Raw genomic sequence first — 53,194 nt, 5'->3', positions numbered from 1 at the left:
CACTGGTTTACCGGTTGTACCGCCAGGTGCACCGCCGGGTATCTAAGTCTGGAAAGGATAAGTGCTGAAAGCATCTAAGTACGAAGCCAACCTCAAGATAAGATTTCCTTACGAGGGTCGTCAAAGACGATGACGTTGATAGGCTGCAGGTGTAAGGTCAGTAATGGCGAAGCCGAGCAGTACTAATAGCCCGAAACTTTCTTATCGGAAAAAGGATTGATAATTACGAAGCAGAGAAGGTCTTCCGGAAGACTTTACGGGATGTACGGCAGGTTCAAAAGATTAAAATAAAGACATTAAGGTGGTTATAGCACGAGGGATCCACCTCTTCCCATTCCGAACAGAGAAGTTAAGCCTCGTCACGCCGATGGTACTGCGTAACAGTGGGAGAGTAGGTAGCCGCCGTTTTAGAGAGAGAATGAAAGCCGGTTCAACAAAATGTTGAAGCGGCTTTTTTCGTCTTATATATTCATCAACAACTCCCTTCCACTCCTTGGCTTGTTCCTATTTTCTATGCTCCATTTCTGGGTTTCTGATTTTTTATATAATTTTGCCTATGATGAAGAATACATGAATGAGATGTTGAGCGATTAAATACGTTTTAGTTTAAATTAGATAGAAGAAAAAATGGAAACAATGGCATTATTAGCTCCACTAATATTTGTAGTGGTGTGTTTAGTTCTAGGAGCAATTTTAAAATCCTTGTTAAAGAAGACAACATTCCCTTATACCGTGGGCTTATTTGCTATTGGGATAGTCATCGGACTGTTGGATCGATTTGGTGTGTTTCCGGAAACGGGATTCCTTAAGTCGGCTGTAGATTTTGCCGGTAATATGGATCCTGATTTGATTTTGTTTATTTTCCTTCCGATATTGATATTTGATGGCGCTTATGAGTTAGATTTGCATGTATTCCGAAAGTCCTTGTTAAATTCAACTTTGTTGGCGGGACCAGGTATGGTTATAGCCATGTTATTGACAGGAGTATTCATTATGGGTATGGCATCTTTTATTCCTGCTTGTGAAGGATGGAATTGGAATTATGCATTCATGTTTGGGGCTTTAATTAGTGCAACAGACCCTGTGGCGGTTGTCGCTTTACTAAAAGAGTTAGGAACAAGTAAACGCTTCTCAACTTTAGTAGATGCAGAGTCTATGTTAAATGATGGTACGGGCATTGTCTTATTTATGTTATTTTTCGGTGTTTATACCAATGCTGGTGCAGTTGCCGATCCATTTTTGAACTTTTTGATTGTTGTATTTGGAGGAATGTTGTTGGGCTGGGTAACTGCCCGTTTTACCATTTGGCTGTTAGGCAAAGTAGGAGGAGAAGAAGCTGTACAGAATAGTGTAATTATTGTTTCTTCTTATATTACATTTATTTTGGCTCAAAGTATTCTTGATGTATCAGGTGTTATTGCTTTGGTGGCGTTTGGTCTGACGATTACCAATGCCGGACGTCCTAAATTAAAACCTGAAGTTAATCATTTTATGGATCAGTTCTGGGAATTGATGGCATATATAGCCAATACATTAATCTTTATTATTGTAGGTGTCGTAATAGCAATGAAGATTGAGCTGTCATGGACAAGTTTGCTACTCGTGATATTAGTTTATGTGGGGGTAAATATTGTACGAATGCTGGTTATCTCTATTTTGTATCCGTTTATGAAAAAAGCGGGTTATGGATTGACTCGTCGTGAATCATTCATTTTGGCTTGGGGTGGTTTGAGAGGAGCATTAGGATTGACTTTGGCCTTAATGGTTTCTTATACGTTGGAAATTCCTGAAGATATCCGTCGTCAAATCTTGTTATTTACAGGTGGAATCGTGACTCTAACCTTGGCTGTAAATGCAACTACAATGCGTTGGCTATTGTTAAAACTAGGTTTAACCAAAGTTCCTTCTGCTAAAATGTTATTGGATTATAGTTTGAAGAAGCAGATAACTGATAATTCCGAGAAGTATCTGGAACGTCTGAAAAAAAGAGAAGCTTTGGAAGTAGCCAACTGGGCTCTTGTGGAAAAGTTCCTTCCGGAACCGGAGACAGCTCCAGTTGTTTCTATTCAAACAAAAGACGTATTAGCCGATGTCCGGTTGCGTGTGATAGAAAAGGAAAGAGCATTATGCTGGAATTTATACAATGAAGGTATCATATCAAACATCTCATTAAAGAAATTATTAGCATCGTTGGATGAGTTGTATGATAGAGACGGCCATATGCCATTATCTTATCGGAAAAGTATTTTCAAGTATTATGATTATCCTTTTTATATTCGTTGGACGCAAAATAAAGAAAGTATAAAGAAATGGGTTGACCGCTATGCTCATGAACGAGTAATTAACGGTTATGATATGGGAAGAGGCTTTGTTATTACTCAGAAGGAATCATTGAAATTGGTGAAGGATTTCTCTAATTCGTCTGTTTTATCTGATTCAAAGAAAGAAGCCTTATTACAGTTAGTAAAAGAGATAGAAGAAAATATAGACCGGATTGAACAGTCTATTTTGAATTTATCTAAAGAATATCCAATTTCTTATCGGTGTGCAGTAACGCGAAAAGCTATCCGTATGTTATTGGCGAATGAAAAACGGCAAATAGAGCAATTCCAAAACGACGGTTTGTTATCAAGTGCAGAAGCTCAAACGATAACAGCTGATTTGGATGAAAGAACCTTACAGATAGGGACAACTCAAATTAATCGACTTTTGGATAAGTTTAAGTTGCCGAAATAATAAAAAGTCATGTTAAATTTTTGGTTACCTGAAGAATTATTCTAGTAGAGAAAAAAATAATCATTAATTTTGCATTCTTGATAAATTAATGTGTAAAGGCTAAATACAATGACTGCAACAAAACGAATTAAACGGGCACTTGTTTCTGTGTACCACAAGGATGGTTTAGATGAGATTTTAAAGAAGCTTAATGCGGAAGGTGTTTCTTTTGTTTCTACCGGAGGAACAAAAACTTTTATAGAATCATTAGGTATTGCATGTGATGCAGTAGAAGATTTGACAGGTTATCCTTCTATTTTGGGAGGACGTGTGAAAACTTTACATCCGAAGGTATTTGGTGGAATTTTGGCTCGTCGTGAAAACGAAGGAGATCAAGCACAGTTGGCCCAATATGAAATTCCAGAAATTGATTTGGTAATTGTTGATTTGTATCCATTTGAAGAAACGGTTGCTTCAGGTGCAGATGAACAATCTATTATTGAAAAAATAGATATAGGCGGCATCTCTTTGATCCGTGCTGCTGCTAAGAATTTTAAGGATGTGGTAATTGTTGCTTCAAAGCATCAATATACTCCGTTGTTGAATTTGTTGAATGAGAAAGGAGCAGAAACGTCTTTAGAAGATCGTAAATGGTTTGCAAAAGAAGCATTTGCTGTATCATCTGGATATGATTCTGCCATCTTTAATTATTTTGATAATCGGGAAGGTTCTTATTTCCGAGTAGCCATAGATCAACCTATGCATTTGCGTTATGGAGAAAATCCTCACCAGAAAGGTCTGTTCTATGGTCAGTTCAATAATATGTTTGATCAGTTGCACGGTAAAGAAATCTCATACAATAATTTATTGGATATAGATGCTGCCGTTAATTTAATTGACGAGTTTGATGAATTGACTTTTGCTATTTTGAAGCATAATAATGCTTGTGGAGTAGCTTCACGTAGTAACGTTGTGGATGCATGGAAAGATGCTTTGGCTGGTGATCCAGTTTCTGCGTTCGGTGGTATTTTGATTACTAATACAACAATCAATAAAGAAGCAGCCGAAGAAATCAATAAGATTTTCTTCGAAGTGATTATTGCTCCTGCATATGATGCTGATGCATTGGCTATTCTGGAACAGAAGAAGAATCGTATTGTATTGGTACGTAAAGAGTGCAAAACTTGTCCGATGCAGTTCCGCTCTTTGTTAAATGGAGCCTTGATGCAAGAAAAGGATTTGAGTATTCAAACAGAATCTGATTTGGTTGCGATGACAGAAAAACAGCCTTCTGCGAAAGAAGTTGAAGATCTGTTGTTCGCTAATAAGATTGTGAAGAACAGCAAGTCTAATGCGATCACATTAGTGAAGAACAAACAGCTTTGTGCTAGTGGTATTGGTCAGACTTCTCGTGTTGACTCTTTGAAGCAAGCTATCGAAAAAGCTCATTCATTCAATTTTGATTTGCAAGGAGCAGTGATGGCTTCAGATGCTTTCTTCCCATTCCCTGATTGTGTGGAAATTGCAGATAAGGCAGGAATAACAGCTGTTATCCAGCCTGGTGGATCTATTAAAGATGAATTGTCGGTTGCTTATTGCAATGAACATAATATTGCTATGGTAAAAACCGGTGTACGTCATTTTAAACATTAATTTTTAGTTAGGAAGGAAGAAATTCATAACAATGGGTTTGTTTTCATTTACTCAAGAAGTAGCAATGGATTTGGGAACTGCCAATACCATCGTCATTTGCAATGGTAAAATGGTAGTTGATGAGCCTTCCATGGTTGCCTTAGACCGTAGAACGGATAAGGTTTTAGCCATCGGAAAGTCTGCCCGTGAAATGGATGGAAAAGTACATGATAATATTCGTACCATTCGTCCGTTGCGAGAAGGTGTTATTGCCGACTTTTATGCTGCTGAACAAATGATGCGTGGTTTGATCAAAATGGCAAGTAATAGAAGTCGCTGGTTTACTCCTTCGTTACGTATGGTGATTGGTATCCCTTCTGGCAGTACGGAGGTAGAGATTCGTGCAGTTCGCGATTCTGCCGAACATGCTGGAGGTAGAGATGTATATATGATATTTGAACCGATGGCAGCAGCGTTGGGTATAGGTATTGATGTACAAGCTCCTGAAGGGAATATGATTGTAGATATAGGTGGTGGTACTACTGAAATAGCCGTTATTTCGTTAGGTGGTATTGTATCGAATAAGTCTATACGTATTGCCGGAGATGATCTGACTGCGGATATTGTGGATTATATGCGTCGCCAGCATAATGTGAAAGTAGGAGAAAGAACTGCTGAACAGATCAAAATACATGTCGGTTCTGCTTTGACTACTTTACAAGATCCTCCAGAAGATTATGTGGTACACGGACCCAACCAGATGACAGCGTTGCCAATGGAGGTTCCGGTTTCTTATCAAGAAATTGCACACTGTCTGGATCGAACTATTTCTAAAATGGAAGCTGCGATTCTTAGTGCATTAGAGCAAACTCCTCCGGAATTGTATGCTGATATCGTTCATAACGGTATTTATCTGACAGGAGGTGGTGCACTGATGAGAGGTCTGGATAAACGCTTGGCTGATAAGATGAATATTGCGTTCCATGTAGCTGAAGATCCTCTTCATGCAGTGGCTCGAGGTACGGGAGTTGCCTTAAAGAATATAGATAAGTTCAATTTCCTTATACGATAAATCTTGCAGGTTGGATATTAAGTAGTTTTCTTACTTAATATCCAGCTTTTATTATAAGGCTTATGAAGAAATTGCTTGATTTTTTATTAAGGAAGAAACATTGGTTTTTATTCATTGTATTTGAGGTAATTTCTATAGTATTGGTTTATCAGAACAATTCCTATCAGCGGAGTGTGCTGATTAATTCTGGTAATATTGTTTCAGGTTATTTAGGTTCTATCTATGGTGATATTGTCTCCTATTTTAATTTGAAGGAAGTGAATCGTTCCTTGCAAAGGGTAAATGGCGAGATGGAGATGAAAATCCTGGAGTTGCAGGAACAGTTAGAAATTATGCAGGCTGATACGGTTACTTTCCGAGGTGCCGTTCGTGATTCTATACATGATTTCCCTTATCAATTCATCATGGCTGAAATTTCTAGTAACAGTTTTGTCCAGTTGTCTAATTATATCACATTAAACAAAGGACGTATAGATGGGATTCAGCCTGATATGGGTGTTGTTTCAGACCAAGGTGTTGTCGGTGTTGTTTCTCAAGTATCAGATCATTTTTCCGTAGTTATTCCTTTATTGAATCCCAAATCTCGACTGAGTTGCAAGGTGTTGGGAAATAATAATTTCGGTTATCTTATATGGGATGGAAAAGATGCTTCGTGTGCCACGTTGGAAGAATTGCCCAAACACGCTGAATTTAATAAGGGAGACACAATCGTAACAAGTGGTTATTCGGCCATTTTCCCTCCTGGACTTATAGTCGGGACAATAGAAGAATTTTATAATGGGCGTGACGATAACTTTTACTCTTTGAAGATCCGGTTGGCAACTTCATTTCAGACATTGCAACATGTCCGAGTTATTCGTAATTTCAGGCAGGAAGAACAAATCAACTTAGAAAAAGAGGCAAAGAAAAATGATCAATAATATATTGCGTAGCATTCTCTATTTTGTTGTTTTTGTTATGTTTCAGGTATTGTTTCTCAATAATATACATTACCTGCGGATTGCTACACCTTTTTTGTATTTGTATTGTATCATTAAAATGCCGATAGGTATTTCTCGGTCGGGTGTATTAATCTTTTCATTTATTACCGGATTAATTGTGGATATGTTTTCCAATACACCCGGAATGCATGCCGGTGCCTGTGCATTAGTCGGTCTGTTACGGGAACCGCTGATCCATTTCCTGCAGGGAGAAGATATTGCAGACGGTTTGTATCCATCTTATCATTCGTTTGGATATGCCGGTTTTATCCGTTATGTGGCTTTGTTTGTGTTCATACATCATGTGACTTTATTTTTGTTAGAAGCTTTAACTCTGTTTGATCCTCTCTTTTTACTGATACGTGTTGGAGCAAGTGTCTTGATGACGATCTTGTCGATCTGTGCCGTTGAGTTATTCAATTTTGAATCACAGAAAATTGGAGAATAAATTAAAATATAAGTTTGAGAACAGACGCTATGTGATTGGCGGAGCTGTTATTGCTTTGGTCATTATTTTTATTGTCCGGTTATTTTATCTGCAAATAATTGACAGTGATTATAAGGCATGGGCGGATAGTAATGCTTTCTTGAAGAAGACGATTTATCCTTCTCGGGGAATCTTGTACGACCGGAATGAAAAGTTGTTGGTTTATAATCAACCGTCTTATGATGTAATGATGATTATGCGGGAAGTTCAGCCTTTTGATACATTGGACTTTTGTAGGATCTTGGGGATTACAAAGGAACAGTATCTGAAACGAATAGCAGATATGAAAAACCGACGCTTGAATCCTGGATATTCTTCTTATACGCCTCAGATTTTTATGAGTCAGCTTTCAGCCGAAGAATGTGGTATTTTACAGGAGAAGTTATATAAGTTTCCGGGTTTCTATGTGCAGAACAGAACTATTCGTGAGTATGCTTATCCCAATGCAGCCTTGCTTTTAGGGAACGTTGGCGAGGTAAATACGCGTGATATTGAAGCGGATTCTTATTATGTTCCCGGAGATAATTCAGGAAGAACAGGAATTGAAGGTTCGTATGAGAAAGTTCTGCGTGGAGAGAAAGGTGTTGAGATTCTTTTACGTGATGCTCATGGGCGAATTAAGGGGCATTATGAAGATGGAAAGTATGATGTTCCTGCTGTTTCAGGGAAGAATCTGAAGTTATCTATCGATATTGATCTGCAGGCTTACGGCGAAAAGCTCATGAAGAATAAGTTGGGTGGTATTGTTATGATCGAACCGGAAACGGGTGAAATCTTATGTATGGTTTCATCTCCTACCTATGATCCCAGTTTGTTGATCGGACGTATTCGGGGAAAGAATTATAAGAAGTTGCAGGAAGACCCGTTGAAACCTTTGTTTAATCGTCCGCTGATGGCTCAATATCCGCCGGGTTCTACCTTTAAGCCGACACAAGGATTGATCTTTCTGCAAGAAGGAGTCATAACTCCTGAAACCCGTTTTACTTGTGCGCACGGTTATACGTATCGTGGAGGAAAGCCGGCTTGTCATGGTCATCCTTCGCCCTTGCCATTAGTGGGTGCTTTGGCTACCTCATGTAATTCTTTTTTCCCTTGGGGATTACATTATATGCTCGACGACCGGTCGCGTTATCCCAGTGTTCAGCTGGCATTTGATGTTTGGAAGGACTACATGGTATCTATGGGCTATGGATATAAACTAGGAGTTGATTTGCCGGGAGAAAAACGGGGATATATTCCGAATAGTAAGGTGTATGATAAGATTTACCGGAAAAGATGGAATTCAAGTACGATTATTTCCATCGCCATTGGACAGGGGGAAATATTGGCTACTCCGCTGCAGATTTGTAATTTGGCGGCAACGGTGGCAAATCGGGGATATTATGTCACACCTCATGTTGTGAAAGAGATACAAGACACGGTTTTGGATACCTTATATACGAAGAAACATTATACGAAAGTTGATCCGAAGTATTATACCTATGTGGCGGATGGTATGCGTGGAGCAGTGATGGGAACGGCTTATGGTGCCACTTGCCGTGGTGCAAACTTACCGGATATTGAGGTTTGTGGGAAAACGGGTACAGCTGAAAATCCTCATGGAAAGGACCATTCTATTTTTATGGGATTTGCTCCTTACCAGCAGCCGAAAGTGGCCATTGCTGTATTCGTCGAGAATGCCGGATTTGGTGCAACGTATGCTGTCCCGATAGGACGGCTGATGATTGAAAAGTATTTGCGAGGGAATATTCTTCCGGAAAGTCAAGCTATAGAAGATAATATTGTTAATGCTGTCATTTTGCCGAATGGGTTATAGTCGTAGAGATAGTTGGAAGTCGATAGACTGGTTTACAGTCCTGTTGTATGTGATCATGATTGTAGCTGGCTGGGTTACTATTTGTGGCGCCAGTTATGAGTATGATATGGATAAACTGTTCGCATTGTCGAGCCGTCCAGTGAATCAGTTGATCTGGATGGGAATTTCTCTCTCTGTTGCTTTCTCCATCTTGATGATTGAACGGGATTTCTATGAAGTCTTTTCTTATTTGATTTATGCGGCAATCATTCTGTTGCTTGTTGCTACGATTTTCTTGGCTCCGGATATTAAAGGGTCACGATCGTGGTTGGTTTTGGGGCCTATTCGCTTACAACCGGCCGAGTTTGCCAAGTTTGCTACGGCATTGGCTGTTGCCCGTTTGATGGGAACGTACGGATTTGAACTGGCCAGGTATAAGAATTTTCTGATGGTTCTTGGATTGATTTTCTTACCTATGATTTGTATTCTCCTGCAGAAGGAAACAGGTTCGGCATTGGTTTATCTTGCGTTTTTCCTGATGTTGTACCGGGAAGGAATGTCGGGATACTTCTTGTTGGCCGGTGTCTGTGCTGTTGTCTATTTTGTGACAGGGATGAAGTATGCCGAGGTCATGATGGGAGAAACGGTCTTAGGTGTATTTCTTGTATCTCTTCTAGTCTTGTTTATCACAATCCTGTTGGTCTATGTTGAGAAGAAAAACAAGCAGGCCGTACAACTTATGTCTTATACCTCGTTGGCTGTATTGGGGATATCTGGCCTGATATCTTATTATTATCCTTTTAACCTGAATATAGTGGCTTTGTCTTTGCTGGGTTTGGCTGTGTTGTATCTGATTTATCTGTCGATACATCATTGGGTATGGAATTATGTGCTGATTGCTTTGTTTGCAATCGGTTCTATTGGATTTCTTTTCTCGGTCAACTATGTATTTACTGATATTTTGGAGCCACATCAACAGATTCGTATCAAGGTTTCCTTGGGGTTGGAAGATGATCCGAGCGGAGCTGGTTATAATGTAAACCAATCGAAGATTGCGATTGGTTCTGGTGGACTGGTGGGTAAAGGGTTTTTGAACGGGACACAGACCAAATTAAAATATGTGCCGGAACAAGATACCGACTTTATATTCTGTACCGTGGGTGAGGAACAGGGATTTGTGGGTTCGACGGCTGTTCTGATTCTTTTTGCCGTCTTTATTCTTCGTCTGCTTGTGTTGGCCGAACGGCAGGATACTACTTTTGCCCGTGTGTATGGGTATTCGGTCGCTTCTATATTCCTCTTCCATTTGGCCATTAATATCGGAATGGTAACCGGACTGACGCCGGTTATCGGTATTCCATTACCTTTCTTCAGCTATGGCGGATCTTCTTTATTGGGATTTACGATCCTTCTGTTTATCTTTATTCGTCTGGATGCAACCCGGAAGGAACATTAGCCGGTACGACCCGTAAACCTATTTCCTGAATGCCTATTATCAGGCTGTCGCGCATGCCTTGTCGGAAACAGAATGTATATTGTCCGGGATTAGCGAACCGGTAATTCTGTCGGATAGGAAAACTGGATTCATACAATGAAATACCGCTTCCATACCATTTCCCGAACTCGTCTGCCAGCATACATTCGATGGTGTCTTTTTGCATTTCACCAACCGGCGGTTCTTCATTGCAGAAAAGCCATAAGTTCTGGTACGGATATTTGTTGCTGTTCCGGATGTCTAACGTAATGTCATAGGGAATTGAATTATCCGTAACCATGAAGGTGAAATAGTAAACCTTGTCTTTTCCCCACGCTGAATGATCAATCACTTGATACTGGTAGTATAAAGCCTGATAATCGCAGGAAAAAGACAAGGCACAAATAAGGATGGCCAAAAGGCTATTGATTATCTTTTTTAGCATTCTTGGGTTTGTTGTTATTGGCCTGTTGCGGACGATTTGCCGGTTTGTTGTTGGCTGGCTGTTTCGCCTGCTGTTGTTGTTTGTCTGTATTGGGTTGCTTTTCCCCGTTTACTTGTTTTTCCGGAGCGGCAGCTTTCGGCTTTTGTTTCGGCCGGTTGTTATTGCCCTTTTGGGGCTTTGGTGCTGCATTTCCGTTATTCACATTGTTATTATTGTTGTTTGAAGGCGCATTTTGCTTTTTACTTTCTTGAGGTTTCTCTGCCTTCTTTTCATTTGCCGGAGCTGCATTCTTGGCCGGTTGTGCTGCCTGCTTCGGCTGATTGTTGGCTGGTTGAGCCTTTTCAGCTACAGGTTCGCTGGCATTGGTTGCACCTCCGTTACCCCGTTTTTTCTTCTTTTTCTTCTGAACGTTGTCAAAACGGGTTACGCTCTCTTGTCCCAGAATATCTTGAGATTCACGTTTGCTTTGCTGTTTGGTATCGGCTTCCAATGTTTCCGGTTTGATGCCTTTCTTATTCATGTTGATGATGTCGAAGACACGTTGTGCCGGAATGGTTACCAGATTAGCTGCAATGGATTTGTCGGTTGAATACGTAATTTCCCGCTTGAAGATATCTGTCTTGAAGTGGAAATAGGTATTGTCTTTGGTTTCCAAAGGAATTTCTCTGGAAGGTAACCGCTTCTGCGCTTCTACGTACGCATCGACTTCGTAGTTGATACAACATTTCAGCTTGGCACATTGACCGGCCAGCTTCTGCGGATTCATGGAAATATCCTGATAACGGGCAGCTCCGGTTGCTACGGATACGAAGTTGGTCATCCAACTTGAGCAACAAAGCTCACGTCCACACGGACCAATACCACCGATTCGTCCGGCTTCCTGGCGGGCTCCGATCTGTTTCATCTCGATACGAACCCGGAAAGCTTCGGCTAATACTTTAATCAGTTGGCGGAAGTCCACACGTTCGTCGGCAATGTAATAGAAGATCGCTTTGTTTCCATCGCCTTGATATTCTACGTCGCCGATTTTCATATCCAATCCTAACTTGGCTGCGATCTGACGTGAACGGATCATGGTGGCATGTTCCTTCGATTTTGCCTCCTCATATTTCTCCAAATCAGCCGGACGTGCTTTCCGATAAATCTTTTTCGGTTCCTGGTCGGTCCGGACATTGTTCTTTCTCATCTGGAGCAAAACCAGTTTCCCCGTCAGCGTTACCATCCCGATGTCATGTCCCGGTGTTGCTTCGACGGCAACCATATCTCCTTTTTCCAACGGGATATGTGCCTGGTTCAGATAATATCCTTTTCTTGTATTTTTGAACTGTACTTCCACAAAGTCGGTTGCATTTTCCGCATCCGGAACTCCACACAGCCAGTCGTATGTATTCAGCTTGTTGTTCTGGATTTTGCTGCAGCCTTTAGCGCGCATACAGTTACTTCCTTTATCTAGTTTGAAATCCATAAATCAAAATAATCAGTATATAATTTCTACAATTACGCAAAAATACGGAAATATTTTAAGAAAATCCCCAACTCTTTTGTAGAATGTAAGTCTTCCTAAACGATTTCTTTTGCTTTATTAACCGATTGGTTATTGAATATGTTTAAGGATATTTCTGCGTTGAAGCGGCGTGGTTCCGATTTCAATCCGTTCGATTCGGTTGTTTTCATCCAAAACGAAGGTTGTCGGGTATGATTGGATTCCCAGTTCTTTAATAAGTTCTCCTCCTTCTACAAGCTGGTGAAAATAGAAATGGTGTTCTGCAACGAGTTGTTGGATTTGTTCGGCTTTTTGAAAGGTGATCGCCAGGAAGGTAACTTCTGGAAATTGCTTTACCCAGCTACCTAATTCGGGCATTTCTTTCCGGCAAGGACCGCAGCCGGTGAACCAGAAGTTGATGACTGTCTTTTTCCCTTTCAACTGCTCGTTTGTCCAGTTTTTTCCTTGCATGTCACGGAGTGAGAAGTCGGGAAACACATCGCCGACGGCATAATGAATGGATGGACATTGGGGAATGACGGTAAGCAGTCTTACTTGTTGAGCTGCTTGTAAAATCGCTTCTCCCTTCTCTACTTTATCAGTTGGGATAGCCAGTTGTTTCGCTTCTTCCGACATCCCCTCATATTTCGTAATACTGATTTTCCCTAGAATCGAATCATGTAGGTTTCCTATTTGTATCGGTTTTCCGCAAGGAAAGGGCTCCGGTTTTTCCTCGAAGAATCTGTCGTTGATAATGACCAAAGACTTTTTCTCTTCTTTTTGAGCGTTACAGTTCCCTGCAAGGAAACAGAGCAGAAACAGAGTTATTAAGTAACCAACGTTTTTCATCGTCTTTATTTTAATAATAAGGTGTAACAAATGTAACCATTTAAGTTGAACCTGAAATAGATGACTATAACTTTTTAGTTGAAAAGATACGATTTTTTAATTTTTCCATATCTGTCGAAAAGCTTTAGCACAGATGTCAAAAAGCTTTTTCACAATTGTCATAAAGCTTTACCACATATGTCAAAAAATTAAATAATAGTAGGATTTTTATGAAGAAGACATAACTTTTAGCGGACAACCTCTTTTCTGAGGAGTCCTTTTCTCCGGAAGAAATGGTTAAAAGTGTATGGGAAACACAAATTATGTTCCATAACATATATACTAGAGGTTCAATGAATTAAAATAAACCCTACTTTCGCTATCGAGCCGGTTGGGAAAGAATGAAGGTGTTTGAAAAGAGATTTTGCCGGCAGGAAGTGACATTTATAAAAAGGAAGAAGATGTTAGAAGCGCTAAAGGAGACAGTTTTTCAAGCAAACTTAGACTTGGTGAAACATGGTTTGGTCATTTTTACCTGGGGAAACGTGTCGGCCATCGACCGGGAAAGCGGGTTGGTTGTTATTAAGCCCAGCGGAGTTTCTTATGAGACCATGAAAGCAGAAGATATGGTAGTAGTCGATCTGGAAGGAAAGGTAGTAGAAGGGAATTTGAATCCTTCGAGTGATACGCCTACACATGTCGTATTGTATAAGGCTTTTCCTGAAATAGGTGGGGTTGTGCATACTCATTCTACGTTTGCGACTGCTTGGGCTCAGGCTGGCAAAGATATTCCGAATATCGGGACAACACATGCCGATTATTTCCATGATGCAATTCCCTGTACGGCGGATATGACAGCCGAAGAAGTGAAAGGCGCTTACGAACGGGAAACCGGCGAAGTGATCGTCCGTCGCTTTGAAGGTTTGAATCCGGTACATACACCGGGTGTTCTGGTGAAGAATCACGGACCTTTTGCCTGGGGAAAAGACGCACACGATGCCGTACACAATGCGGTCGTGATGGAACAGGTGGCCAAGATGGCGTGTTTCTCTTATCTGATTAATCCACAACTGACGATGAATCCGCTGCTGGTAGAAAAACACTTCAGCCGCAAGCATGGTCCGAATGCTTATTATGGACAAAAGAAGTAAATCAATTTATTAACATAAATACGTAATACTATGAATTCATTTGATCAATTTGAAGTTTGGTTTGTAACAGGTGCACAGTTATTGTATGGTGGCGATGCTGTAATTGCCGTAGATGCACATAGTAATGAAATGGTTGCCGGCTTGAATGCCTGCGGAAATCTGCCAGTCAAGGTGGTTTATAAAGGAACCGTTAATTCGGCTAAGGAAGTAACGGCTACGTTTAAGGCTGCCAACAATGATGATAAATGTATTGGTGTGATTACCTGGATGCACACGTTCTCTCCGGCTAAGATGTGGATTCATGGATTGCAGGAATTAAAGAAGCCTTTGTTGCATTTCCATACACAATATAATAAGGAAATCCCTTGGGATACGATGGATATGGACTTCATGAACCTGAACCAGTCGGCTCACGGCGACCGCGAATTCGGCCATATCTGTGCCCGGATGCGTAAGAACCGTAAAGTTGTCGTAGGACATTGGCAGGATGAAGCCGCACAGAAGAAGATTGCTGTCTGGATGCGTGTCTGCGCTGCTTGGGCAGATGCACAGGATATGCTGATCCTTCGCTTCGGTGATCAGATGAATAACGTGGCTGTAACCGATGGTGATAAGGTAGCTGCCGAACAGACTTTGGGTTATCACGTGGATTATTGCCCGATCAATGACCTGATGGTTTACTACCGCGCCGTAGAAGATGCTGATACAAAAGCTTTGGTTGAAAAATATTGGGCTGAGTATGATCATGATCCGAAATTGGAAGAACCAGGTACGGAAGCTTATACCAAAGTATGGAATTCGGCTAAGGCTGAAATCGCTTTGCGTCGTCTGTTGAAAGATAAGGGAGCCAAGGGCTTTACGACTAACTTCGATGATCTGGGTGAATTTGATCAGATCCCGGGTCTGGCTTCTCAGCGTCTGATGATGGAAGGTTATGGCTTTGGTGCAGAAGGTGATTGGAAGACGGCTGCTTTGTATCGTACGATGTGGTTCATGAGCCAGGGAATGCCGAAAGGTTGTTCCTTCCTGGAAGACTATACGTTGAACTTTGATGGTGAAAAGAGTGCTATTCTGCAGGCACACATGCTGGAAGTTTGTCCGCTGATTGCCGAACACAAGCCGAAACTGGAAGTACATCGCCTGAGTATTGGTATCGACAGCGAAACCGCTCGTCTGGTATTTACCAGCAAACAGGGTGAAGGTGTAGCAGCTACGATTGTAGACATGGGTAACCGTTTCCGTATGATCGTTAATGTAGTAGATTGTATCAAGAGCAAACCGCTGCCTAAACTGCCGGTAGCTTCGGCCTTGTGGATTCCGCAACCTAACTTTGAAGTGGGTGCTGCTGCCTGGATTCTGGCTGGAGGTACGCATCATACCAGCTTCTCGTTCGACTTGACTGTTGAATACTTGCAGGATTATGCCGACATTGCCGGTATTGAAATGGTTGTAATTGACAAGAACACCACAATCGAAAACTTCAAGAAAGAGCTTCGCATGAATGAAATTTATTACATGCTGAATAAGTCTCTTTGCTGATAACTGAATACTCAGATAACAAGTATTTTCTTTATGTAGATAGGGAGTTGGCTGAAAGCGTGTCGGATTCTGGATGCTAACTCCTTTATTTATCATCTTTAAAGTTTTACCGAAATATGAATGAGCAATATGTAATAGGTTTGGACTATGGAACCGATTCTGCCCGTGCCGTTATTGTTGAGGCGAAGACTGGGAAAACCATAGCTACCGCAGTAAAATATTATCCACGTTGGAGCGAAGGTAAATATTGTAATCCTTCCGTTAATCAATACCGCCAGCATCCGCAAGATTATATAGATGTATTGGAAGGAACCGTTCGTGAAGCCTTGGCAGCTTGCCCTGAGGGAACTGCCGAGAAAGTAGTGGGTATGGCTTTTGATACGACTGGTTCTACGCCGGTATTTACCGACAAGAACGGAACACCACTTTCTTTGTTGCCTGAATTTGCCGAAAATCCCAATGCAATGTTCGTGTTGTGGAAAGATCATACGGCTGTAAAGGAAGCCGGAGAAATCAATGAACTCTGCCAAAAGTGGGAGACTGATTTTTCGGCCTACGAAGGAGGTATTTATTCTTCCGAATGGTATTGGGCGAAAGCTCTGCATGTCTTGCGTGAAGATGAGGCAGTTCGGAAAGCGGCTTATTCGATTGTGGAACATTGCGAATGGCTGCCGGCTTTGCTGACGGGCGTTACTTCGTCTGATAAGATCGTTCGAAGCCGCTGTGCTTGCGGGCATAAGGCCATGTGGCATCCGAAATGGGGCGGACTGCCTTCCGAAGAGTTTCTGGTTGCATTGGATCCGCTTTTGGCTGGATTTAGAGATCGTTTGTTTGCCGAAACGGAAACAGCCGATAAACCTGTTGGTCATCTGACTGCCGAATGGGCAGAACGTTTGGGCCTGACAACCCAGGTAGTTGTGGCTGGCGGAGCTTTCGATTGCCACATGGGTGCCGTAGGAGCCGGCGTAACACCACATACATTCGTACGTGTTATCGGTACTTCTACCTGCGATGTGATGGTGGCTTCGTATGAAGAAATCGGTGATAACCTGATCAAAGGCATCTGCGGACAGGTGGATGGTTCGGTGATTCCGGGTATGATCGGGTTGGAAGCCGGACAGTCGGCTTTTGGAGATGTATATGCCTGGTTCAAGCGGATATTGGAATTTCCGTTGAAACAGATTGTGGCAAAGACGCAGTGTATCGACGAGGCAACGAAAGCTAAACTGATTGATGAGGCTTGCGCACAAATCATACCGGTACTGACGGAAGAAGCCGAAAAGATCCCGATGGAAGAAAGTACCGTGATTGCCACCGACTGGATGAACGGACGTCGTACACCGGATGCCAATCAGCTGTTGAAAGGTACGATCACGGGGATTACGTTGGGAACAACAGCACCGCGTATCTTCCGCGCCTTGGTGGAAGCGACAGCCTTTGGCGGAAAAGCCATTGTAGACCGTTTCCGTCATGAAGGTGTTGCCATTGATACGGTTATCGGTATTGGTGGTATTGCCTTGAAGTCTCCGTTTGTGATGCAGACGCTGAGTGATGTCTTGAATATGCCGGTAAAGGTTTGTAATACCGACCAGGCCTGTGCTTTGGGTGCTGCCATGTTTGCCGCTACGGCTGCCGGTGTTTATCCGAAAGTGGAAGAGGCAATCGCAGCGATGAATTCGGGCTTTGCGAAAGAATATCAGCCGAATCCGGAAAGAGCTGCAGCTTATCAGTCGCTTTATGAACAGTATTTGTGCGTAGGCGATTTTACAGAAAAGAAATTATTTCACGCTTAATAAGGTTTGAATCCTATGAAAAACAAGGTACTAATCCTTTTCAGTAGTTGTGCGTTGGCAGGGCTTTGGTCTTGTTCGGCTCCGGTTTATCAGCAGCCGGATGCACCGATACAGGAAGTTCCGTTTACACAGGTACATATAGAAGATCAGTTCTGGTCACCGCGTATAGAAACAAACCGGACGGTTTCCATTCCTTCGGCTTTCAAGGAATGCGAGAAGAATGGACGGTTCGACAACTTTGCGCTGGCTGCCGGTATGATTCAAGGAGAGCATCAGGGCGATTTCTCATTTGATGATACAGATCCGTATAAGGTAATCGAAGGAGCTTCGTATTCATTGGCGGTGAAGTATGATCCGAAACTGGATCATTATCTCGACAGTGTGATTACAATCATTGCGGCGGCACAGGAACCGGATGGTTATCTGACAACTTGTGTTACTAATAAATGTACGCGTTTGTCGGGTTGGTGGGGCAGTTCTCGTTGGGAAAAGATCAACAGTCACGAACTTTATAACAGCGGACACCTGTACGAAGCGGCAGTCGCTCATTATCGGGCAACCGGAAAACGGACATTACTGGATGTAGCCATCAAGAATGCGGATCTGGTGTGTCAGGTATTCGGACCGAATGAAGGACAGAAGCACGTTCCGTCTGGTCATCCGATCATCGAGATGGCTTTGGCGAAACTGTATAAAGTCACCGGGGATGAGAAATACCTCAACATGGCGAAGTATTTCGTAGAAGAAACCGGACGTGGAACAGACGGACATCGGCTGAATGCTTATAGCCAGGACCACAAACCGATTCTTCAGCAAGATGAAATCGTGGGGCATGCGGTTCGTGCCGGCTATCTGTATTCCGGTGTGGCGGATGTGGCTGCCTTGACGCATGATACGGCTTATTTCCATGCCTTGACCCGTCTGTGGGAAAACTTGGTTAGTAAGAAACTGTTTATCACGGGTGGTATGGGGTCTCGTCCGCAGGGCGAAGGCTTTGGGCCGAATTATGAGTTGAACAACCATACAAACTACTGCGAGACTTGTGCTTCCATTGCCAATGTCTATTGGAATTATCGGATGTTCTTGGCAACAGGAGAAGCCAAATACATGGATGTCTTGGAGCGTGCCTTGTATAATGGTGTGATTTCGGGTGTATCATTGAGCGGAGATAAATTCTTCTATGATAATCCGCTTGAATCGATGGGCGAGCACGAACGCCAGCGTTGGTTTGGTTGTGCTTGCTGTCCGGGTAATGTGACTCGTTTCATGGCTTCGGTGTCCAATTATGTGTATGCGACGCAGGGCAACGATATCTACGTCAATTTGTATATTCAGGGCAAGAGCGAGATGAAGACGACCGACAATCAGGTACAGCTGGTTCAGACAACCGGTTATCCCTGGGAAGGCAAGGTTTCTATTCAGGTAAAGCCGGAAAAGGAAAGTGAGTTTGCTGTTCGTCTGCGTATTCCGGGTTGGTTACAAAGCGCACCGGTCGCATCCGATTTGTATGCCTATACAACACCGGCAGAGAAATATACCCTGAAGGTGAATGGTTCGACCGTAAAACCGGCAGAAGGAGATGGCTATGCCACTATTGTCCGTACTTGGAAACCGGATGATGTTATCGAATTGGAACTGCCGATGGAAGTACGTCGGGTAAAAGCCAACGATCAGGTTGAAGATGACCGGGGCATGTTGGCGATGGAACGCGGTCCGATTGTTTATTGTCTGGAAGGAATTGATCAGCCGGACAGTGTCGTGTTCAATAAGTTCATCCCGGCTGATGCCAAGATTGATGCTACCTTCGATGCCAATCTGCTGAAAGGTGTGATGGTATTGAGCGGAACGGCTAAAGAAGTTGCCCAAGACGGATCGATAAAGGATGTACCGTTTAAGGCGGTTCCGTATTCAACCTGGAATAACCGTGGCGCCGGACAGATGGAAGTCTGGGTAGCGGATTCGAAAGACCGGGCAGTCCCGACACCTGAACCAACCATCGCTTCGAAGGCCAAGACATTCAACATTCAGGCTCCTATCCAGAAAGATGCTCCCGAATCGGCTTCGATTGAAACACCGGCTTGGGGTGTTAATGATCAGTGGGAACCGAAACGATCTTCTGATATCTCCAAACCATACTTCTACTGGTGGCTGAAGACCGGTTCGTTGGAAACTTTGGCATACGAGTTCGATCAGCCTTATACCGTATCGAATGTACAGGTATATTGGTTGGATTTCGATCATTACGATGGTAATTACCGGGTTCCTGCCAGCTGGAACCTGTATTACAAAGACGGTAACCGCTGGAAAGAAGTAGATGCCCTCAATGAATACGGCGTGAAGAAAGACTGCTACAACAGCTTGGACTTCAAACCCGTCAAGACAACTGGACTGAAGATTGCTGCCCAGCTGCAAGAAGGAGAATCAGGTGGTATCATTGAATGGAAAGTGAATTAAATGATAGAATGAGAAAGGGGAGCCATCGTGCTTCCCTTTTGTTTTTCCGGATAAATCCTTACTTTTGCAGCCAGAAGAAAACGCTTGCCAGATGCTTCCGATGATTCGATATGTGTATGTTGCGTTGGGGATTCTCTCTTGTGCTTTGGGAGTGATCGGGATCTTTGTACCGCTTTTGCCCACAACGCCTTTTCTGTTGCTTTCGGCAGCTCTGTTTTTTCGTAGTTCTCCCCGTTTATACAATCGTTTGTTGAATCATCCGCAACTCGGACCCTATATCCGTAATTTCCGCGAGCACAAGGCCATTCCTTTGCGGGTCAAGATTATTTCCGTCTCACTCGTTTGGATTACCATCCTTCATGCCGTCATTTTCCTCCTCGATCATTGGGTTCTGGAGTCTCTTCTCCTCTTGTTGGCGACAGGTATTACGGCTTATATCCTGCATTTCAAGACGCTTCGGTGATTTTTAATGGGAACTTTTCTTATGGCTGTAAATCAATAAATATCTGGAAAGAATATTCCCTTTTATGTTTCCATATATAGAAACATTTCACTACATTTGTGCGTTAATGATAAAAGATGGAAGTACAAGCAAAATTCAAAATAATATATTCCGATGAGATAATTCGTTTTTTGAACACATTGGAAATTAAAGCGAGAAGTAAAATCCTGTACAATATAAATAAGAGTAAATATGTTGTAGATAAGAGTTTGTTTAAGAAGTTAGATAATACAGATATATGGGAATTCCGAACTTTGTTTAATGGTGTACAATATAGGTTATTGGCTTTTTGGGATACCGAGAATGAAGTTCTTGTTGTCACTACGCATGGTTTCATAAAAAAGACACAAAAAACTCCGGCCAAAGAAATTAAAAGGGCGGAAGAAATAAGAAGAAAATATTTTGAAACAAAAAAGTAAAGCAATGGAGGATTTGGAATTTTATACAGAAGAAAAAGCGTTAGATTTGGTTTTGGGGCAGAAAGGGACCCCTGAACGGGATCAGTATGAGGAAAATATGCATTCTTTTCTGGTTGGCGAGGCCATAAAACAGGCGCGCCAATCTAAGAATCTTACGCAAGAAGAGTTAGGAAAGCTGATAGGGGTACAAAAAGCTCAGATCTCTCGAATCGAGAATGGAAAGAATTTGACTTTATCCACATTGGCTAAGGTCTTTAAAGCCATGGGTATCAGTGCTAAACTTGAAATTGGGAATTTAGGAAAGGTGGCCTTGTGGTGATGCTGGAAAAAAAATGGGGAAGCAGATATTTTCCGCTGTAAACCTTTTGATTTTTAAAGAGAAAATTTACCTTTGCTACAAACAAAAAGGAAATGACAATGCTACTTCTCGACAGCACAAATATCCCTGAAAGATTAACATCTTTTACCGCCGAATGTTTGGTGGTGCGGGATAATTGTGTAGCAAGCAAGCAAGCAAGCAAGCAAGCAAGCAAGCAAGCAAGCAAGCAAGTAGACGTTAAACATCATAGAAGAGGTGTGGGCTTCAGCTCGCACCGTCCGGCAGGCCCGGCTGGTTTCATTTGCTGTGGGATGTATCCCATGACCGATGAAGCCGGCCGGGCTTTTTTTGTCTCTTCGAGACAATGGACAATGGAGAATTGACAATGGACAATTATCCATTGTTGGTAGAGGCGCAGCGTGCTGCGCCTCCAACCAGACGGTATCAAGGCCCCATACGGAGCATCGGGTTTTAACCCGATGCGGATCGAGGCATCCGTTGCAAGGTCGCGTGGGCCGATTTGATGGATCAAATCCCCCGTTGCAAGGTCGCGTGGGCCGATTTGATGGATCAAATCCCCCGTTGCAAGGTCGCGTGGGCCGATTTGATGGACCAAATTCCCCGTTGCAAGGTCGCGTGGGCTGATTTGATGGACCAAATCCCCTGTTGCAAGGTCGCGTGGGCCGATTTGATGGACCAAATTCCCCGTTGCAAGGTCGCGTGGGCTGATTTGATGGACCAAATCCCCTGTTGCGAGGGTGCAAGGGCAGATTTGATGGACCCAATCTGCTCCTGCACGGTTTCTGGGGGTACGGAGATAGCAAAAAAGAATACGTGTAACAATAAATTATCAGATTATGAGAAAGAATTACATTCAAGTAGAAGACATCTATTTCGGCAATTTGACAAACGCCGAATTTATCAGTTTCATGGAGCGTTTCATGGCGTTGTTGCCCCTCGAAGACGATGAAGAGGGCGGGCAGCATGCCCCGAAGTTGGGAATTACAGCCGAACTGGTGGCAGAAGGGAAAGCCTTTTTGGCTTCGATGAACGACCTGACCCTCAAATCGCAGTTGAAGGCGGAGACGAAGCCGAAGAAGGAGATCGACCGCCTGCGCGACCGGATGCTGGCGTATATCATTGAGCGGATCGATTTCTCGCGCGACGCCCTCGACGCGGCTGTTGCTGCCGCTGCCGAGAAGCTTTACCTCGTGGCGAAGCCCTACCGGGGTGCGGGCCGTCTGGCTTACAACCAGGAGACGGTGGTGATCAAAGGTTTCTTGTTGGATATGAACAAGACGGAGAACGTGGATGCGGTGACGGCGCTGGGCATTGAAAAAGACCTCGACACGTTGCAGGCCTACAACGATCAGTTTGAGGCGTTGGTGAAGGAGGCAGACGTGAAGAGTTCGTCGCTGGACATGAATGAGAAGATGCGCGACCTGCGCGTGCAGATGGGCGACTGGTATCAGGAAGTGACCAGCCTGGCGTTTGCCTCGAACGTGTTGAACGAGTCGGAAGAATCTCTTTCCTTCCTGACGGGCCTGAACGCGGTCATCCAGGATGTCAAGACGCTCTACAAACAGCGCATCGCCCAACTCAACAGTGGCAAGGAGGAAACTTCGAAACCGGAGGGAGAAGGAGATGATAAGGGCGATGGCAATCTGGAGTTCGTCCCGGTCGAATAACATCGGATTTCAACCCGGTGTTGATACCGATGCCTCATGGATAGGCACGGATTTCACGGAAAACACGGTTTTAAATGAATATTTACCGTGTTAATCCGCGTAATCCGTGCCTGAAATTGAGACGCGGCACGCCACGTCTCTACATATATAAAATGATATGAATGTATAAACAAACAAAAACAACAAGTATATATGAAGAAAATCTTTACTTTATTTATGATGTTACTGCTCTTACCTTGTGTGATGAGTGCAGTAGAAAATGCAATTTATGTTGGTGGTGAGGAATTGATAGGCACTGATAGCTCACCCGTTTACGCTAAGACGGTTAATGGTGCAGTAATAACGGATGGTGCTTCTGAAAATGACTATCATGTCAAATGGAATGGCTCTGTTCTGACCCTGAATGGTGTAAATATCCAAGGAAATGATCACGAAGATGCAGCTATCTTTTATGAGAATGGAGATTTGGATATAGAACTGGTTGGTGAAAATACCGTTATAGGTGTGGACAAGAATAAATCAGGCATGGTATTTAGTTATGGTATCCGTACAACTGCTGGAAATATCAAAATCCGGGGAACCGGAAGCCTTCAAGTAAAAGGCGGTAATGTAGAGGCGCAGTATGGTAATGCATATAGTTATGGAATAAATGCTTCTGGTAGCATCGAAGTTTCCGCAGGTTCAGTTATATCAGAAGGTGGTAGTAGTTCTTTTGTAAGTACTGGTATCTATGCTATAGAAAACGTCCAGATATCAGGTGGTGTAATTAGAGCTATAGGAGCTGATGCTCTTACTCAAAGCTACGGAATCTGGACCTCTAATGGAGGGGTTTCTATCTCAGGAGGAGAAGTGACAGCCATGAGTGGCAACGTAGAGAACATAGAATCGAAAAGTTACGGAATCTTGACCTCTGATGGAGGGGTTTCTATCTCAGGAGGAGAAGTGACAGCCATGAGTGGTAAGGGCACAGGATCGAATTCGATGACTGCAGGTATCTATGCTATAGGAAACGTCCAGATATTAGGTGGTGTAATTAGAGCTATAGGAGCTAATGCTCATACTCAAAGTTACGGAATCTTGACCTCTAATGGTGGAGTTTCTATCTCAGGAGGAGAAGTGACAGCCATGAGTGGTAACGTAGAGAGCACAAAATCGGATTCGGAGAGTAGTGGTGTCAGGGCTAAAACAAATATTAGCATAGTGCCTCAGGATGGGAAAGTTATTGCGGTAAAGGTTGGTGAAAGTGAAGAGAATGTAGCGGAAATTTCAGGTTCGCCGTTTAGCGAGGAAACAGAACTTACCGAAATTAATGATAAATGCTTCTATAGCAAGGAGAATGATCATTTGCATAGATATGGAGATCCTACTTACGAGTGGAGCGAAGACAATACGGCCTGCACAGCCAAGCGGGTATGTCAGCACGACAGCGAACATAGCCAGACCGCCACAGCAACCGTGACAAGCAAGCAAACCAAAGCCCCCGCCTGTACCGAAAAAGGTGAAATGACCTATACGGCAACATTCAGCGTGGATGTAGATTGGGCAGAGAAGCAGACAAAGACTGAAGATATTCCTGCCACCGGACACGGTGAGACAGAAATACAAAATGCTAAGGAAGTTACCTGCACGGTAGATGGCTATACCGGTGATGAGGTTTGTACGGTGTGTGGCGAAGTCGTTACAGCAGGCGAGATCATCCCCGCCACCGGCCACCACTATGTGAACGGCTATTGCACCGAGTGTGGTCACCGCGACCCGGATTACCGTCCCGATCCCATCAGCTACTACAACATCTATGTAGAAGACGTGTGCGACGGGGTAGAGGTTTCTACCAGCAAGCAAGTGGTGCGCGAAGGCGGTTCTATCACCGTTTATGTAGAGAAAGATACAGCCAACTACACCTTCGACAACTTCAAAGTCTATTACAAACGTAGCTACTACGGAGGTTGGGAAGAATTGAAGGAAGGCACGCAGCCCGGAGAATACCCGATTAACAACATTTGGACCCACATCTATCTCAAAGCCGAAGGTGCGGAAGAAAAAGAAGATCCGACGGGTATCGAGCAGATCGAGGGCGTGAAAGTCTATACAAAGGATGGCAGCCTGTATGTCCAGACTCCACAGCGCGAGCAAGTCATCATCGTCAGCATGAGCGGTGCGGTAGTGAAGAACGAAGAACAGATAGGCCTGAAGCAATACCACGGCCTGCAACCCGGCATCTACATCGTCCGGGTAGGACAGACGACGTACAAACTCCGTCTCCATTGAATTGACAATTGACAATTATAAAAAGGCACGGATTCCACGGGAAACACGGTTTTAAATGAATATTTACCGTGTTAATCCGCGTAATCCGTGCCTAATATTATTGTCTGTTATTCCATCTCAGCAAGAACGTGCTCCAAACCTAAGGCACGGGCTACGCCGAGGCCGTAATTCTTGTCGGCTTTTGCACAGTTTTGTATGTGGCGCACCTTGATGAATTCAGGAATGTCGCCCATCGAACGAGCTGTGTTTTCGAACAAGACTTGTTGCTGCTCGGGTGTCATCAGACGGAAAAGAGCAGCCGGTTGTGAATAATAGTCGGCATCGTCTTCCCTGAAATCCCACTGATAAGCACTTCCATCCAGTTCCAAAGGTGGTTCTTTGTATTCATTTTGATCTCGCCATTCACCATAACTGTTAGGTTCATATCCGAGAGTCGCTCCATGATTTCCGTCCACTCGCATTTGTCCGTCCCGATGATACATGTTTAAGAAAGGACAACGGCTCCGGTTTACCGGTATCTGGTAATGATTCACTCCCAAACGATATCTTTGCGCGTCTCCATACGAGAATAAGCGGCCTTGCAACATCCGGTCGGGCGAGAAGCTTATGCCCGGAACAACGTTAGCCGGATTGAAAGCTGCCTGCTCTACGTCGGCAAAGTAATTCTCCGGATTCCGGTTCAGTTCCAATACGCCAACTTCTATCAACGGATATTCCTTTTGAGACCAGACCTTTGTGAGATCAAATGGGTTATAAGGCATGTTTTTAGCTTGTTCTTCTGTCATGATCTGCACATACATGGTCCATTTGGGGAAATCTCCTTTTTGAATACTTTCAAAGAGGTCGCGATGATGACTTTCCCGGTCTTTCCCGATGATGGCTTCCGCTTCCTGATCGGTAAGGTTCTTGATACCTTGTTGCGTGAGCAGATGGAACTTTACCCAGTTACGTTCGCCGGCTGCATTGATAAATGAGAAGGTATGACTTCCATAACCGTGCATGTGGCGGTACGAATACGGAATACCACGGTCGCTCATGGTAATCGTTACCTGATGAAGTGCTTCGGGCAAAAGCGTCCAAAAGTCCCAGTTATTGCGGGCACTGCGCATGTGTGTATGCGGATCCCGTTTAACGGCATGATTCAAATCCGGGAATTTAAGTGGATCGCGCAAGAAGAATACCGGTGTATTATTACCTACCAAATCCCAATTACCTTCTTCTGTATAGAATTTGATGGCAAATCCGCGGATATCTCTTTCCGCATCAGCAGCTCCCCGTTCTCCGGCTACCGTAGAGAAACGAACAAAGACTTCGGTTTCCTTTCCAACCTGAGAAAAGAGGGCCGCTTTTGTATAGCGGGTAATGTCGTGCGTAACGGTGAATTTCCCAAAAGCACCAGAACCTTTGGCATGCATACGGCGTTCGGGAATCACTTCACGGTCAAAATGAGCCAATTTTTCCAGAAACCACACGTCTTGCAGAAGCATTGGTCCTCGACGGCCGGCAGTGGCTACATTCTGATTGTCGGCAACAGGTGCGCCTGAGGCGCTAGTCAGTTTCTTTTCTTCCATAACAATTGACTTTAGTTTATTGATTGGTTTTAGAATATATCAAAGCATCGAGTATAAGTTTGTCGTCGGCAGTCAGCATTCCGGTTCGTGAGCGAAGCTCAAACGATTGGGCTTTTGCGGGAATCTGCATGACCTTTTTCATCCGGTTGAACATACTTCCGGTACGTATTTTGTAGGTCGTGAAGAATAAAGTTTGTTCGGGAGGAACAATACCCGACAAAGGTTTGCTGAGTTCGCACCAGGTTTTATGAGGATGTTGCCCGACAACGAACCATCCGCAAGTCCAACATCCGGTAATGAGGAAGTCGGTTTCTTTGATTCTTGCAGGTTCGAAGTCAGAAAGAGAACTCAGGGAGACGTGCAATCCTTTAGACCATAAATACATGGCAATTTCTCTTGCAAACCGCGCTGTCTTTCCTTTATGACTATAATATAGAACGATCGCTTTCATGTCAAATTTGATTTTGTACAAATGTAGTGTCCGTATGAAAAAACGGTTATATTTGTGTTTCTCTATTTTTCGATCATGCATATTGATAAAAACGATTAAGCCCTATGGAACTACGACAATTGAAGTATTTTATGGCAGCTTGTGAATTGCAGAACTTCTCTGAAGCTGCACGCCAATTGCACATTTCACAGAGTACACTATCGCATCAGATTAAGCAGTTGGAAGACGAACTGGATATTCTGCTCTTCGACCGTATCGGTAAACGGGTTATTCCGACAGAAGCGGGCAATGCATTTCTGCCTTTTGCCCGGAAATCTATTCAGGACGCAGAAAACGGACGACAGATTATACGCGATCTAAAAGGTATTGAAACCGGTATCTTGCACATTGGAGCGACTTACAGTTTGAGTCCGTTGCTGATATCAGCCATGAAACAGTTTGCTAAAACTTATCCGGGTATAAAGGTTCTGGTTACCTTGGCGACTTCGGCCGAATTGATTGATCGGCTAAAAGATAATTCGCTGGATTTTATTCTTTCGTTTGATGCCGAGGAATGGCCTGCAGAACTGGAACGGTTACCACTATTTACTTCCCGTCTTTGTTTTATTGTGCATCAGTCGCATTCATGGGCCGGATTATCTTCCATTACTTTAAAGAAACTGGAACAAGCTCCTTTGATTCTACCGGAAAAAGGATTTGCAACCAGAAAGAAACTGGACAGTATCTGCCGAAAACATCAGTTGAAGCTGAAGGTTGGTATTGAAATTAATGATGTACATACTATTATTCATACCTTATCCGGAGGATATTGGAGTACGATACTGACAGAAGCGGCAGTACGAGGTGAACCGAATTTAGTGTGTATTCCTATTTTATATACAGACCATATTACTTCAAAGGCATTTCTGTTCTGGCCCCAAGGTATCTATCGGAAGAAATCAGCTCTTGCTTTCGCTGCATGTTTGCAACAGGAAGCAAAAGAGGGGATGAAATACAGAACTTCGAACTCTTGAAAGGATTATCATTTTATGAAGTTGACGTTTCTGCTGAAAACTTCTATCTTTGTTTTCCTATTAATAAAGAATATACAATTATGAAATTAAGTGATAAATGGTTTACGGCATTGTCTGAGAATGACAACGGTGATTTGGTGGCTATCTATGGCCGGGATGAACTGACTGAGTTTATGCAGAGTGGAAAGTTGAAGGAACGAGTGGAGATTACCTGGAAATATACACCTGCCGAACAAGGCATGCCTTCGGATGCAGAAGCCGAGCGGATGGAAGCCGTGGAAGTAGCTTTGCGTAAGGCCATGGAAAAAGACAAGCTGGCGATCCAGACCAGTGTTTATACCGGTGGTGGAGAAAAGATCTGGGTTTATTATACGCGAACTGTCCGGGTGTTTGGTGAACGGTTGAATGAAGCCTTGAAAGACTTTGAGCAGTTACCCATTACTATTTATACGGAATTAGACCCTGAGTGGGAAGAATACCGGGATATGTACGAAATGAAGCAGTGGGCAGTGGATGAATAAATAGATAGGCCGAGCGGATTAAAGTTATCGAAAAAAGTATATCTTTGTATCCTATCAACGGATGAGTATGGCAAAGAAAATAAAACTTAAAGTACAAGGATTGACTGGAAGCCAGGTACAGTCGGGAGCCTATGCGTTGATCTTGTCGGAAGTAGACGGACCGCATCGTATTCCTATTATTGTAGGTATGGCTGAAGCCCAGTCGATTGCGATGGCTTTGGAGCATCTGACTCCGCCCCGGCCTCTAACGCATGATCTGTTTGTAACATTTACCCATTCATTTGGCATTCTGTTGCAAGAAGTATATATCTATAAATTCCTGGATGGCGTGTTTTATGCCGAACTGGTTTTGTTTGATGGCGAACGTCAGGTACGGATAGATTCAAGAACCTCTGATGCCATTGCCATTGCTTTGCGGTTGAAGGTCGATATCTTTACTTCCGAAGAAGTGTTGAACGAGTGTGGCTTGATATTCGAAAAGAACTCGGATGATACGGACTCCGGAGAAGAAGAGGATGATGAGGCAGAAGAAGACGAATCCTACGATTTAGTGGATGAGGAAGAATTCGAACAGCTTTGGAAAGATAAGTCGCCCGACGATTTCCATAATGCATCAGACTTGGACTTGTGGTTAAGTTATATGCCATTGGAAATACTGGAACAGAAGTTTCAGGAAGCCGTTGACTCCGAACATTATGAGCATGCGAAGATTTATAAAGATGAATTAAAACGAAGAGAAGATTTAAAATAGTATGATTGAGACAGCAGGATTTGGATGGATGTCTTTGGGAAGAGGCATTGCAGGTATTTTGGTAGTAATTGCCATAGCCTATTTGTTTAGTTATGATCGGAAACGTATCGATTGGAAGTTGGTGGGTGGAGGTTTGCTGATACAGTTGGTATTGGCTTTGTCTATTCTTTATATTCCTATCGTAGGAAGTTTGTTTAAGTCATTAGGTATTATCTTTGTCAAGCTGATGGACTTTACAAGTGCGGGATTGGATTTCCTGTTAGGTCCGTATGCTTCGAAGTCGGCCGGATTCAGTTTCTTGCTTCATTCTTTGCCGATCGTTGTTTTCTTCTCGGCTTTGGTTTCTATCTTTTATTATTGGGGAATTATCCAGAAAGTAGTAGGCGCGTTGTCGTGGTTACTGCGGAAGGTGATGAATATATCCGGTACAGAAGGTTTGGTTGCCTGTGGTAATATCTTTTTAGGTATGACCGAATCGCCGGTTTTGATTAAGAATTATTTGCCAACGATGAACCGTTCGGAGTTGTTTCTCGTTATGGTTTCCGGTATGGGAACGATTGCCGGTTCGGTAATGGGCAGTTATGTAGGTATGTTGGGCGGACAAGATCCGATAGCGCAGCAGATGTTTGCTACCCATTTGTTGTCTGCTTCCGTCATGGCAGTGCCGGGTTCTATTGTGATTGCGAAGATTATGTGTCCGCAAACCGAGCCGATCCAGAAGGATTCGAAAGCGGAATGGGGCGATGAAGGTCACAGTAATGTGTTGGGAGCTATTTCGTCGGGTACAGTTACCGGTGTCAAACTGATGACGAATATCGCAGCGATGCTTTTGGTGTTTATCTCTTTGATTGCCATGGTGAATTACTTTACGAATAATGTCATAGGCCATTATACGGGATTAAACGAATGGATTGTCAAGATGACGGATGGTAAGTCGGATGGATTGACGTTTCAGTTTATTCTGGGTGTCATTACGGCTCCGTTTATGTGGCTGATCGGTGTTCCTTCGGATGATATTATGCTGGTTGGTTCTTTGCTGGGACAAAAGACGATTCTGAATGAGTTCGTTGCTTACTTCCAGTTGCAGGAATGGCGGGATGCCGGATTGTTTGTTTCGCAGAAATCGGTGATTATGTCCACTTATATCTTATGTGGATTTGCCAATATATCTTCTATCGGTATATTATTGGGCGGACTGGGTGTGTTGGCTCCTGAAAAGAAAGACTTGATTTCTCGTACGGGTTTCAAGGCAATGATAGGTGGAGCCTTGGTTTCAGTTTTGTCTGCCACCATCATCGGTATGATTTTAGGATAAAAAAGAAAGGTATGCAGATATTTTATACTCCAGACATAGCCGTAAATCCGGAACTTCCGGAAGAAGAAGCCGGACATTGTATCCGAGTGCTGCGTCTGACAGAAGGAGCGGAGATCCTGTTGACTGACGGGAAAGGTTCGTTTTATAAAGCACTGATCGTAAGAGCTCATCCCAAACATTGTGAAGTGACCATCGAGGAATCGTGGAAACAGGAAGACTTGTGGCCGTTTTATGTGCATATAGCAGTGGCTCCCACGAAGAATATGGATCGGATGGAATGGTTTGCCGAAAAGGCTTGCGAGATAGGAATCAATGAAATCACGTGTCTGAACTGTCGTTTCTCAGAAAGAAAGGAAGTAAAGCCGGCTCGTCTGGAGAAGATTCTGGTTAGTGCCATGAAACAGTCGCAGAAAGCTACGCTTCCCATCTTGCATGGAATGACCGATTTCAAGGCGTTTGTCAAGCAACCCTTCAACGGGCGTAAGTTTATTGCTCATTGTGAAGAAGGAGAGAAGCCTTTGATTAAGGATATTTATCATCCAGGCGAGAATGCTTTGATCCTAATTGGTCCGGAAGGAGATTTCAGTCCGGAAGAAATTCAATGTGCTTTGGAGAATGGTTTTGAGGCCATATCTTTAGGAAAAAGTCGGTTGCGGACAGAAACGGCGGCATTGACGGCCTGCCACACCTTGCATGTGCTGAACCAATAAAAAAGAACTTAAACGGATAATACATAGAAAGACATGAGAAGACTGATTATTGCATTGACGGCTTTGTTTGTGATGTCGTACGTACAGGCCGCACAGGTAGATACGGTGCTGGTGAATAGCCGGAGTATGCAGAAAGACATTAAGACAGTAGTGATCATTCCCGATGTGGCGGCAGAGAAACCTTGCCCAGTGATTTATTTGTTACATGGTCATGGCAACGATTATTCCGGATGGATTCGTGTAAAACCCAACTTGCCTCAGATTGCTGACGAGAAAGGTATCATCTTTATTTGTCCGGATGGCGAGAGAAGTTGGTATTGGGATAGCCCGTTGAATAAAAATGTCAGGTATGAAACTTTTATCTCTTCGGAACTGATTGCTTATGTGGATAGTCATTATAAGACAATTGCACGCCGGGAAGGAAGAGCTATCACCGGATTAAGTATGGGTGGACATGGTGCCATGTGGAATGCAATCCGTCATTCGGATGTATTCGGTGCGGCAGGAAGTACAAGTGGAGGCGTGGATATTCGTCCTTTCCCGAAAAATTGGGATATGAGTAAGCAATTGGGTGAAGAAGCCGAAAACCAGTCTGTTTGGGATGCCCATACGGTGATTAACTTGGTGCCTTCGATGAAGAAGGGGCAATTAGCCATGATTATCGACTGCGGATATGGAGATTTCTTCCTCGAAGTGAATAAGAATTTCCATGAAGCTTTATTGAAACAAGGCATTGACCATGATTTTCTGCTTCGTCCCGGAGAACATAACAGTACTTACTGGAATAATTCCATCGATTATCAGATACTCTTCTTCCAAAAGTATTTCCAGAAAAACGGAATCAACCAATGACCGAGAAAGAAAAATGCCGGCAAGGCTTGTTGTATGATGCCAATTACGATCGTGAATTATTGGCTGAACGGGAACGGGCTAAAGAACTGTTGTATGATTATAACCGTTTGCGGCCTTCGCAATATACAGAGAAAACAGATCTTTTACGGTCGTTGTTGGGAAAAGTCGGGAAACAGGTGATTATCGAGCCTCCGTTTAACTGCGACTATGGGTATAATATTGAGGTAGGCGAGAATTTCTATGCCAATGTCAATCTCGTTATTCTGGATGGAGCCAAGGTAACGATCGGAGATAATGCCTTCATTGCTCCGAATGTGGGGATTTATACGGCAGGTCATCCGTTGGATGCCGAGCGTCGTAACCAGGGTTTGGAGTATGCTTATCCGATACGGATTGGAAACAACGTTTGGATTGGTGCTCATTCCGTTATTCTTCCTGGTGTTACGATTGGGGATCATGTGGTGATCGGTGCAGGAAGTGTGGTGACAAAAGATATTCCTTCTTATTCCTTGGCTGTCGGAAATCCGTGTCGGGTGATACGTTCGTTGGAGGCTATGGAGAAATAATAAACAGATTCAAATAAATAAAGGTAGCGCATCGTCGGTTTGTTTGCCGGCTATGCGCTATCTTTGCAAAAATTTTGAGGCAATATAAAAATGAGAAGTTTTGCAAGTGATAACAATTCCGGTGTTCATCCATTGATTATGGATGCCGTGATTAAGGCGAACGACAATCATGCCGTTGGCTATGGTGATGATCCTTGGACCGCTCAGGCAACGGCTAAGATTAAAGAAGTATTTGGAGAAACGGCTTCTCCGTTTTTCCTGTTTAACGGAACAGGTGCCAATTCGGTAGCTTTGCAAGCAGTGACACGTTCGTTTCATAGTATTTTGTGTGCCGAGACGGCTCATATCAACGTAGACGAATGTGGTGCGCCGGGACGAATGAGTGGTTGTGCTTTGGTTACGATTCCAACGCCCGATGGTAAACTGACTCCTGAATTGATTAAGCCGCATTTGCATAATTTCGGTGTTTGTCATCATTCACAGCCGAAAGCCGTTTATATTTCGCAGGTATCTGAATTGGGAACTGTATATACAGTTGAAGAAGTGAAGGCAATCGCCGATTTATTGCATGCCCACGATATGTATCTGCACATGGATGGAGCGCGTTTGGCCAATGCTTGTGCCTACTTGAATTGCTCCATGAAAGAAGTAACCGTTGATGCCGGAGTGGATATTCTGAGTTTTGGAGGAACGAAGAACGGCATGATGATGGGAGAGGCTGTGATTTCTTTCCGTCCGGAATTGACCGAAATCCTTCCGTTTGTCCGGAAACAATCAGCCCAGTTGGCTTCCAAGCTTCGGTATATGTCGGCTCAGTTTATCCCTTATCTGGAGAATGATTTATGGTTGGAAAATGCGCGCCATGCGAATGCTTGTGCCAAACGTCTGGCTGATGTCTTGGCCGAATTCCCGCAGATCCGGATGACACAGAAGGTAGAAACCAATCAGCTTTTCTTTATTATTCCGGATGAGCCGCTGAAAAAACTGCAAGAGAAATATTTCTTCTATATGTGGAACGAAGAGAAGAACGAAGCACGCTTTGTTACTTCTTGGGATACGACGGAAGACGATATTCTGGATATGGAGAAATCTTTGCGTGAAGTCTTGAAATAATCATAAGAGCAAAGTGGAGGTCATGAAGGTAGTAGGAAAGATCATACTCGGTATATTATTATTGGTCATCGTTCTTGGAAGTTTGTTCTTTGACTGCATCTGGAACGAACAGTTGATGACTTATAATGTAAAGAATGGCGCGGGCATGGATGGTGTGACGGATTATGCCCGGACGGCATCTGTTATCATACAAGAGAAACCGGATGTGGTAGCGATTCAGGAACTGGATAGTGTAACAGGACGCAGTAAAGGAGCTTATGTGTTGGACGAATTGGCCAAGCTGACCGGAATGCATGCTACGTATGCTCCGGCTATTGATTACGATGGCGGGAAGTACGGAATCGGTATCTTGTCGAAGAAGCAACCATTACACGTATATCGTTACGCTTTACCCGGCCGGGAAGAAGCCCGTGCCCTGTTAGTTGTCGAGTTTAAGAAGTATGTGTATGCTTGTATGCATTTATCTTTGACGGAAGAAGACCGTATCGCTTCTCTCCCGATTATCCGGGAAGCGACATCTGGCTTTGACAAACCCGTATTTATTGCCGGAGACTGGAATGATACGCCTGATTCTCCGTTTATTCAGGAATTGCAGAAAGATTTCTGTATCTTATCAACTACCGATAAACCGACTTGTCCGGCAGACGAACCGAAGGCTTGTATTGATTACATTGCCGTAAAGAAGGATTGTAAACCGAAGAACTTTGCCTTTTTCTCGTATGTCACTCCGGCTTCCGTAGAATCGGATCATCGCCCTGTAAACGTGCATATAAAACGTTGGATTTGGTAATAAATAACATAACGAATGAAGTTTAACGAACAAGAATTAGATGAAACTATCCAACCGATCAAGCAGACGGATTTGATTTATGGGATAGAAGACCGGCCTCCTTTCAAGGATGCTCTTTTTGCTGCCGTGCAACATTTGCTCGCGATATTTGTTGCGATTATTACGCCTCCACTGATTATTGCGAGTGCGTTGAAACTTGATTTGGAGACAACGGGCTTTTTGGTATCAATGGCTTTGTTTGCTTCGGGAATATCTACATTTATTCAATGTCGGCGGTTCGGTCCGATAGGAGCCGGACTACTTTGTATCCAGGGAACAAGCTTTTCTTTTATCGGTCCGATTATTACGGCCGGACTGATGGGTGGTTTGCCTTTGATTTTTGGCTCATGTATGGCAGCTGCTCCGGTCGAAATGATCATCAGTCGGACGTTTAAGTATATGCGAAACATCATTACGCCGCTGGTTTCGGGTATTGTTGTCTTGCTGATCGGATTGAGTCTGATTAAGGTCGGCATTGTTTCCTGCGGTGGTGGTTATGGAGCGATGGATGACGGCACGTTTGGCAGTATCAAGCATATCGGTGTAGCTGCTGCTGTCTTGCTGAGTGTCTTGTTTTTCAACCGTTGTAAGAATAAATACCTTCGGATGAGCTCGATCGTGTTGGGCTTGTGTGTCGGTTATGCGCTTTCCTTTGCTTTGGGAATGGTAGATATGAGTGCCGCTTCTTCTCAAAGTTTCACGAATTTGAATATTCCTGTTCCATTTAAATATGGTGTAGAATTTCATGCTTCATCCATCATTGCGATCGGCTTGGTTTATCTGATTACGGCGATCGAGGCAACAGGTGATGTAACAGCCAACTCTTTGATTTCCGGAAAATCCATCGAAGGAGATGGATACTTGAAGCGTGTGTCGGGAGGTGTGATGGCCGATGGTTTCAATTCATTGCTGGCCGGTATCTTCAATTCTTTTCCTAATTCTATTTTTGCGCAGAACAATGGTATTATACAGCTGACGGGTGTTGCCAGTCGCTACGTGGGTTATTATATCGCTGCCATGCTGGTATTGCTGGGATTGTTCCCCGTTGTGGGAATTGTCTTTTCTTTGATGCCGGATGCAGTTCTGGGCGGTGCCACCTTGCTGATGTTTGGAACGGTAGCTGCTGCCGGTATCCGTATTATTGCGGCACAGGAAATCAATCGGAAAGCCACTTTGGTGCTGGCTGTCAGTCTGTCGCTAGGTTTGGGCGTTGAATTGATGCCCGATATCCTGAAGGCTGCTCCGGATGCTATTAAGGGAATCTTTGCTTCCGGAATCACGACGGGCGGACTAGCAGCTATTTTATCAAATATGTTGATTCGGGTCAAAGACGATAAAGTAGAAGAATAACGATAGAGGCTGAGGCTTTCGGGTTTTCCGTTGGCTATTCGTGGTTCCCTTGTGGAATCTTAAGGTAATTCTGCCGGGATATTAATCCGGATCTGCTGAATCATTAACTTTCCTCCGGTCGGGGGAAAGTCTTCCTGCGGCCGAAGGAAACCCTTCCTCCGATCGGAGGAAACTTATCCTCGGTACGGAGGAAAGCTAAAGACTCGTCAGAAAAGCTTTAGTTCTCCGTTACAAAAGGATTAGTATCTAAGCTGACAGCCGATAAGCTCAGCTGGGTTTATGAAAGAGAGAATACGTGTTTAATTGGAATAAATACATATATGGAATTATTAAAGCAACGCATTATGCAAGACGGCCGCTGTTATCCGGGCGGCATCCTGAAGGTCGATAGTTTTATCAACCATCAGATGGATCCGATGTTGATGTATAAGATCGGAGAGGAATTCATCAAACGTTTCTCAAACGAGGATATCAATAAGATTGTCACCATTGAGGCCAGTGGTATTGCTCCGGCTATTATGGTGGGATATATTTTGCAGTTGCCGGTTGTCTTTGTCAAGAAAAAGAAACCGAAGACCATGGAAAACATGTTGACAACCGTTGTCCATTCTTTCACGAAAGACCGTGATTATACGGTTTGTATTAGTAATAATTTCCTGACTCCTGATGACCGGATCTTGTTTATCGACGATTTCCTGGCTTTTGGAAATGCAGCTTTGGGTATTGTTGATTTGGCCAAACAGTCGGGAGCTCATATTGCCGGTATGGGATTTATCATTGAAAAGGCTTTCCAGGATGGTGGAAATGTACTTCGGAATATGGGTATCCATGTAGAAAGTCTGGCTATTATCGATAGTCTGGATAACTGCGAGATAACGATTCGTTGATAGGTCGGTTTTAAAACGAATGGATATGAAGAAGTTGGTTTTGTTATTATCGGGTATTCTTATGTTGAATATAGTTGGGGCACAAGAAAAGAAAGTGGTTTTGTTTCCGAATGGTGCGCCGGGAGAGAAAACGAAGTTGACGGAAAAAAGTGATGCAACGGGAGCACAGGTAGGCGGTTTGAATGTAATCCGAATGACGGATGTCGGTAGTCCGGAGATTACGATTTATCCTGCCAATAAAGACGTGGCTTCCGGTGCAGCTATGGTAGTATGTCCAGGAGGTGCTTATAATATATTGGCTTACGATTTGGAAGGAACCGAAGTCTGTGAATGGTTGAACGAATTGGGTGTGACGGCTGTCTTGTTGAAATACCGGGTTCCGCGCCGAGAAGGACGACCCAAGCACGAAGCTCCGTTACAGGATGTACAGCGGGCAATCAGTTATGTGCGGGCGTATTCGGAAGAATTGGAAATTGATCCCGACCGAATTGGTGTCATGGGTTTCTCTGCGGGCGCTCATTTATCCGTAATGGCTTCGACTGCATTCAATCAACGCAGTTATCCTGCCATGGATGAAGTGGACAAAGTCAGTTGCCGTCCGGATTATTGCTTATTGGTTTATCCGGCTTACTTAAGCGGAGACAATTTTGGTTTGGCTCCGGAGATCAAAGTAACGAAGGATGTTCCACCGACACTGATTATTCAGGCAGAAGACGATAAATCGTTTATCGACAGCAGTCTTTTCTATTATTATGCCTTGAAGCAGGCGGAAGTTCCGGCATGGATGCACTTGTATAGCGTGGGAGGCCATGGTTATGGTCTGCGAGATACAGGATGCATGGTGAATGAATGGCCGAATCGGGCAGAAGACTGGTTCCAGGAAATCGGAGTATTCGATTAATATCTCTTGTCAGAGTATCCATAAAACAAAAAGCCGTTATCAGGTTTGTCCAAAGACTAGATAACGGCTTTTGTTGTGGTTTTACTCACCTTGTTGTTTCTTTAATATATACATATCTTCTAGTTTCCCCTTGATGACTTGTTTTTGATAGTCAAGCAGGCGAATCCGATTCTCTTCCAGTTTATAATATGTTGAATCGTTTTTCTCTCCGATTGTAATCAGATAATTTCCTTGCACCAAATAGTTCCCTTCGCTTTCAAACTTACTGTCGCGTTCCAGGTAATCATAAGTCAGATGGAAGGTCTTGTCTTTTCTGACAATCAGTGTGACATCAATTCCCGGGCAGTCGGCAGCTGGAATTGTTCCTGTATAAGTGCCTTCATAATCCAAGGCATTCTCGGCATTATGTCCGTCGCTAATTGCTTCTTGAGCAACCGATTTCTTATAAGCCTCAATATCCTTAACCTTTTGATAGTCGATACGGTATTGTCCGCCTTTGCCCAACGTCAGATGTTCAGGTGAAGTTGTAATAATATCAAGTGTATCAGAAAACTCGATGGTTTGACCGTTGCCGATGCTTTTTCCGGTCAGGATCAGTTTCTGTTTGCCTTCCCAGACTTTCCAGCTCTCATATTTCAAGGTTGCCATACCAATAGATTCTGCTTTCCCGCCAGACTGGAAACAGATTCCTTGTACATATTGCTTATTGACAGGCATAACTTCAATCCAGTTTCCTTCCCAGTTGAATACATTTGAATCTTCACCGGTAGAACTTTTCGGGTTATTACAAGCAGAAAGCAAGCATAATCCCACACTCATCAGTCCAATAAATCCTCTCTTCATAATTATTCCGTATTTATGTTTACCAAACAAATATAGATGGATTTATCTGTCGGATGAAAGAAGTCTGGTTGATTTGTATGAAATGTCAACAGGCATGTATGAAATCCATGGAAGCAATTACTTCCGGAAGACAATATAATTGCGGTTGGGATAGTTCTCTTTCTCCGTTTTGCCTATGAAGTGCAGGCTACCCGTTTTATCCCGATAGAATCCTAAACTATTTCCTCCTACCAAGTATAAAGCATCTTGGAAACCTAAATCGGCCAAGGCTTCGGTAAAATCGTATAAAGACTCGCGTTGTTTGCTGATGACAATACATGTTTTACCCTCATGCACAACTAAAGCCCGACGGAAAGATTTCCCTTTGAGAATATTCTTTTGGGTATTTCCATTGAATATTAAGCTGTATTGCCGGAAGAAAGAACCTTGTTGGGAAATGCATTCTTCTTTTTTCTGGTCGTCGGTCGAGATGCCGATCTCAATTTTACCTTGAATGATACTGCAATATCCGGCTTTGCGCTTTCCAAAGCTGAGTTCTTTACCTTGAACAACAAAATCCCCCACAATTTCCTGGTTGTCTTTTCGGACATCAGCCGCCGGAATGGCCAAAACGATAGAATGATCGGCGGTATCGGGCAAGTTGATTTGTAAATCAGCCTGGAGTTGATGCAAGGAATAAATGGTAAGAGGAACATCGTTGACTAAATCAGACGAGATATGAATTCCTGGTTCGCTTTGTTCCGTTTCCAATCCTTCCTGGGCAGCCAGAGATGAGGTCTCAGGCTGCTGTTGGTCGGCAACAGACGCCTGCTGTGAAGGCAGGAAAAAGAAAAGACATACACAGGCGAGGATGAATACAGCCGTCCATGCGGCAATCCAAACTCGACGGTTCTTTCCGGAATCCTTTTTCAAGGGCGTTTCAGCTGAGCCTAAAATCTGTATTTCGTCATCTTCGTTTCTCATAGGTCAATTTCTTTTTCCAGTACATATTTAAGTTGTTTCAACGCTTCTTTGGAGGCAACCAGACTGAAAGATTCGTTGAATGTCATATCTGATAATATCAAGAGTTGCTTGGTGATGTGAATCCGATAAATGTAATCGCGGTTAATAATCAAGCTTTTCCCGATGCGAATAAAAGTAGAAGCTTCTTCCTTTAGTTGGGATTCAATGATTTTCTGGCATTGGGAAAGGTTGAAAGTGAACAGATGCTCTGTCTTATCGTGCAACATCATCGTGGAGTAATTTCCGTCTGAAGAAATATATACCACCCGCTCCGGTTTGACTCGGATCAGTTCGTTGGCAGTCGAGATGATTAATAACTTCTTCATGGAATTACAAATTCGAGTATTTGCCTACAAAGGTAATTATCGAAAAGGAAAATCATAAGAAATCAATGGAAAAATCAGGGCGCTATTTTGTAAATAAGAAATAAATATCTACTTTTGCCAAACGGATGCTTATTAAAAAGAAAGGGGCTGACCGGTTTTGACAGCGGGTAGAAGCGGTTTGTAAGCATGTAGTGCGTGGTCGGCTAGCACTTAAATCTCAGACGGCGAACAATTAACTGGCGAAAACAATTACGCTCTCGCTGCTTAATCGAAGAACAGTAGATTGAAGCTTAATCCCTGCAAAAGTTGTGGGGACGTGACATCACCCGGATGCTGTTGCTCCGAAGCGTTCCGATACGGTGGTGCAGCAATATCGGAGATAGTCTGACGCACGCCTCGGGCGTTAGATGAAATTTTAGAGGATAAGGTTCAAGTGGGTGGCTTCGGTCTTGCTTGTTCCCGACAATCGAAGGCGAAGATAAACATGTAGAAAGCAGATTGGTTCCTCGTTTGGACGAGAGTTCGAATCTCTCCAGCTCCACAAAGACTACTGATAATCAGTAGTCTTTTTTTATTAGGGACTATAATAGGGACTGACTGGTTGTTTTTGTCACTTTTTGTTGAATAATTTCATAGCTTCTTTCTTTGCTGAATCTGCAATATCTATGTATGGTTTCATTGATTTGTAATCGCTGTGACCTGTCCATTTCATGACAATTTCAGGAGAAATTCCAAGCATTAATGCGTTGCATATAAAAGTACGTCTTCCAGAATGTGTACCTAATAATTCATATTTAGGATGTACTTCGTCTATTCGTTGATTGCCCTTATAATATGTTATATTGATCGGCGTGTCTATTCCGCATACAAAACCAAGCTCTTTGATGTATTCGTTCATCTTTTGATTGGTTATAACAGGTAGAACCTTGTTGTCTGGGTAATGTATGTTCTTGTACTTGTCTATGATTGATTTTGAATAGTCGTTCAGTTCAATCGTAAGGCTGTCTGCCGTCTTGATTGTCGTGATCGTTATATTGTCATCTGAAACGTTGCTCCATTTCAGGTTATATACATCTGAGTATCGAAGTGACGTAAAGCAGCAAAAGCAGAAAACGTCTCTTACTCGTTCAAGATATGCCTTGTTTTTGGGAAATTCAAAGTTGTAAATTTTCATAAGTTCATCCCATTCAAGGAAAATGACTTTCTTTTCAGATGTTTTTAGTTTTGGAGAGAATGAAACGAAGTCTTGTTTTATGTTATAACCTTTTGTTGTAGCCCATCGCAAGAACCATTTTAGAAATCCAAGCTGTTTTGCGATTGTGCTATTTCTAAGTCCAGCTTCGTCACGTAGATATGCCACAAACATTGATAGTCCGTTTTCGTCCAATTTGTCAAGAGAAATTTCGTCGTTGTATGCCTGCAAATGATTTTTTAGCGTATTGAATTTTTTGTATGTTGCTTCCGACCAAGAGTTTTGCATTCCCATTTCTCTTGTAAACTTATTGTATATTTCCCAAAATGTATCTTCTTCTTGTTTATTTATATCCTCTTTCCCTCTTACAAGTTTCAAGAAGTCATTTTTGAATTGTTCTTTTGTCGGGGTAATATTGTCTCTGTCATAAATGGCCCATATTTCCTCGGCTGCTTCCTCGTACCTGTTTATTTCACGATTTATAACAGATGCCATTACCTTCTTTTTCCCGTGTGTTGAGTTGTTTTTACATCTTTGTGTTTCTGTACTCCATTTTGACACATCAACTCTGAATCCTACATTGAATGCAACGATGTTTGATCCCCAGCGAACGCGAAACCTTAGCTTTGCATCAGTCTTGTCTGCTTCTTTATCAAGCAAGAATATGTGATACCATTTGTTTGTCATTTGAACATGTCTCCTTTCCCTAGAAGTATCCATTCTGATGATATTCCATAGTCCCTAACTAGATATACAATCCATTCAGGTTTAAGAACGCTTTTCTCCGGATTCCATTTAACAGTATTTATGTTCCATCTGTTAAGTCCATATTTGTTTGTGAACGTCTGAAGTCCTCGCATTTTTTTTTGATGCTTCAACGTTTCTATTGCTTCAAAGAAGCGATTTGTCACATCTATTCCGTCTTGAGAGATTTTCATTTTTCAGATTGTTTGAATATCAGTTTGCCAGATTTGGATTCTTTAAGTCCTTGTTTCGTTATAATTAATTTTGAATTTATAGAAACATATTCGTTAAATGGAACGAATGAAATTGTATCGTATGTTATTTTATAGTATGACGTTAATGTATCTGTATGTCCTGTAGTTCTTGATGAAATGTATATCTCGCAAGTTGAATCACAGAATAGTATTGACTTGTTGTATTCATCGTCTATTCCATTCCATTTCGTGTTTTTTATAGGCACGCTTTTTGAACATGAAATCAACGCCAATAATAGCGTGATTGAAAAAATTACGTTCTTCATATTCCTATCTATTTTGATGTTTGTTTTTCCAGTTTTTGCACGCACTTTGAGCCTGTTTAAAACATTGCTCAATCTTATCCGCATACTTGAAAATATCGTCAATTGTATCAATATTTACCTTCGTTTGTGATTTGTATCCTTCGGCAGGAAAGTATATAGACTTGTTGCGTTGACCAAAAGCAAGTCGGCATATCCACCAGTACGATGGATTTTCAATTCCAATGGCAAAGTATGATTTAAAATCCTTATATAGTATTTTGTCATCACTGATATATTTGTGAAGTATGCTTCTAATGATATTGTATGCGTCAATTTCCTCTTGAGTTGTAGCTATTCCGTTTTCTGCATTGGAATACACTACTCCGTAAGTAGTATGATTTGTATCACTCGTTATTGAAGATTCTTTATCTTGTTGTTCTTGTCCTTCGTTCTTTATGGTCACATTCAGCCTATCAGATATGATGTCATTTATAACTGATGCTATTGACTTCTTCAATATCGGTTTGTATAGCTCAACCTGTTTTGCAGTTGATTTTCCATCATTCAGACATCTTATGAAATATCTTGTGAAATCCTCTCCTGGATTTTGAAAGTTTCTTATAAGCAAGTCTTTTATCTGAATCGTGATTTGAAGCTCCTGTGCTGTGCTAAGTATATCCGATTCATTGTAGTATGACTTGTGAAACTTCTTCAGTTGCTCTATTACATTGTCTGACAAGTTCAGCATATTGACTATTAAGAACGGATTTTTATCCATTATATTTATCTTGTCAAGATCAGCATAGAAGCGATATTCAATTCCGTTTGTCAGGATGCCAAAACGAGCGTTTGACGCAGCGTAGTACTTGGCAAGCTGTGTGTTGTGCAAATCGAGATTTTGACCACAGTGTTTGCATTCTATAAGTAAGATTGTAGCATTGTCTTTTTTTATAGCGTAGTCTATCCTATCGCCTTTTCTTGTAAGGTCGCAGTCCATCTCTGGAACTACCTCGAATGGATTAAACACATCATATCCAAGAACTGCAATCATAGGCATGATGAAGGCGTTTTTTGTCGCTTCCTCTGTTTGTATTACATCTTTTTGCTTTGATATGCGTTCTGCAAGTTGGGTTATCTGATCTTTGAAATCCATACTTACTTATTTTATTATTTTAATAGGGCCGTTGCTATATTCTTTCGTTACGCAACCTAGAACTAAGTCTATATGTCTGATTGTGTCTTTAGGAATACGAATTGGCGAATGTATCAGTGTTCCATCTGGATTTGTGCTGACATTGCTGCTGTAAGCCATGATATAATCATCTCCTCCGTCTTGTAGCCTTTTTGTGATTCTAAACTCTGTTGTTTCGATGGAATAGTTTCTCCCCCAAATGATTAACCTATGATCGTTAACTCTTTTAAGAGCGAGAATACTACCACTTGGATATTCTATCATGCTGTCACCGTAATGTCTTATCGCTGCTGTTGCTTCTGGGAACCAGTCGCCTGCGTCTATCCATTCAGAGGGTATCGCTTCAGGATTGTCATTTGCAACAAGATGATTTGTGCCTCCAATTGTCGCAACATCATCGTAGAATGGTATCTTCTTTTTTTGTGGAGGCTTTGCAATAACCTCAGTAGGTACTTTGAAAATATCATCAGCGATATTATCGCTGTTTGTCTCAATAAAAGGAGTTACTTTGTCAATACCTAACTTCTCAACGATTGTATCGTAAAGTGATTCTGTAAGTTCCTTTTTACCTGTTTCTAATTCAGATAAATATGATTGAGATATGCCGCATATTTCCTTTCTGAAAACTTCTTGGCTCATTTTAAGCGATTTACGCAATCCTGAAATATTTAATCTGTTCATAATGTTAAATATTGTCAATATAGCGATATTATCTTGCGATAAATAGCGATATATTGCGATTAATCTATATCTTTGCATCAAACAATAACCACCAACACAAAAATAATAAAATGTGTTGGCTTTTCAAACAGATTAATAAAGTAAAATGATATGGATAAGACAAATTTGATGCTTTTCTATGAGAATTGCCCGAACAAGTACAAGTTCGCGAGAAACGTGATATTCAAAGCCAACGTGAGTTTGAATACTGTAATAAACTGGTGCAAGGGTTATAGTAAAACTACTGATGACAACAAACTCGTTGTCCTGTCTGAAGAAACAGGTATTCCTAAAAACGAATTGTTCAATTATAAAGAAACAAAAGATGTATAATCCTAATACACCAATATCATTTCTGACAGTAGGCGACTTGATGGATATAGTCACCAAGTGCATGTCAGAGCAAGTAAAGTTAATTCCTGAACCGGATGTTGAAGAACGTAAGTTCGTGTACGGATTGAAAGGATTGGCTGATTTACTAGGATGCTCTGTTGTGACAGCTCATAAGATCAAGAATAGTGGTGTGATAGATAATGCTATTACACAAATCGGCAAGAAGATTATTGTTGATGCTGATTTAGCTCTTAACCTTATCAGAAAACGAAAGTTCAAATAAATATTTCGGCATATAGGCGTAGGGAATATCCTGTATGCTGACAACGACAAGTTCTTATACGTATTTCCACCTTAGTACTTTCATTGATATATGGAGTTGAAACGAAAGGATCTAGCAGATAAGAAGCGATGGGATAAAGAGCTTAGTTGCGATGACTTATCCACGGGCTTCGAAACATCATGTAGGGTTGAAAGTCCCTACTGAGTAAAAAACAAATTAACGCCCTGAACCGTCAAGATTCGGTTAAGTGACAAACGGTAGAACGTTATCAGGGCACAAGTTAAACAAATGTAATGTGCTGATATTTAAATAGTTATTGTTTGTAATACATAAATATATAATGTATTTTTACATAAATAAAAGGAAATCAATTACTTATGAAAACAAACGTATATTACATCTTATTGTTGTTAGCCGCGATATTAATGGTTGCAGGAAGCAGCGATGCAAAACTGGCTAAAGAAGAGCAACTTGTTTCTGAAGATATAAAAACAGAAGAGAAGGCAGAAGCTCACGCTGATAGTTTAGGATTGACCGGGCAAGATCGGATAGACTTCATCAACAACTACTGATATGGGAATGGAAATACTGAGAAAGGTTGATGAAGACTATTTCGACTACGACGGAGACGAGGATGAAGATCCTGTTGATGAAGAATGGGAAATGTTCAACAATAGTTATAACTGGTAACTTACATAGAGTATGAAAACAAAAGAAGAATTAGAGAAACTGGAAAAAGAAGAGTTGATCTCAATTGTGATGCAGTTACAAAGCAATTATGATCTATGGTATAATTCAGCCCAAAAAGCAGAAAGAAAACTGGAGGCTGTAAAGAATACGATCAGTTCTTTGGTGGTATTCATAGACTAATCGGCAGACGGTCCAAGTCCGGGTTCGATTCCCGGATGCTGACACATTTTTTAAATTAAGTATTATGCCTATATTAAAGAAAAACGAAGTAAGACCATTAAGACCTGTAATAATGGTCATTTATGGTACTCCGGGAACCGGTAAAACGTCATTAGCAAACACAAGTGAGAATCCGTTGCTAATAGATTGCGATCGTGGGTTTGACCGTGCCGCCAACCAAGTTGATACGCTGACCGCCCAGACATGGGAAGATGTGATGAATGAAGAGCCGTCAATGAAAGGTTATAAGACCATAATCGTTGATACGGCCAAGTCAATGCTTGATGATTTCCTGTCTGTTTATGGAGTCAAGCAAGATTACAAGCTGGCCAAGAACAAACTGAAATTATTCGGTTACATCGCAGACGAGTTCAAAAGTTTTGTAAACAGAAGAAGGTCTGATTTGGCTGATATTATATTTGTTTGCCATGACAAGGAAACGCAAGAAGGAGATATAATCAGGCATTCACCTGATTGTACCGGACAGTCAAAGGACTTATTGCTGCGAATAGCTGATCAGGTCGGGTTTATTACGATGGTAAACGGGAAAAGAACTATCTGTTTCGACCCTACAGATACTACCATCGGGAAGAATGTCGCTCATATCCCTGTTACCACGTTGCCTGATTGCAATTCTTCCGACTTCAGTCATTTCATGGCTGACATTATCGGAAATGTGAAACGGTCGATCCAATCCAAAACAGAGGAACAGAGAAAAGCAATGGAAGCCCTTGAACAAGCTAACATCGCCTTGGAAGCCGTCGCCACTGTGGAAGACGCCAACCGGATGATCGAGATCAAGCAGTCGCTCGACAAGGTGTTTGAAAAGCCTTTCAAGGCCAAGATGGTGAAAGTACTTGATGAGAAAGGATTCGTTTTCGACAAATCAACCAATCAATTCGTAGAGAAAGATGAAAAAAAGGCTTGTTAGGGTCACGCAGCTGGAGAAGTTCAGGAGGTTCATAGTTGAACATTCCGAATACGACACGGAACAATCTGTCATTGATACCCTTACCGGCGACTTCAAAGGGAACGAATATACACGTATTGGTACAGCCTTCCACAAGATCGTGGAGGGCGATACCGCCGGATGCAAGAAGATAGCACGCACTGAGACTGAACTTCCCGGACGTGAGTTCGACATAGACAGGTTTCCCGTCAAGCTCGACATCAACCAGTGCAAGGTGGCTGTTGCCTATCGTGATAGATTTCCAAACGCTTTCCACGAGATCCGTGAATATATGGACTTCGGAGACATCGTGGTCACCGGATGCGCCGACATCATCAACGGCTTCGAGATTCGTGATATCAAGACAAAGTATTCTCCTATCAAGGATGAAGATTATGTGGGTAGTTGCCAGTGGCGGTTCTACATGGAGCTTTTTGGCGTGGAAGACTTCCATTTCGACCTCTTCCAGTTTGTCGGCTACGACAAGGAGAAGCACGGTCACGATGTGCGTGGATTGAACTTGAAGCCTTACGAGCCTTCCATCTCCTGCCACTGGTACAACCGGCTGGAAGAAGATAACCGATTATTGATAAAAGATTTCTTGGACTGGATCAGGTTAAGGAATCTGACAGATGTTTTACCATTATACGAATTATCATGAGCAAATCAATCAACCAAGTGTTTCTTGCCGGGAACGCAGGAAAAGATCCTGATGTAAAAACATTCGATGGTGGCGTCAAGGTCGCCTCGTTCAGCCTGGCAACGTCTACAGGAGGGTATAAGAAGCAGGACGGTACGGATGTCCCTGAAAAAACTCAATGGCACAATGTCGTAGCGTGGCGAAGCCTTGCCGACATAGCAGAAAAGTATATCCACAAAGGAGACAAGGTGATTGTGCTTGGTACGATCCAGTACCGTGAATACGAGAAGGATGGCGTTAAGAGGTATGCTACCGACATTCTGGCGTACGACTTGATACTTTGCGGAAAAGCACCCGACAACGGTAGTTCACGCCCTCCAGTAACGGCAGCCGACATGCCTTCTCCCTCCGATTATCCACCTATGCTTCAACAGACAGACGATCTTCCATTCTAGTGTATGATAGTAAACCCAACAAACCCGTTCGACCGTGAACGTGCCGACGCTTATTACCGCAAGCTGATGTCCGGCGCAGATCCGTTCGAGTTGACAAAGAAAAGCAGGAAAAGGACGTTAAGCCAGAACGCACTCTTCCATGTCTGGTGCCAAGTCCTTGCCGACCATTTGGGATATGTTTCCTTGGAAGAATGCAAGTCGGACGTAAAGCGGAACTTGCTTGGAATGCGTGAAAGGGTTGATCACTTCACGGGCGAAGTCGTCAAAGACGATTATCACACGTCCGGAATGAGCACGAAAGAATTATCCGACCTCATGGACCGCATGAAGATATGGGCTCAAACAGAATTTGGATGCTACCTTCCCTACTGGAAAGACCCCGGATATGAAGAAATGATGGAGATGTACAAAAACAGGTAGGTATATCATACGTAAATTATGAAACGATCAGACCGTCCGCCCGACTACCTGATAGACGCGATAGCCAGGCATGTAAACGCTGTGCTTACTTCCCCATACGGGAGCAACAAGTATAAGAACGCCTAAAGGCTTTTAAGAAAGGAAATAAGGAAATTAGAAACGTATAAAAGCAAATAGATCATGATACATAATTGGTTTTTATGTAAAGTATCGTATGAAAAGATACTTGAAAATGGAATGCAGAAAAAAGTGACAGAGCCATATCTGGTAGATGCTTTGTCGTTTACGGAAGCTGAGGCTCGAATAATCGAGGAAATGAGCCCATTTATCACTGGCGAGTTCACAGTTTCTGCCGTAGGTAGGGCGAAATTATCAGAAGTATTCTTTAATGATGATGGAGATAGGTATTATAAGGCAAAGATCTATTTCATCACACTCGATGAAAAGAGTGGTATTGAAAAGAAAACGGCTGCTCAGATGTTGGTTCAGGCATATAATTTAAAAGAAGCAATAACCGTATTGGAAGAAGGAATGAAAGGAACTTTGGCCGATTATACAATCGCATCAATTGCAGAGACACAGATTATGGATGTCTACCCATTTGATCCAAGTACTCAAACTGATGAAAACAAAGGAAGTGAGGTGAATAATGGTTGAAAATGAATACATACCCGACTGGAAAGTATGGGGATAATCGTAATCGCAGAGATAGTTATTAGTTGTTAGTAGCGACCTTCGCCGTCCGTGAGGATATGCGGAGGTTATTAAAAAAATGCTTATGGACTTTGGTTATGATATGCCGGATGATGATCCGGATTATTTTGATGACTTCGATTTTGATAATTAAGCCGGTTAGTTTACATGGTAGAACGCATCCGACCGGATGAAAAGGCGGTTCGATCCCGCCACCGGCTACGACAAATTAAACAATACAGATTATGCTGAATATAGAATCAAGAATACAACAAGGATGCGTCCGGTGGTTCCGCTTGCAATACCCAGAGTACGCCGGACTGCTATATGCCATTCCAAATGGCGGCAAACGGAATGCAGTAACCGGTGCTATCCTGAAAGCCGAAGGTGCGCTTGCCGGTGTGGCCGACATCTTCCTTTCCGTTCCTAACCGCTTCTATCATGGCTTATATATAGAGATGAAGAAACCGAAAGGCAGGCAACAGGAATCGCAGAAGCAGTTCCAGCAGGCGGTTGAATCGCAAGGATACAAATACTCATTGTGCTATTCGTTGGATGAGTTTATGGAATTAGTAAAGATGTACTTAAAAGACAAAGAGTGATGGACATCTTAAACATCATATCCAAGCTTCAAGACGAGAGACGAGAAAAAAACATCGTCCCTGACCATGTGGAGTTTGCTCATCTGATGAATGAGGTGAGCAAAGAAACAAGATCAGAGCTTAACAAACTATATTCTGATGGAAAGATTGGAATAGTTAAGACGTTGAATGATACGGCTGTGTTTATTAAGTAATAAGAAATATCTATGAGAAAGCAAGAATTAGAAAAACTTCGTGATCCTGATCAACTTGGAATCAATCCAGAATACAGGGAAGATAAATATGGCACTTATTCTACTGGAGTGTTCAAATATAAAGGTATGTATGTACTTGTAACAAAGGATAATGATAAATGGTATTTGAGTGTTTCCGCTAAATATCCACTTGGGTATCAACAAATCAAGGAAGTACGTTATCTGTTTCTTCCGAATGATATGGAAGTAGCTCAAATATTCCCTCCTCGTGAAGAATTTGTGAACCTTCATACTACTTGTTACCATTTGTTTGAACTTTGAAAATAAAGTTTAATATGCTGATTTATAGATTGTTATGTAGTATAAATCATTAAATAATCACTACCTTTATATCATTAATAATAAACTGAATAACAATGAGAAAAAGACTTATTAGAGATGGCTGGAAGACCTATTAAACAGGGAATAAGCTACTTTCCTTTGGATGTCAGTTTTTTTTCAGACGTTAAGATCCGGAAAATAGTAAAGGCTTGTGGTCCAAATGCAGGATCTGTAATAATCTGCCTGCTGTGTAATATCTATCGTGGTAAAGGGTATTACATATCGTGGGATGAAGACCTTCCTTTTTGCATCGCTGACGAAGTTGGGGTGTCTGAGGGTTGTGTTAAAGAAGTATTACTTAAATCCGTTCAAGTTGGGTTCTTTGATGTGGATAAATATTCTGCGTATGGAATACTGACATCAGCTGGGATTCAGAAGCGATTTTTTGAGATAACAAAGCGAAGGAATGAAACTGAAGTTGTACCGGAATTTCTAATTAATGTTGACATTAATTCAATTAATGTATGCAATAATTCAATTAATGTATGCAATCCCGGACAAAGTATAAAGGTAAAAAGAAAAAAAGAAATATCTCCTAAAGGAGATAAAAAGAAAGACGCGGTTAAAACCGATCCTCTCTCTCAGGAAATATCAGATTCTGTCGATATTGAACTTTCAGATTGCAAGAAAATGATTCTATCTGACAAATATTGGATTGAAACGTTCTGCATGAATAATTCAATAAATCTTGAAAGATTCAACAGATACATAGATGATTTTTTCAAAATACTTCAGAATCGAGGTGAAACTAAAAAATCGGCCAAGGATGCAAAGTTCCATTTTTCATCATGGCTGCATTATGAAATGCAAAAACAAAGTTACAGAAATGACAGGTATAGAAACAACAATCCAACAAATCTTACATCAACCTCCGGTTATGGAGAAGAATAGGAGCAAAGATGAGATAATGAGATTAAAGCGATTATTCCTAAATGTAGCTGATGAAGCGACATGTGGAATGTTCAAAATAGATGATTCCAATAAGCAGATTGTATCTGATTTGTTCAATTATTTCATTGGCATTCCCGGAAAATTAGATTTGAATAAGGGCATTTGGCTTGATGGGCCAATCGGTACAGGCAAAAGTACTTTGATGTTCGTATTCTCTAAATTCATGCAACGGATAAACGATGGATTCAGGGTTTATATATGCAGCCAAGTAGCTGCTGAATATGCTTTGACAGGGAATATAGATAAATATTTGCTTAATCCTGACGGATTTTGCAAAGAACCTGTTCCCATGTGTTTCGATGAACTTGGTCGTGAACCCATACCATCTAAGTATTTCGGAACAGAGTTAAATGTGTTCCAGCACATACTTCATATACGGTATGCTTTGTGGCAACAAACTCATTTAAAGACTTATGTTACTACAAACCTTATGCCTGATGAAGTGCAAAATATTTATGGGGATTATATCAGGGACAGAAGAAAAGAGATGTTTAACTTGATTGCTGTGACAGGAGACAGCAGAAGGAAGAAATAATCATGAGCGAAAAAAGAAAACCTAAATTGCCAAAAATTATCTATCGTTCAGTATGTAATGTGTACGATTTTTATGATAGTGGATACGGTAGATCAGGGCTTATAAACTTACGGGCAACTCGCAAGCCTTTCGGGGCTGAATGCTTGTACGAATATGTTGCGCTGTACTGCAATGACCAGATCGAAAACATGGTACTGGACTTGGAACCTCTCATATCTGGTATGCCTTATTTTAGGCATAAGGTAAAGAATCTTTTCAACCAAATGAAAAGGGAAGTAAGATCGTACTCGCTTGGTCGTAGACGGCATACCGACATAAGCGAATCGGAGTTTGCCGACCTGATGATCGAGATGGAAGAACGCTACAAGAGGCATATCGACATACTGGTATTCAGCATATCCAACAGCCTGCTGAAGGACAACGTGACAGGCGACAACAACAAGATCCTGTCTTCGCTGCTGGCAATGGGTATGCTTACGCAGGTGGGACATTGTACACGAGATTTTTTCGTCAAGGCTATACAGAGCCGGTACGGAATACAGTACACTTGTGACTCTTTGGATTATCTGTATATGGACAAGTTTAACCACCATCTGATCAAACTATGCAACGAGTTGGCGACAAAAGTATTCGGAATAGATGATCGTATATACCAAGGTAAAGTGACGGAAGCTTTCAACGCATTTATTGTGAAGATATTGGGGGAAGGAGAGTTTGAAAGAGTAATAGAAAATGCAGGAATAAGATGTGAAAATGAATAAGTTGAATTATGAAAAGCATCGTTCGTATCTGGTTGACCGCATCCGGTTCAACGAATCTATCAGATGTCATAGAGTTGCTGAAAAGTACAAACGAATGTTGAATGAATTGGATAAGGAGTACGAAAATGAAAATAAAGGAGTTTGATGAGAAAGTACGCATAGGATCGGAAGTTGTGTTCGAGGGAAAGATATGCCATGTGAGAGATCTCAACCGGAAGACGCATGAGGCATCACTTGGAAGATCCGAACTGTGGGTTCGCTGCTCGGAGTTCGAGTTATACACCGGCGGTGAAGTACCGTGCTATGTAGAAGAAAAAGATCCGCCTTTCAAGCTGGGAAGGCCGGGGAAACCGGTTGTTGCCATCTTCCAGAATGGTAAGATGAAAGTATTCACATCTCTCTCAGAAGCGTCAGACGTCTTGGGAATATCTCGTTATACAATTAAGAGAGCTCTTCACAGCGAAAATACGCAAGTAGTCGGCATCCGCTTTGAATGGTGAGGAACTGGATAGGTATGTAAAATTAAATAGATATGAATATGAAACGTAAATATAATGAAGCTTATTACCGGTATCTATTCCGTAGATTCCCATTTGACCGGAACTGGTTCGGTGAAGGCTATTGCAAAAAGAACCCGATTAAAGGGTATAAGATTAAAACAATATTTGAATTGAAATAATATGTATGGATAAAATT

59 protein-coding genes, 2 rRNA genes and 1 other RNA gene are annotated in these 53,194 nt (G+C 42.4%); 49 read left to right on the top strand and 13 right to left on the bottom strand.

The window, feature by feature from the left end:
* The 9 genes from MUN53_RS12050 to rodA form a co-directional block, all read left to right on the top strand.
* A 23S ribosomal RNA gene (locus MUN53_RS12050) occupies positions 1–206 on the top strand; the annotation flags it as partial.
* Positions 207–297: 91 nt separating this feature from the next.
* Positions 298–408: ribosomal RNA gene (gene rrf, locus MUN53_RS12045) — 5S ribosomal RNA — on the top strand.
* Positions 409–627: 219 nt separating this feature from the next.
* On the top strand, positions 628–2,736 hold the full coding sequence (locus MUN53_RS12040; protein ID WP_262918232.1) for a cation:proton antiporter: 2,109 nt from the start codon (positions 628–630) through the stop codon (positions 2,734–2,736).
* A 108-nt stretch (positions 2,737–2,844) separates the two neighbouring features.
* Positions 2,845–4,368 (top strand): bifunctional phosphoribosylaminoimidazolecarboxamide formyltransferase/IMP cyclohydrolase, encoded by a 1,524-nt coding sequence (purH, locus tag MUN53_RS12035; protein ID WP_022457126.1) that lies wholly within the window; start codon positions 2,845–2,847, stop codon positions 4,366–4,368.
* A 31-nt stretch (positions 4,369–4,399) separates the two neighbouring features.
* Entirely contained in the window at positions 4,400–5,419 is a 1,020-nt protein-coding gene (locus MUN53_RS12030; protein WP_022457127.1) for a rod shape-determining protein, read from the top strand.
* Positions 5,420–5,481: 62 nt separating this feature from the next.
* Positions 5,482–6,339, top strand: a complete 858-nt coding sequence (gene mreC / locus MUN53_RS12025; protein WP_022457128.1) for a rod shape-determining protein MreC — start codon at positions 5,482–5,484, stop codon at positions 6,337–6,339.
* Entirely contained in the window at positions 6,329–6,847 is a 519-nt protein-coding gene (mreD, locus tag MUN53_RS12020) for a rod shape-determining protein MreD (protein ID WP_022457129.1), read from the top strand. Before mreC ends, mreD begins: the two co-directional genes overlap by 11 nt.
* Positions 6,837–8,702: a penicillin-binding protein 2 gene (mrdA, locus tag MUN53_RS12015; RefSeq protein WP_243325645.1), complete on the top strand. Its 1,866-nt coding sequence runs from the start codon at positions 6,837–6,839 to the stop codon at positions 8,700–8,702. Before mreD ends, mrdA begins: the two co-directional genes overlap by 11 nt.
* Positions 8,692–10,137 carry a rod shape-determining protein RodA gene (gene rodA / locus MUN53_RS12010; RefSeq protein ID WP_243325644.1) on the top strand — a complete coding sequence of 482 codons (1,446 nt, stop codon included), beginning with the start codon at positions 8,692–8,694 and terminating at the stop codon, positions 10,135–10,137. The genes mrdA and rodA overlap by 11 nt, the downstream gene beginning before the upstream one ends.
* Here rodA and MUN53_RS12005 read toward each other — a convergent pair.
* From MUN53_RS12005 to MUN53_RS11995, 3 genes are all read right to left on the bottom strand, one after another.
* Complete coding sequence (locus MUN53_RS12005) at positions 10,103–10,600, bottom strand: gliding motility lipoprotein GldH (protein WP_243325643.1); 498 nt, start codon at positions 10,598–10,600, stop codon at positions 10,103–10,105. The two genes, rodA and MUN53_RS12005, sit on opposite strands and share 35 nt — an antisense overlap.
* Positions 10,578–12,065, bottom strand: a complete 1,488-nt coding sequence (ricT, locus tag MUN53_RS12000) for a regulatory iron-sulfur-containing complex subunit RicT (protein ID WP_243325642.1) — start codon at positions 12,063–12,065, stop codon at positions 10,578–10,580. The genes MUN53_RS12005 and ricT overlap by 23 nt, the downstream gene beginning before the upstream one ends.
* Positions 12,066–12,194: 129 nt before the next feature.
* The gene (locus MUN53_RS11995; RefSeq protein ID WP_243325641.1) at positions 12,195–12,932 is read right to left on the bottom strand and encodes a TlpA family protein disulfide reductase; all 738 of its coding nucleotides are present in this window, start codon (positions 12,930–12,932) and stop codon (positions 12,195–12,197) included.
* 440 nt (positions 12,933–13,372) lie between these two features.
* On the opposite strand from MUN53_RS11995, the gene MUN53_RS11990 reads away from it, so the two are divergent.
* The 10 genes from MUN53_RS11990 (at position 13,373) to MUN53_RS11945 (ending at position 25,044) form a co-directional block, all read left to right on the top strand.
* Complete coding sequence (locus MUN53_RS11990; RefSeq protein WP_243325640.1) at positions 13,373–14,062, top strand: L-ribulose-5-phosphate 4-epimerase; 690 nt, start codon at positions 13,373–13,375, stop codon at positions 14,060–14,062.
* A 30-nt stretch (positions 14,063–14,092) separates the two neighbouring features.
* Complete coding sequence (gene araA / locus MUN53_RS11985) at positions 14,093–15,601, top strand: L-arabinose isomerase (RefSeq protein ID WP_243325639.1); 1,509 nt, start codon at positions 14,093–14,095, stop codon at positions 15,599–15,601.
* Between the two features lie 116 nt (positions 15,602–15,717).
* The gene (locus tag MUN53_RS11980) at positions 15,718–17,394 is read left to right on the top strand and encodes a ribulokinase (RefSeq protein WP_243325637.1); all 1,677 of its coding nucleotides are present in this window, start codon (positions 15,718–15,720) and stop codon (positions 17,392–17,394) included.
* Between the two features lie 15 nt (positions 17,395–17,409).
* The gene (locus MUN53_RS11975) at positions 17,410–19,848 is read left to right on the top strand and encodes a glycoside hydrolase family 127 protein (protein WP_243325635.1); all 2,439 of its coding nucleotides are present in this window, start codon (positions 17,410–17,412) and stop codon (positions 19,846–19,848) included.
* A gap of 103 nt (positions 19,849–19,951) precedes the next feature.
* On the top strand, positions 19,952–20,311 hold the full coding sequence (locus tag MUN53_RS11970) for a YbaN family protein (RefSeq protein WP_243325652.1): 360 nt from the start codon (positions 19,952–19,954) through the stop codon (positions 20,309–20,311).
* 116 nt (positions 20,312–20,427) lie between these two features.
* Positions 20,428–20,769, top strand: coding sequence for a type II toxin-antitoxin system RelE/ParE family toxin (locus MUN53_RS11965; RefSeq protein ID WP_243325633.1), 342 nt, complete (start codon positions 20,428–20,430; stop codon positions 20,767–20,769).
* A gap of 4 nt (positions 20,770–20,773) precedes the next feature.
* The gene (locus MUN53_RS11960; protein ID WP_243325650.1) at positions 20,774–21,088 is read left to right on the top strand and encodes a helix-turn-helix domain-containing protein; all 315 of its coding nucleotides are present in this window, start codon (positions 20,774–20,776) and stop codon (positions 21,086–21,088) included.
* Between the two features lie 92 nt (positions 21,089–21,180).
* A complete protein-coding gene (locus tag MUN53_RS11955) occupies positions 21,181–21,471 on the top strand; it encodes a hypothetical protein (protein ID WP_243325631.1) in 291 nt (96 codons plus the stop codon).
* A 474-nt stretch (positions 21,472–21,945) separates the two neighbouring features.
* On the top strand, positions 21,946–22,776 hold the full coding sequence (locus MUN53_RS11950; RefSeq protein ID WP_243325629.1) for a DUF6261 family protein: 831 nt from the start codon (positions 21,946–21,948) through the stop codon (positions 22,774–22,776).
* Between the two features lie 192 nt (positions 22,777–22,968).
* Positions 22,969–25,044: a carbohydrate-binding domain-containing protein gene (locus MUN53_RS11945; RefSeq protein ID WP_243325627.1), complete on the top strand. Its 2,076-nt coding sequence runs from the start codon at positions 22,969–22,971 to the stop codon at positions 25,042–25,044.
* Between the two features lie 107 nt (positions 25,045–25,151).
* Here MUN53_RS11945 and MUN53_RS11940 read toward each other — a convergent pair whose 3' ends face one another.
* Complete coding sequence (locus tag MUN53_RS11940; RefSeq protein ID WP_243325625.1) at positions 25,152–26,615, bottom strand: catalase; 1,464 nt, start codon at positions 26,613–26,615, stop codon at positions 25,152–25,154.
* A gap of 16 nt (positions 26,616–26,631) precedes the next feature.
* Positions 26,632–27,066, bottom strand: coding sequence for a hypothetical protein (locus tag MUN53_RS11935; protein ID WP_243325623.1), 435 nt, complete (start codon positions 27,064–27,066; stop codon positions 26,632–26,634).
* 104 nt (positions 27,067–27,170) lie between these two features.
* Here MUN53_RS11935 and MUN53_RS11930 point away from each other — a divergent pair, with 104 nt between their 5' ends.
* The 12 genes from MUN53_RS11930 (at position 27,171) to MUN53_RS11875 (ending at position 37,874) form a co-directional block, all read left to right on the top strand.
* The gene (locus MUN53_RS11930; RefSeq protein WP_243325621.1) at positions 27,171–28,079 is read left to right on the top strand and encodes a LysR substrate-binding domain-containing protein; all 909 of its coding nucleotides are present in this window, start codon (positions 27,171–27,173) and stop codon (positions 28,077–28,079) included.
* Positions 28,080–28,159: 80 nt separating this feature from the next.
* Complete coding sequence (locus MUN53_RS11925) at positions 28,160–28,600, top strand: DUF695 domain-containing protein (protein WP_243325619.1); 441 nt, start codon at positions 28,160–28,162, stop codon at positions 28,598–28,600.
* A gap of 67 nt (positions 28,601–28,667) precedes the next feature.
* A complete protein-coding gene (locus tag MUN53_RS11920) occupies positions 28,668–29,351 on the top strand; it encodes a bifunctional nuclease family protein (RefSeq protein ID WP_243325617.1) in 684 nt (227 codons plus the stop codon).
* Position 29,352: 1 nt separating this feature from the next.
* Positions 29,353–30,666, top strand: coding sequence for a NupC/NupG family nucleoside CNT transporter (locus tag MUN53_RS11915; protein ID WP_243325615.1), 1,314 nt, complete (start codon positions 29,353–29,355; stop codon positions 30,664–30,666).
* Between the two features lie 11 nt (positions 30,667–30,677).
* On the top strand, positions 30,678–31,376 hold the full coding sequence (locus MUN53_RS11910; RefSeq protein WP_243325613.1) for a 16S rRNA (uracil(1498)-N(3))-methyltransferase: 699 nt from the start codon (positions 30,678–30,680) through the stop codon (positions 31,374–31,376).
* Positions 31,377–31,409: 33 nt separating this feature from the next.
* Positions 31,410–32,228, top strand: coding sequence for an alpha/beta hydrolase (locus MUN53_RS11905; RefSeq protein ID WP_022456662.1), 819 nt, complete (start codon positions 31,410–31,412; stop codon positions 32,226–32,228).
* Positions 32,225–32,794: a sugar O-acetyltransferase gene (locus tag MUN53_RS11900; protein WP_022456663.1), complete on the top strand. Its 570-nt coding sequence runs from the start codon at positions 32,225–32,227 to the stop codon at positions 32,792–32,794. Before MUN53_RS11905 ends, MUN53_RS11900 begins: the two co-directional genes overlap by 4 nt.
* A gap of 90 nt (positions 32,795–32,884) precedes the next feature.
* Positions 32,885–33,907 (top strand): threonine aldolase family protein, encoded by a 1,023-nt coding sequence (locus tag MUN53_RS11895; RefSeq protein WP_243325610.1) that lies wholly within the window; start codon positions 32,885–32,887, stop codon positions 33,905–33,907.
* A gap of 22 nt (positions 33,908–33,929) precedes the next feature.
* The gene (locus MUN53_RS11890) at positions 33,930–34,697 is read left to right on the top strand and encodes an endonuclease/exonuclease/phosphatase family protein (RefSeq protein ID WP_243325609.1); all 768 of its coding nucleotides are present in this window, start codon (positions 33,930–33,932) and stop codon (positions 34,695–34,697) included.
* Between the two features lie 15 nt (positions 34,698–34,712).
* Complete coding sequence (locus MUN53_RS11885; protein WP_022456666.1) at positions 34,713–36,086, top strand: nucleobase:cation symporter-2 family protein; 1,374 nt, start codon at positions 34,713–34,715, stop codon at positions 36,084–36,086.
* Positions 36,087–36,406: 320 nt separating this feature from the next.
* Positions 36,407–36,973 carry a xanthine phosphoribosyltransferase gene (xpt, locus tag MUN53_RS11880; RefSeq protein ID WP_022456667.1) on the top strand — a complete coding sequence of 189 codons (567 nt, stop codon included), beginning with the start codon at positions 36,407–36,409 and terminating at the stop codon, positions 36,971–36,973.
* Positions 36,974–36,992: 19 nt separating this feature from the next.
* On the top strand, positions 36,993–37,874 hold the full coding sequence (locus MUN53_RS11875; RefSeq protein ID WP_243325607.1) for an alpha/beta hydrolase: 882 nt from the start codon (positions 36,993–36,995) through the stop codon (positions 37,872–37,874).
* 81 nt (positions 37,875–37,955) lie between these two features.
* On the opposite strand, the gene MUN53_RS11870 is transcribed toward MUN53_RS11875, so the two are convergent.
* The 3 genes from MUN53_RS11870 to MUN53_RS11860 form a co-directional block, all read right to left on the bottom strand.
* On the bottom strand, positions 37,956–38,717 hold the full coding sequence (locus tag MUN53_RS11870) for a lipocalin family protein (RefSeq protein ID WP_243325605.1): 762 nt from the start codon (positions 38,715–38,717) through the stop codon (positions 37,956–37,958).
* Between the two features lie 117 nt (positions 38,718–38,834).
* Positions 38,835–39,680 (bottom strand): hypothetical protein, encoded by an 846-nt coding sequence (locus tag MUN53_RS11865; protein WP_243325603.1) that lies wholly within the window; start codon positions 39,678–39,680, stop codon positions 38,835–38,837.
* A complete protein-coding gene (locus MUN53_RS11860) occupies positions 39,677–40,045 on the bottom strand; it encodes a LytTR family transcriptional regulator DNA-binding domain-containing protein (protein WP_022456671.1) in 369 nt (122 codons plus the stop codon). The genes MUN53_RS11865 and MUN53_RS11860 overlap by 4 nt, the downstream gene beginning before the upstream one ends.
* Before the next feature lie 143 nt (positions 40,046–40,188).
* On the opposite strand from MUN53_RS11860, the gene ssrA reads away from it, so the two are divergent.
* Positions 40,189–40,589: a transfer-messenger RNA gene (gene ssrA / locus MUN53_RS11855) on the top strand.
* Positions 40,590–40,655: 66 nt separating this feature from the next.
* On the opposite strand, the gene MUN53_RS11850 is transcribed toward ssrA, so the two are convergent.
* From MUN53_RS11850 to MUN53_RS11830, 5 genes are read right to left on the bottom strand one after another with little or no spacing between them, the layout of a single operon-like run.
* Entirely contained in the window at positions 40,656–41,924 is a 1,269-nt protein-coding gene (locus MUN53_RS11850) for a site-specific integrase (protein WP_243325601.1), read from the bottom strand.
* A complete protein-coding gene (locus MUN53_RS11845) occupies positions 41,921–42,175 on the bottom strand; it encodes a hypothetical protein (RefSeq protein WP_243325600.1) in 255 nt (84 codons plus the stop codon). Before MUN53_RS11845 ends, MUN53_RS11850 begins: the two co-directional genes overlap by 4 nt.
* Positions 42,172–42,501 carry a hypothetical protein gene (locus tag MUN53_RS11840; protein WP_243325598.1) on the bottom strand — a complete coding sequence of 110 codons (330 nt, stop codon included), beginning with the start codon at positions 42,499–42,501 and terminating at the stop codon, positions 42,172–42,174. The genes MUN53_RS11845 and MUN53_RS11840 overlap by 4 nt, the downstream gene beginning before the upstream one ends.
* Positions 42,502–42,505: 4 nt before the next feature.
* Complete coding sequence (locus MUN53_RS11835) at positions 42,506–43,633, bottom strand: type I restriction endonuclease (protein WP_243325596.1); 1,128 nt, start codon at positions 43,631–43,633, stop codon at positions 42,506–42,508.
* A 6-nt stretch (positions 43,634–43,639) separates the two neighbouring features.
* A complete protein-coding gene (locus MUN53_RS11830) occupies positions 43,640–44,353 on the bottom strand; it encodes a helix-turn-helix domain-containing protein (RefSeq protein ID WP_243325594.1) in 714 nt (237 codons plus the stop codon).
* A 150-nt stretch (positions 44,354–44,503) separates the two neighbouring features.
* On the opposite strand from MUN53_RS11830, the gene MUN53_RS11825 reads away from it, so the two are divergent.
* From MUN53_RS11825 to MUN53_RS11745, 17 genes are all read left to right on the top strand, one after another.
* A complete protein-coding gene (locus MUN53_RS11825) occupies positions 44,504–44,725 on the top strand; it encodes a hypothetical protein (RefSeq protein ID WP_243325591.1) in 222 nt (73 codons plus the stop codon).
* A complete protein-coding gene (locus tag MUN53_RS11820; protein WP_262918230.1) occupies positions 44,718–45,008 on the top strand; it encodes a DUF3853 family protein in 291 nt (96 codons plus the stop codon). The genes MUN53_RS11825 and MUN53_RS11820 overlap by 8 nt, the downstream gene beginning before the upstream one ends.
* A gap of 377 nt (positions 45,009–45,385) precedes the next feature.
* On the top strand, positions 45,386–45,580 hold the full coding sequence (locus MUN53_RS11815; protein WP_243325589.1) for a hypothetical protein: 195 nt from the start codon (positions 45,386–45,388) through the stop codon (positions 45,578–45,580).
* 130 nt (positions 45,581–45,710) lie between these two features.
* On the top strand, positions 45,711–45,878 hold the full coding sequence (locus MUN53_RS11810; RefSeq protein ID WP_243325587.1) for a hypothetical protein: 168 nt from the start codon (positions 45,711–45,713) through the stop codon (positions 45,876–45,878).
* Between the two features lie 64 nt (positions 45,879–45,942).
* Positions 45,943–46,848, top strand: coding sequence for an ATP-binding protein (locus tag MUN53_RS11805; RefSeq protein WP_243325585.1), 906 nt, complete (start codon positions 45,943–45,945; stop codon positions 46,846–46,848).
* Positions 46,829–47,527 carry a hypothetical protein gene (locus tag MUN53_RS11800; RefSeq protein WP_243325584.1) on the top strand — a complete coding sequence of 233 codons (699 nt, stop codon included), beginning with the start codon at positions 46,829–46,831 and terminating at the stop codon, positions 47,525–47,527. The genes MUN53_RS11805 and MUN53_RS11800 overlap by 20 nt, the downstream gene beginning before the upstream one ends.
* Positions 47,524–47,961, top strand: coding sequence for a single-stranded DNA-binding protein (locus MUN53_RS11795; protein WP_243325582.1), 438 nt, complete (start codon positions 47,524–47,526; stop codon positions 47,959–47,961). The genes MUN53_RS11800 and MUN53_RS11795 overlap by 4 nt, the downstream gene beginning before the upstream one ends.
* A 3-nt stretch (positions 47,962–47,964) precedes the next feature.
* Positions 47,965–48,381, top strand: a complete 417-nt coding sequence (locus MUN53_RS11790) for a recombination protein NinB (protein WP_243325580.1) — start codon at positions 47,965–47,967, stop codon at positions 48,379–48,381.
* A 183-nt stretch (positions 48,382–48,564) separates the two neighbouring features.
* Positions 48,565–49,038 (top strand): DUF4494 domain-containing protein, encoded by a 474-nt coding sequence (locus tag MUN53_RS11785; protein ID WP_243325647.1) that lies wholly within the window; start codon positions 48,565–48,567, stop codon positions 49,036–49,038.
* 281 nt (positions 49,039–49,319) lie between these two features.
* Positions 49,320–49,676: a VRR-NUC domain-containing protein gene (locus tag MUN53_RS11780; protein WP_243325578.1), complete on the top strand. Its 357-nt coding sequence runs from the start codon at positions 49,320–49,322 to the stop codon at positions 49,674–49,676.
* 206 nt (positions 49,677–49,882) lie between these two features.
* The gene (locus MUN53_RS11775; RefSeq protein ID WP_243325577.1) at positions 49,883–50,191 is read left to right on the top strand and encodes a DUF7694 domain-containing protein; all 309 of its coding nucleotides are present in this window, start codon (positions 49,883–49,885) and stop codon (positions 50,189–50,191) included.
* Positions 50,192–50,308: 117 nt separating this feature from the next.
* The gene (locus MUN53_RS11770) at positions 50,309–51,142 is read left to right on the top strand and encodes a DUF4373 domain-containing protein (RefSeq protein WP_243325575.1); all 834 of its coding nucleotides are present in this window, start codon (positions 50,309–50,311) and stop codon (positions 51,140–51,142) included.
* Complete coding sequence (locus MUN53_RS11765) at positions 51,129–51,737, top strand: hypothetical protein (RefSeq protein WP_243325573.1); 609 nt, start codon at positions 51,129–51,131, stop codon at positions 51,735–51,737. Before MUN53_RS11770 ends, MUN53_RS11765 begins: the two co-directional genes overlap by 14 nt.
* A 2-nt stretch (positions 51,738–51,739) precedes the next feature.
* Positions 51,740–52,498, top strand: coding sequence for a hypothetical protein (locus MUN53_RS11760; protein WP_243325571.1), 759 nt, complete (start codon positions 51,740–51,742; stop codon positions 52,496–52,498).
* On the top strand, positions 52,491–52,643 hold the full coding sequence (locus MUN53_RS11755; protein ID WP_243325570.1) for a hypothetical protein: 153 nt from the start codon (positions 52,491–52,493) through the stop codon (positions 52,641–52,643). Before MUN53_RS11760 ends, MUN53_RS11755 begins: the two co-directional genes overlap by 8 nt.
* Positions 52,600–52,998 (top strand): hypothetical protein, encoded by a 399-nt coding sequence (locus MUN53_RS11750; protein ID WP_243325568.1) that lies wholly within the window; start codon positions 52,600–52,602, stop codon positions 52,996–52,998. Before MUN53_RS11755 ends, MUN53_RS11750 begins: the two co-directional genes overlap by 44 nt.
* Positions 52,999–53,036: 38 nt before the next feature.
* On the top strand, positions 53,037–53,177 hold the full coding sequence (locus MUN53_RS11745) for a hypothetical protein (protein WP_243325565.1): 141 nt from the start codon (positions 53,037–53,039) through the stop codon (positions 53,175–53,177).
* Positions 53,178–53,194: the final 17 nt, after the last annotated feature.

The sequence above is a fragment of the Parabacteroides faecalis genome (assembly GCF_022809355.1).
Lineage (GTDB): Bacteria > Bacteroidota > Bacteroidia > Bacteroidales > Tannerellaceae > Parabacteroides > Parabacteroides faecalis.
Note: the sequence above shows the minus strand (reverse complement) of the source record. Positions and strands in the feature narration are given on the sequence as shown.

Excerpts from the sequence above, each read along its gene's own strand:
- MUN53_RS12040 (WP_262918232.1), top strand. The coding sequence starts at position 628 with ATGGAAACAATGGCATTATTAGCTCCACTAATATTTGTAGTGGTGTGT.
- purH (WP_022457126.1), top strand. The coding sequence starts at position 2,845 with ATGACTGCAACAAAACGAATTAAACGGGCACTTGTTTCTGTGTACCAC.
- MUN53_RS12030 (WP_022457127.1), top strand. The coding sequence starts at position 4,400 with ATGGGTTTGTTTTCATTTACTCAAGAAGTAGCAATGGATTTGGGAACT.
- mreC (WP_022457128.1), top strand. The coding sequence starts at position 5,482 with ATGAAGAAATTGCTTGATTTTTTATTAAGGAAGAAACATTGGTTTTTA.
- mreD (WP_022457129.1), top strand. The coding sequence starts at position 6,329 with ATGATCAATAATATATTGCGTAGCATTCTCTATTTTGTTGTTTTTGTT.
- rodA (WP_243325644.1), top strand. The coding sequence starts at position 8,692 with ATGGGTTATAGTCGTAGAGATAGTTGGAAGTCGATAGACTGGTTTACA.
- MUN53_RS12005 (WP_243325643.1), bottom strand. The coding sequence starts at position 10,600 with ATGCTAAAAAAGATAATCAATAGCCTTTTGGCCATCCTTATTTGTGCC.
- ricT (WP_243325642.1), bottom strand. The coding sequence starts at position 12,065 with ATGGATTTCAAACTAGATAAAGGAAGTAACTGTATGCGCGCTAAAGGC.
- MUN53_RS11995 (WP_243325641.1), bottom strand. The coding sequence starts at position 12,932 with ATGAAAAACGTTGGTTACTTAATAACTCTGTTTCTGCTCTGTTTCCTT.
- MUN53_RS11990 (WP_243325640.1), top strand. The coding sequence starts at position 13,373 with ATGTTAGAAGCGCTAAAGGAGACAGTTTTTCAAGCAAACTTAGACTTG.
- araA (WP_243325639.1), top strand. The coding sequence starts at position 14,093 with ATGAATTCATTTGATCAATTTGAAGTTTGGTTTGTAACAGGTGCACAG.
- MUN53_RS11980 (WP_243325637.1), top strand. The coding sequence starts at position 15,718 with ATGAATGAGCAATATGTAATAGGTTTGGACTATGGAACCGATTCTGCC.
- MUN53_RS11975 (WP_243325635.1), top strand. The coding sequence starts at position 17,410 with ATGAAAAACAAGGTACTAATCCTTTTCAGTAGTTGTGCGTTGGCAGGG.
- MUN53_RS11965 (WP_243325633.1), top strand. The coding sequence starts at position 20,428 with ATGGAAGTACAAGCAAAATTCAAAATAATATATTCCGATGAGATAATT.
- MUN53_RS11960 (WP_243325650.1), top strand. The coding sequence starts at position 20,774 with ATGGAGGATTTGGAATTTTATACAGAAGAAAAAGCGTTAGATTTGGTT.
- MUN53_RS11955 (WP_243325631.1), top strand. The coding sequence starts at position 21,181 with ATGACAATGCTACTTCTCGACAGCACAAATATCCCTGAAAGATTAACA.
- MUN53_RS11950 (WP_243325629.1), top strand. The coding sequence starts at position 21,946 with ATGAGAAAGAATTACATTCAAGTAGAAGACATCTATTTCGGCAATTTG.
- MUN53_RS11945 (WP_243325627.1), top strand. The coding sequence starts at position 22,969 with ATGAAGAAAATCTTTACTTTATTTATGATGTTACTGCTCTTACCTTGT.
- MUN53_RS11940 (WP_243325625.1), bottom strand. The coding sequence starts at position 26,615 with ATGGAAGAAAAGAAACTGACTAGCGCCTCAGGCGCACCTGTTGCCGAC.
- MUN53_RS11935 (WP_243325623.1), bottom strand. The coding sequence starts at position 27,066 with ATGAAAGCGATCGTTCTATATTATAGTCATAAAGGAAAGACAGCGCGG.
- MUN53_RS11930 (WP_243325621.1), top strand. The coding sequence starts at position 27,171 with ATGGAACTACGACAATTGAAGTATTTTATGGCAGCTTGTGAATTGCAG.
- MUN53_RS11925 (WP_243325619.1), top strand. The coding sequence starts at position 28,160 with ATGAAATTAAGTGATAAATGGTTTACGGCATTGTCTGAGAATGACAAC.
- MUN53_RS11920 (WP_243325617.1), top strand. The coding sequence starts at position 28,668 with ATGGCAAAGAAAATAAAACTTAAAGTACAAGGATTGACTGGAAGCCAG.
- MUN53_RS11915 (WP_243325615.1), top strand. The coding sequence starts at position 29,353 with ATGATTGAGACAGCAGGATTTGGATGGATGTCTTTGGGAAGAGGCATT.
- MUN53_RS11910 (WP_243325613.1), top strand. The coding sequence starts at position 30,678 with ATGCAGATATTTTATACTCCAGACATAGCCGTAAATCCGGAACTTCCG.
- MUN53_RS11905 (WP_022456662.1), top strand. The coding sequence starts at position 31,410 with ATGAGAAGACTGATTATTGCATTGACGGCTTTGTTTGTGATGTCGTAC.
- MUN53_RS11900 (WP_022456663.1), top strand. The coding sequence starts at position 32,225 with ATGACCGAGAAAGAAAAATGCCGGCAAGGCTTGTTGTATGATGCCAAT.
- MUN53_RS11895 (WP_243325610.1), top strand. The coding sequence starts at position 32,885 with ATGAGAAGTTTTGCAAGTGATAACAATTCCGGTGTTCATCCATTGATT.
- MUN53_RS11890 (WP_243325609.1), top strand. The coding sequence starts at position 33,930 with ATGAAGGTAGTAGGAAAGATCATACTCGGTATATTATTATTGGTCATC.
- MUN53_RS11885 (WP_022456666.1), top strand. The coding sequence starts at position 34,713 with ATGAAGTTTAACGAACAAGAATTAGATGAAACTATCCAACCGATCAAG.
- xpt (WP_022456667.1), top strand. The coding sequence starts at position 36,407 with ATGGAATTATTAAAGCAACGCATTATGCAAGACGGCCGCTGTTATCCG.
- MUN53_RS11875 (WP_243325607.1), top strand. The coding sequence starts at position 36,993 with ATGGATATGAAGAAGTTGGTTTTGTTATTATCGGGTATTCTTATGTTG.
- MUN53_RS11870 (WP_243325605.1), bottom strand. The coding sequence starts at position 38,717 with ATGAAGAGAGGATTTATTGGACTGATGAGTGTGGGATTATGCTTGCTT.
- MUN53_RS11865 (WP_243325603.1), bottom strand. The coding sequence starts at position 39,680 with ATGAGAAACGAAGATGACGAAATACAGATTTTAGGCTCAGCTGAAACG.
- MUN53_RS11860 (WP_022456671.1), bottom strand. The coding sequence starts at position 40,045 with ATGAAGAAGTTATTAATCATCTCGACTGCCAACGAACTGATCCGAGTC.
- MUN53_RS11850 (WP_243325601.1), bottom strand. The coding sequence starts at position 41,924 with ATGACAAACAAATGGTATCACATATTCTTGCTTGATAAAGAAGCAGAC.
- MUN53_RS11845 (WP_243325600.1), bottom strand. The coding sequence starts at position 42,175 with ATGAAAATCTCTCAAGACGGAATAGATGTGACAAATCGCTTCTTTGAA.
- MUN53_RS11840 (WP_243325598.1), bottom strand. The coding sequence starts at position 42,501 with ATGAAGAACGTAATTTTTTCAATCACGCTATTATTGGCGTTGATTTCA.
- MUN53_RS11835 (WP_243325596.1), bottom strand. The coding sequence starts at position 43,633 with ATGGATTTCAAAGATCAGATAACCCAACTTGCAGAACGCATATCAAAG.
- MUN53_RS11830 (WP_243325594.1), bottom strand. The coding sequence starts at position 44,353 with ATGAACAGATTAAATATTTCAGGATTGCGTAAATCGCTTAAAATGAGC.
- MUN53_RS11825 (WP_243325591.1), top strand. The coding sequence starts at position 44,504 with ATGGATAAGACAAATTTGATGCTTTTCTATGAGAATTGCCCGAACAAG.
- MUN53_RS11820 (WP_262918230.1), top strand. The coding sequence starts at position 44,718 with ATGTATAATCCTAATACACCAATATCATTTCTGACAGTAGGCGACTTG.
- MUN53_RS11815 (WP_243325589.1), top strand. The coding sequence starts at position 45,386 with ATGAAAACAAACGTATATTACATCTTATTGTTGTTAGCCGCGATATTA.
- MUN53_RS11810 (WP_243325587.1), top strand. The coding sequence starts at position 45,711 with ATGAAAACAAAAGAAGAATTAGAGAAACTGGAAAAAGAAGAGTTGATC.
- MUN53_RS11805 (WP_243325585.1), top strand. The coding sequence starts at position 45,943 with ATGCCTATATTAAAGAAAAACGAAGTAAGACCATTAAGACCTGTAATA.
- MUN53_RS11800 (WP_243325584.1), top strand. The coding sequence starts at position 46,829 with ATGAAAAAAAGGCTTGTTAGGGTCACGCAGCTGGAGAAGTTCAGGAGG.
- MUN53_RS11795 (WP_243325582.1), top strand. The coding sequence starts at position 47,524 with ATGAGCAAATCAATCAACCAAGTGTTTCTTGCCGGGAACGCAGGAAAA.
- MUN53_RS11790 (WP_243325580.1), top strand. The coding sequence starts at position 47,965 with ATGATAGTAAACCCAACAAACCCGTTCGACCGTGAACGTGCCGACGCT.
- MUN53_RS11780 (WP_243325578.1), top strand. The coding sequence starts at position 49,320 with ATGCTGAATATAGAATCAAGAATACAACAAGGATGCGTCCGGTGGTTC.
- MUN53_RS11775 (WP_243325577.1), top strand. The coding sequence starts at position 49,883 with ATGAGAAAGCAAGAATTAGAAAAACTTCGTGATCCTGATCAACTTGGA.
- MUN53_RS11770 (WP_243325575.1), top strand. The coding sequence starts at position 50,309 with ATGGCTGGAAGACCTATTAAACAGGGAATAAGCTACTTTCCTTTGGAT.
- MUN53_RS11765 (WP_243325573.1), top strand. The coding sequence starts at position 51,129 with ATGGAGAAGAATAGGAGCAAAGATGAGATAATGAGATTAAAGCGATTA.
- MUN53_RS11760 (WP_243325571.1), top strand. The coding sequence starts at position 51,740 with ATGAGCGAAAAAAGAAAACCTAAATTGCCAAAAATTATCTATCGTTCA.
- MUN53_RS11755 (WP_243325570.1), top strand. The coding sequence starts at position 52,491 with ATGAATAAGTTGAATTATGAAAAGCATCGTTCGTATCTGGTTGACCGC.
- MUN53_RS11750 (WP_243325568.1), top strand. The coding sequence starts at position 52,600 with ATGAATTGGATAAGGAGTACGAAAATGAAAATAAAGGAGTTTGATGAG.
- MUN53_RS11745 (WP_243325565.1), top strand. The coding sequence starts at position 53,037 with ATGAAACGTAAATATAATGAAGCTTATTACCGGTATCTATTCCGTAGA.